Annotated in this window: 42 protein-coding genes and 1 pseudogene; 22 read left to right on the forward strand and 21 right to left on the reverse strand. The window is 71.3% G+C overall.

The annotated features are described in order from the left end of the window. The 4 genes from FGX59_RS26735 to FGX59_RS26750 all read right to left on the reverse strand — a co-directional run bounded on the left by FGX59_RS26735 (position 1) and on the right by FGX59_RS26750 (position 4,426). Positions 1–759, reverse strand: a complete 759-nt coding sequence (locus tag FGX59_RS26735; protein ID WP_138470184.1) for an electron transfer flavoprotein subunit beta/FixA family protein — start codon at positions 757–759, stop codon at positions 1–3. After that, positions 756–1,562 (reverse strand): CoA ester lyase, encoded by an 807-nt coding sequence (locus FGX59_RS26740; RefSeq protein WP_138470185.1) that lies wholly within the window; start codon positions 1,560–1,562, stop codon positions 756–758. Before FGX59_RS26740 ends, FGX59_RS26735 begins: the two co-directional genes overlap by 4 nt. An 852-nt stretch (positions 1,563–2,414) precedes the next feature. Continuing rightward, positions 2,415–3,260 (reverse strand): MaoC family dehydratase N-terminal domain-containing protein, encoded by an 846-nt coding sequence (locus FGX59_RS26745; RefSeq protein WP_138470186.1) that lies wholly within the window; start codon positions 3,258–3,260, stop codon positions 2,415–2,417. A 2-nt stretch (positions 3,261–3,262) separates the two neighbouring features. Then, positions 3,263–4,426: an acyl-CoA dehydrogenase family protein gene (locus FGX59_RS26750; RefSeq protein ID WP_138470187.1), complete on the reverse strand. Its 1,164-nt coding sequence runs from the start codon at positions 4,424–4,426 to the stop codon at positions 3,263–3,265. Positions 4,427–4,577: 151 nt separating this feature from the next. On the opposite strand from FGX59_RS26750, the gene FGX59_RS26755 reads away from it, so the two are divergent. After that, positions 4,578–5,489, forward strand: a complete 912-nt coding sequence (locus tag FGX59_RS26755; protein WP_138470188.1) for a LysR family transcriptional regulator — start codon at positions 4,578–4,580, stop codon at positions 5,487–5,489. Between the two features lie 19 nt (positions 5,490–5,508). Here FGX59_RS26755 and FGX59_RS26760 read toward each other — a convergent pair whose 3' ends face one another. Both FGX59_RS26760 and FGX59_RS26765 read right to left on the reverse strand, forming a co-directional pair. Further along, positions 5,509–6,300, reverse strand: a complete 792-nt coding sequence (locus FGX59_RS26760) for an alpha/beta fold hydrolase (protein ID WP_138470189.1) — start codon at positions 6,298–6,300, stop codon at positions 5,509–5,511. Between the two features lie 109 nt (positions 6,301–6,409). Continuing rightward, complete coding sequence (locus FGX59_RS26765; protein ID WP_138470190.1) at positions 6,410–7,222, reverse strand: IclR family transcriptional regulator C-terminal domain-containing protein; 813 nt, start codon at positions 7,220–7,222, stop codon at positions 6,410–6,412. Between the two features lie 272 nt (positions 7,223–7,494). Between FGX59_RS26765 and FGX59_RS26770 the strand changes: the two genes are divergently transcribed. The 4 genes from FGX59_RS26770 to FGX59_RS26785 are packed head-to-tail and all read left to right on the forward strand — an operon-like array spanning position 7,495 to position 10,339. Then, entirely contained in the window at positions 7,495–8,175 is a 681-nt protein-coding gene (locus FGX59_RS26770; protein WP_138470191.1) for a 3-oxoacid CoA-transferase subunit A, read from the forward strand. Between the two features lie 10 nt (positions 8,176–8,185). After that, complete coding sequence (locus FGX59_RS26775) at positions 8,186–8,866, forward strand: 3-oxoacid CoA-transferase subunit B (RefSeq protein ID WP_138470192.1); 681 nt, start codon at positions 8,186–8,188, stop codon at positions 8,864–8,866. A gap of 36 nt (positions 8,867–8,902) precedes the next feature. Then, positions 8,903–9,400 (forward strand): nuclear transport factor 2 family protein, encoded by a 498-nt coding sequence (locus FGX59_RS26780; RefSeq protein ID WP_138470193.1) that lies wholly within the window; start codon positions 8,903–8,905, stop codon positions 9,398–9,400. 27 nt (positions 9,401–9,427) lie between these two features. Continuing rightward, positions 9,428–10,339 carry an MBL fold metallo-hydrolase gene (locus FGX59_RS26785; RefSeq protein ID WP_138470194.1) on the forward strand — a complete coding sequence of 304 codons (912 nt, stop codon included), beginning with the start codon at positions 9,428–9,430 and terminating at the stop codon, positions 10,337–10,339. Positions 10,340–10,408: 69 nt separating this feature from the next. On the opposite strand, the gene FGX59_RS26790 is transcribed toward FGX59_RS26785, so the two are convergent. From FGX59_RS26790 to dctP, 10 genes are all read right to left on the reverse strand, one after another. Further along, on the reverse strand, positions 10,409–11,044 hold the full coding sequence (locus FGX59_RS26790; RefSeq protein WP_138470195.1) for a glutathione S-transferase family protein: 636 nt from the start codon (positions 11,042–11,044) through the stop codon (positions 10,409–10,411). Positions 11,045–11,074: 30 nt separating this feature from the next. Continuing rightward, complete coding sequence (locus FGX59_RS26795; RefSeq protein WP_138470196.1) at positions 11,075–12,229, reverse strand: acyl-CoA dehydrogenase family protein; 1,155 nt, start codon at positions 12,227–12,229, stop codon at positions 11,075–11,077. 21 nt (positions 12,230–12,250) lie between these two features. Continuing rightward, complete coding sequence (locus FGX59_RS26800) at positions 12,251–13,054, reverse strand: enoyl-CoA hydratase/isomerase family protein (RefSeq protein WP_138470197.1); 804 nt, start codon at positions 13,052–13,054, stop codon at positions 12,251–12,253. A gap of 21 nt (positions 13,055–13,075) precedes the next feature. Next, on the reverse strand, positions 13,076–13,822 hold the full coding sequence (locus tag FGX59_RS26805) for an SDR family NAD(P)-dependent oxidoreductase (RefSeq protein ID WP_138470198.1): 747 nt from the start codon (positions 13,820–13,822) through the stop codon (positions 13,076–13,078). Positions 13,823–13,832: 10 nt separating this feature from the next. Then, the gene (locus FGX59_RS26810; protein WP_138470199.1) at positions 13,833–15,005 is read right to left on the reverse strand and encodes a thiolase family protein; all 1,173 of its coding nucleotides are present in this window, start codon (positions 15,003–15,005) and stop codon (positions 13,833–13,835) included. Beyond that, the gene (locus FGX59_RS26815; RefSeq protein WP_138470200.1) at positions 15,002–15,463 is read right to left on the reverse strand and encodes a PaaI family thioesterase; all 462 of its coding nucleotides are present in this window, start codon (positions 15,461–15,463) and stop codon (positions 15,002–15,004) included. Before FGX59_RS26815 ends, FGX59_RS26810 begins: the two co-directional genes overlap by 4 nt. Continuing rightward, complete coding sequence (locus FGX59_RS26820) at positions 15,460–16,665, reverse strand: acetyl-CoA C-acetyltransferase (RefSeq protein WP_138470201.1); 1,206 nt, start codon at positions 16,663–16,665, stop codon at positions 15,460–15,462. The genes FGX59_RS26815 and FGX59_RS26820 overlap by 4 nt, the downstream gene beginning before the upstream one ends. A 239-nt stretch (positions 16,666–16,904) precedes the next feature. Beyond that, complete coding sequence (locus tag FGX59_RS26825; protein ID WP_138470202.1) at positions 16,905–18,209, reverse strand: TRAP transporter large permease; 1,305 nt, start codon at positions 18,207–18,209, stop codon at positions 16,905–16,907. Between the two features lie 6 nt (positions 18,210–18,215). Continuing rightward, on the reverse strand, positions 18,216–18,716 hold the full coding sequence (locus tag FGX59_RS26830) for a TRAP transporter small permease (protein ID WP_138470203.1): 501 nt from the start codon (positions 18,714–18,716) through the stop codon (positions 18,216–18,218). Then, on the reverse strand, positions 18,713–19,690 hold the full coding sequence (gene dctP, locus FGX59_RS26835) for a TRAP transporter substrate-binding protein DctP (RefSeq protein ID WP_171060845.1): 978 nt from the start codon (positions 19,688–19,690) through the stop codon (positions 18,713–18,715). The genes FGX59_RS26830 and dctP overlap by 4 nt, the downstream gene beginning before the upstream one ends. Positions 19,691–19,903: 213 nt before the next feature. On the opposite strand from dctP, the gene FGX59_RS26840 reads away from it, so the two are divergent. The 8 genes from FGX59_RS26840 to FGX59_RS26875 all read left to right on the forward strand — a co-directional run bounded on the left by FGX59_RS26840 (position 19,904) and on the right by FGX59_RS26875 (position 29,215). Beyond that, the gene (locus FGX59_RS26840; RefSeq protein WP_171060846.1) at positions 19,904–21,175 is read left to right on the forward strand and encodes an acetyl-CoA hydrolase/transferase family protein; all 1,272 of its coding nucleotides are present in this window, start codon (positions 19,904–19,906) and stop codon (positions 21,173–21,175) included. A 958-nt stretch (positions 21,176–22,133) separates the two neighbouring features. Further along, complete coding sequence (locus tag FGX59_RS26845; protein WP_138470205.1) at positions 22,134–23,591, forward strand: MDR family MFS transporter; 1,458 nt, start codon at positions 22,134–22,136, stop codon at positions 23,589–23,591. A 52-nt stretch (positions 23,592–23,643) separates the two neighbouring features. Then, on the forward strand, positions 23,644–24,351 hold the full coding sequence (locus FGX59_RS26850; RefSeq protein WP_138470206.1) for a nitroreductase: 708 nt from the start codon (positions 23,644–23,646) through the stop codon (positions 24,349–24,351). Then, a complete protein-coding gene (locus tag FGX59_RS26855) occupies positions 24,348–25,481 on the forward strand; it encodes an AMP-binding protein (protein WP_138470207.1) in 1,134 nt (377 codons plus the stop codon). Before FGX59_RS26850 ends, FGX59_RS26855 begins: the two co-directional genes overlap by 4 nt. Then, on the forward strand, positions 25,478–26,563 hold the full coding sequence (locus tag FGX59_RS26860) for a thiolase family protein (RefSeq protein ID WP_138470208.1): 1,086 nt from the start codon (positions 25,478–25,480) through the stop codon (positions 26,561–26,563). Before FGX59_RS26855 ends, FGX59_RS26860 begins: the two co-directional genes overlap by 4 nt. A 124-nt stretch (positions 26,564–26,687) precedes the next feature. Then, on the forward strand, positions 26,688–27,749 hold the full coding sequence (locus FGX59_RS26865; RefSeq protein ID WP_138470209.1) for a methionine ABC transporter ATP-binding protein: 1,062 nt from the start codon (positions 26,688–26,690) through the stop codon (positions 27,747–27,749). Then, positions 27,739–28,413 carry a methionine ABC transporter permease gene (locus tag FGX59_RS26870; RefSeq protein WP_138470210.1) on the forward strand — a complete coding sequence of 225 codons (675 nt, stop codon included), beginning with the start codon at positions 27,739–27,741 and terminating at the stop codon, positions 28,411–28,413. The genes FGX59_RS26865 and FGX59_RS26870 overlap by 11 nt, the downstream gene beginning before the upstream one ends. Positions 28,414–28,438: 25 nt before the next feature. Next, on the forward strand, positions 28,439–29,215 hold the full coding sequence (locus tag FGX59_RS26875) for a MetQ/NlpA family ABC transporter substrate-binding protein (RefSeq protein WP_138470211.1): 777 nt from the start codon (positions 28,439–28,441) through the stop codon (positions 29,213–29,215). Between the two features lie 422 nt (positions 29,216–29,637). Here the strand turns inward: FGX59_RS26875 and FGX59_RS26880 are convergent, their stop codons facing one another. Beyond that, on the reverse strand, positions 29,638–29,883 hold the full coding sequence (locus FGX59_RS26880) for a hypothetical protein (RefSeq protein ID WP_138470212.1): 246 nt from the start codon (positions 29,881–29,883) through the stop codon (positions 29,638–29,640). A 602-nt stretch (positions 29,884–30,485) separates the two neighbouring features. Here FGX59_RS26880 and FGX59_RS26885 point away from each other — a divergent pair. Both FGX59_RS26885 and FGX59_RS26890 read left to right on the forward strand, forming a co-directional pair. After that, on the forward strand, positions 30,486–31,400 hold the full coding sequence (locus FGX59_RS26885) for an IS6 family transposase (RefSeq protein WP_171060847.1): 915 nt from the start codon (positions 30,486–30,488) through the stop codon (positions 31,398–31,400). Between the two features lie 94 nt (positions 31,401–31,494). Continuing rightward, the gene (locus tag FGX59_RS26890) at positions 31,495–31,869 is read left to right on the forward strand and encodes a hypothetical protein (RefSeq protein WP_240722736.1); all 375 of its coding nucleotides are present in this window, start codon (positions 31,495–31,497) and stop codon (positions 31,867–31,869) included. A gap of 99 nt (positions 31,870–31,968) precedes the next feature. On the opposite strand, the gene FGX59_RS26895 is transcribed toward FGX59_RS26890, so the two are convergent. Continuing rightward, the gene (locus FGX59_RS26895; protein ID WP_240722737.1) at positions 31,969–34,572 is read right to left on the reverse strand and encodes a CheR family methyltransferase; all 2,604 of its coding nucleotides are present in this window, start codon (positions 34,570–34,572) and stop codon (positions 31,969–31,971) included. Between the two features lie 77 nt (positions 34,573–34,649). On the opposite strand from FGX59_RS26895, the gene FGX59_RS26900 reads away from it, so the two are divergent. Both FGX59_RS26900 and FGX59_RS26905 read left to right on the forward strand, forming a co-directional pair. Further along, positions 34,650–35,042: a response regulator gene (locus FGX59_RS26900; RefSeq protein ID WP_138470214.1), complete on the forward strand. Its 393-nt coding sequence runs from the start codon at positions 34,650–34,652 to the stop codon at positions 35,040–35,042. Between the two features lie 59 nt (positions 35,043–35,101). Next, positions 35,102–37,429 carry an ATP-binding protein gene (locus FGX59_RS26905; RefSeq protein WP_138470215.1) on the forward strand — a complete coding sequence of 776 codons (2,328 nt, stop codon included), beginning with the start codon at positions 35,102–35,104 and terminating at the stop codon, positions 37,427–37,429. Here the strand turns inward: FGX59_RS26905 and FGX59_RS26910 are convergent. From FGX59_RS26910 to FGX59_RS26920, 3 genes are all read right to left on the reverse strand, one after another. Further along, on the reverse strand, positions 37,383–39,305 hold the full coding sequence (locus FGX59_RS26910; protein WP_138470216.1) for a bifunctional diguanylate cyclase/phosphodiesterase: 1,923 nt from the start codon (positions 39,303–39,305) through the stop codon (positions 37,383–37,385). The two genes, FGX59_RS26905 and FGX59_RS26910, sit on opposite strands and share 47 nt — an antisense overlap. Positions 39,306–39,800: 495 nt before the next feature. After that, positions 39,801–40,883: a four-carbon acid sugar kinase family protein gene (locus FGX59_RS26915; protein WP_138470217.1), complete on the reverse strand. Its 1,083-nt coding sequence runs from the start codon at positions 40,881–40,883 to the stop codon at positions 39,801–39,803. Between the two features lie 5 nt (positions 40,884–40,888). Continuing rightward, positions 40,889–42,013: an iron-containing alcohol dehydrogenase family protein gene (locus FGX59_RS26920; protein ID WP_138470218.1), complete on the reverse strand. Its 1,125-nt coding sequence runs from the start codon at positions 42,011–42,013 to the stop codon at positions 40,889–40,891. A gap of 249 nt (positions 42,014–42,262) precedes the next feature. Between FGX59_RS26920 and FGX59_RS26925 the strand changes: the two genes are divergently transcribed. The 5 genes and pseudogenes from FGX59_RS26925 to FGX59_RS26945 all read left to right on the forward strand — a co-directional run. After that, positions 42,263–43,156: a dihydrodipicolinate synthase family protein gene (locus FGX59_RS26925; protein WP_138470219.1), complete on the forward strand. Its 894-nt coding sequence runs from the start codon at positions 42,263–42,265 to the stop codon at positions 43,154–43,156. A gap of 4 nt (positions 43,157–43,160) precedes the next feature. Beyond that, complete coding sequence (pdxA, locus tag FGX59_RS26930; protein WP_138470220.1) at positions 43,161–44,153, forward strand: 4-hydroxythreonine-4-phosphate dehydrogenase PdxA; 993 nt, start codon at positions 43,161–43,163, stop codon at positions 44,151–44,153. 49 nt (positions 44,154–44,202) lie between these two features. Continuing rightward, positions 44,203–45,078, forward strand: a complete 876-nt coding sequence (locus tag FGX59_RS26935; protein WP_138470221.1) for a DMT family transporter — start codon at positions 44,203–44,205, stop codon at positions 45,076–45,078. A 146-nt stretch (positions 45,079–45,224) separates the two neighbouring features. Beyond that, positions 45,225–46,724: an ABC transporter substrate-binding protein gene (locus FGX59_RS26940; RefSeq protein WP_138470222.1), complete on the forward strand. Its 1,500-nt coding sequence runs from the start codon at positions 45,225–45,227 to the stop codon at positions 46,722–46,724. A 48-nt stretch (positions 46,725–46,772) separates the two neighbouring features. Further along, a pseudogene (locus FGX59_RS26945) lies at positions 46,773–47,063 on the forward strand (ABC transporter permease); the annotation flags it as partial.

Here is a 47,063-nt window from a genome sequence, read left to right on the forward strand (position 1 = left end):
TCAGACCAGACCCTTGTCCCTGAGTTTCGCCACCAGCTCGTCGACCGAGCCCACCATCTCGCCCGCGGCCCGCGCGGGCGGCTCGGCGGTCTTCACCACCGTCAGCCGCGGCGTCACGTCGACGCCCAGATCGGCGGCCGTCTTCATGTCGAGCGGCTTCTTCTTCGCCTTCATGATATTGGGAAGGCTGGCGTAGCGCGGCTCGTTGAGGCGCAGGTCCACGGTGACGATCGCCGGGAGCGCGACCTTGATGGTCTGCAGCCCGCCATCCACCTCGCGGGTGACGATGGCGCTGTCGCCTTCGACCGCCAGCTCCGAGGCGAAGGTCGCCTGCGACCAGCCCAGCAGCGCCGAGAGCATCTGCCCGGTGGCGTTCATGTCGTTGTCGATTGCCTGCTTGCCGGCCAGGACCAGCTGCGGCTGCTCCTCCTCGACGAGTTTCGCGAGGATCTTGGCGACGGCGAGCGGCTCGATGTCCTGGTGGACGTCCTCGGCCGCCTCGACCAGGATCGCCCGGTCGGCGCCCATGGCGAGCGCGGTGCGCAGCGTCTCCTGCGCCTGTTTCACGCCGACGGAGACAGCGACGATCTCGGTGGCGACGCCCTTCTCCTTGAGCCGGATGGCTTCCTCGACGGCGATTTCGTCGAACGGGTTCATCGACATCTTCACGTTGGCGAGGTCGACACCGCTGCCATCCGCCTTCACGCGGACCTTCACGTTGTAGTCGATCACCCGCTTAACGGGCACGAGGATCTTCATTCGGTTTTCCTTTCGGGATCCGGAGCGGCGCCTTCGGCCGCGGCGATCAGGGCGCGGGCGCGTAGTCGGACCGGCTCGTCCACCATGGCGCCGTCGACCCGGGCGGCGCCATCGCCGGAAGCCAGCACGCGGCGCGCCCAGTCGAGTTCGGAAGGGGCAGGGGCGAAGCCTGCCAGCACCGGGCCGATCTGGCGCGGGTGGATGCAGAGCTTGCCCGTCATGCCGAGCGCGCGGGCCCGGGCGGTGTCTGCGGCCAGCGCGGCGGGATCGTCGAGCGCGGTGGTCACCCCGTCGAGCGGCGCGGCGATTCCGGCCAGGCGGCTTGCCAGCACCAGCTCGCTGCGCGCGGCGAGGAGCGGCTCGGGCTGATGCGCGCAGCCCAGATCGGCGGCATAGTCGACGGAGCCGAAGGCCAGGCGCTGCACCGCCGGATGGGCGGCGATCTCGCGGGCAGCGGCAATGCCACGCGCAGTCTCGACGAGCGCGATGACCGCCAGACCTGCGGCAGCGAGGCTGCCGAGCACGGCCAGATCCTCGGCTTTCGGCAGCATCACCGCCGCTGCGCCGGAGGCCGCCGCCAGATCCGCCGCATGCCAGGGTGTCCCGGCGGCATTGATCCGCAGGATCACCGGCAGCGCGGTGAAATCGAAGCGCAGCTGGGCGCGCGCGCGGTCCTTGTCGCCCGGCGCCACGGCATCCTCGAGATCGAGGATCACCGCATCGGCGCCCGACTCTGCGGCGCGGGCGAAACGGTCGGGGCGGGTCGCAGGCACGAAGAGCGGGGCGCGGACAAGGGTCACCATCGCGCTCTCTCCTTGATTGCCAACTGCCGGTCGGGCCCCGCGGTCAGTGCCCTCCGCTTTGGAGTTGCGTTCGCGGCCATCAACTGCCGGATTATTCCGGCGGTCCCGGTCGCCGGCATCTCCGGGCGGGCCGCGCGGTTGCGGCGCTGCCTGCCCGGCATTCGGTCCCTGGTGGCAGGGGCCCGGACCATCTCGGAAGCGGAAATAACCGCATCGGCGCGCGACCTGGCTGCGCGGGCGGAACGGCCCGGGCTGGTCGCAAGGGAGAAGAGCGAGGTGCGGGCGACAGTCACCATCGAGCGACTTCCTCCAGTTGAGCGGGCCTGCCGGGTCGCGTGCTTCCGGGCTGCGGTGCATCGGTAGTCGCCGCTGGACGTGTCCTTCCGGGACTTCGGGTCGGGGAGCTGATCGGCAGGGCCTTGCAATCGCGGCGTCGCTGGCCTGGGGTCCGCTCCCCGGGGCCAGGCGCCCGGGCAGTCTCGGGATCGGGACCCATTGCGCCAGCGCCGCACAATCCGGCGGTTCGGGTGACGGGCCCGCAGATCGCCGTCCAGCAAAGAACTGTCATGCCGCGGAAATTTCTCTGGCCCATGTGCTGCGCGTTCCGGACCCGGTTGCCCGCAAGGCCGTCACGGGCATTTTGCTCCCGCGGTGACGGATCGGGGGCCGCGGGGCCAGTCCCTGCGGCGGATGGGGTCGCGAGGCTCCCGGAGTGGGAAGCGCTGCCGACGGGCGCCGCCGGACGCGTCCCGGGGACCGTGGCGCACACAGCGCACCGTGCCGCGACGGTGCCGGCCGCCGCTCTGCATCCCGGCCGGGCAACGGGCGCGGCGCAGGGCAGGTGGACAGGGGTCACCATTCTGCCGTCGCCTCCATGGCCGCGGGTCCGCCGGGCCGCGCGGTCCAGAGCCTCATCGCCGGCCCGTCCTCGTCCGCATTCAGCATCACCGGCGCCGTGTCGAAGAGCGGCGTGCCGCTGCGGAAGGAGAAGCGCGCCAGCGGCGCTCCGCGCAGATCGGCGGCGTAGAGCGCCAGCAGCGTCGCCTGCAGCGGCCCGTGCACGATCAGGCCGGGATAGCCCTCCTCGCCGGTCACGTAGGGCTGGTCGTAATGGATGCGGTGGCCGTTGAAGGTCAGCGCCGAGTAGCGGAAGAGCAGCACCGGACCGGCGTCGATCCGGCGGTGCCGCGCGCCTTCGGGGGCGGCGGGAGGCGCGGCGCGGGAGGCGGAGACGGCCTCGCGGTAGACGATGTCCTGGCGCTCGGTCACGGCGAGCTGCCCGCCGCTTTCGATCCGGTGCTCCACCGTGACGAAGCAGAGCGGTCCGCTGCGCCCGGATTTCAGCGCCACATCGGTGATGGCCGAGCGGCGGGTGACGGTCTCGCCGATGCGGATCGGCGCGTGGAAGGCAAAGGCGCCGCCTGCCCACATGCGCCGCGGCAGCGGCACCGGCGGCAGGAAGCCGCCGCGGGCGGGATGGCCGTCGGGGCCGAGCTCGGCCGTCGGCCGGGCGGGCTGGCAGAGGCAGAGATGGATCAGCTGCGGCGCCGCCGCGCCGGGCGCGAGCGCCGCCTCGCGGTCGAAGGTGGCGGCGAAGCGCTGGACCAGCTCGGGGGCGAGCGTCTCGGACTGGGTTTCGCTGCGGCCGATCCAGCCTGCGAGATGCGCGAGATCGAGCGGGGTGGCAGGGGCGTCCATGCTCAGAAGCTCCGCGGCAGGCCGAGCACGTGCTCGGCGACATAGGAGAGGATCAGGTTGGTCGAAATCGGCGCCACCTGGTAGAGCCGGGTCTCGCGGAACTTGCGTTCCACGTCGTATTCGGCGGCGAAGCCGAAGCCGCCATGGAACTGCAGGCAGGCATTGGCGGCCTCCCAGCTGGCCTTGGCGGCAAGGTACTTGGCCATGTTCGCCTCGGCACCGCAGGGCGCGCCCGCGTCATAGAGCCGGCAGGCCTTCTCGCGCATCAGGTTGGCGGCCTCGATCTCGATATAGGCCTCGGCGATCGGGAACTGCACGCCCTGGTTCTGCCCGATCGGGCGGCCGAAGACCTCGCGCTCGGAGACATAGGCCGTGACGCGGTCAGTGAACCAGTAGCCGTCGCCGATGCACTCCGCGGCGATCAGCGTGCGCTCGGCATTGAGCCCGGTCAGGATGTACTTGAAGCCCTGGCCCTCCTCGCCGATCAGGTTCTCGGCCGGGATCTCGAGATTCTCGAAGAAGAGCTCGTTGGTCTCGTGATTGACCATGTTGCGGATCGGCTGGACGGTCATGCCGCCCGCCATCGCCGCCTTGATGTCGACGAGGAAGATCGAGAGCCCCTCGGATTTCTTCTTCACCTCGGCCAGCGGCGTGGTGCGCGCCAGCAGGATCATCAGGTCGGAATGCTGCACCCGGCTGATCCAGACCTTCTGGCCGTTGACGACATAGCGGTCGCCCTTGCGCACGGCCGTGGTGCGGATGCGGGTCGTGTCGGTGCCGGTCGTGGGCTCGGTCACGCCCATCGACTGCAGGCGGAGCTCGCCCGAGGCGAGCTTCGGCAGGATGCGCTGCTTCTGCTCTTCCGAGCCGTGCCGGACCAGCGTGTTCATGTTGTACATCTGGCCGTGGCAGGCGCCGGAATTGCCGCCCGCGCGGTTGATCTCCTCCATGATGATCGAGGCCTCGCCGAGCCCCAGCCCGGAGCCGCCATAGGCCTCGGGGATCAGCGCCGCCATCCAGCCGGCGCGGGTCAGCGCGTCGACGAAGGCCTCCGGATAGGCGCGGGCCTCGTCGATCTCGCGGTGGTAGCTGTCTGGGAACTCCGCGCAGAGCGCGCGCACGGCGTCGCGGATGTCCTGGAAGTCGTCGGTGCGGTTCTGGTACATGGCTGTTCCTCCCTGGGGGGCTGTCCGGACCTGTGTGACGCCGCGGGCGCACATAAATCCAATATATATTTTGCCTCGTCTCTATATTGAAAATATATAGCTACAGGCGCTGGCGATCCGGCGCCGCAGAGGCGACGCACCGGAGGCTGCAATGGATATCCGCCAGCTCAGGCAATTCCTGGCCATTGCCGAGGAGGGCGCCTTCTCGCGCGCGGCGGCACGGTTGAACGTGGCCCAGCCGGCGCTCTCGACCGGGCTGAGGAAGCTGGAGGAGGAGCTGGGCGTCGCGCTTTTCCTGCGGGGGCCGCGCGGGGTGGTGCCGACCGAGGCGGGAGAGCTGCTCCTGCGCCGCGCGCGCGGGCTGATCGGCGATCTGGAAACCGCGCGCGAGGAGGTCCGCTCGCTCGGCCGCACGCCCCAGGGGACGGTCTGGCTCGGCCTGCCGGGGACGGTCTGCGGCATCCTTCCCGCGCCGCTGATCGCGCGCTGCCGCGACCGCTATCCCGGGATCCGGATCATCGTCGCCGAGGCGATGAGCGGCTTCGTGCATGAATGGCTGCTCGAGGGGCGGATCGAGCTGGCGGTGCTCTATGCCGAGCTGCGCGAGACCGGGATCCTGTCGCGCCCGCTGCTCGACGAGGAGCTGGTGCTGCTCCTGCCGCCGCGGGAGGACGCGCCCGGGGGACTGCCCGCGGGTCCGCTGATCCTGCCGAGCCCGGCGCACGGGCTGCGCCGCATGCTCGACGCCGCCTTGCGCGCCGGCGGGGCGAAGCGCGCCCCCGCCTACGAGGTCGACAGCTACCAGGCGATCAAGCAGCTCGTCGCCGGCGGCTATGGCTGGTCGGTGCTGCCCCGCCATGCGGTCGCGGCCGAGGCGGCGGCGGGCGAGCTGGCGCTCCGCCCCTGGCCGGGCGCGCCGCTGCAGCGCCGGGCCTGGCTGTCCCACATGTCCGCAAGGCCGCTCAGCCGTCCCGCGCAGATCGTCTCGGATCTGCTCTTCGAGACGGTGGAGGGCCTGATTGCCGAAGGCCGCTGGGCCGGGGCGGCGCGGGCGCAGGACTGAGGGCGCGGGGCAGGGCATCTCAGGCCAGCTCCGCCGCCAGCCCCGCCAGCAGCGCCGCGACCGCCGCGGGCGCGTGATCGGCGGCATGGTGCCCGGCATCGAGCAGCGTCATCCGCGCTCCGGCCACCCGCCGGGCCGCGGCCTCGACATAGGCGGGCGGGCGGAAGACATCGGCGGAGCCTGCCGCGAAATGCACCGGACAGCGCAGCCCGGGCAGCAGCGGCAGCAGGTCGGTTGCCGCCAGCATGCGGAAGAAATGCGCGAAGGAGACCGGGTCATTGCCGCGCCAGCGCCCGCGCAGCGTGGCGAAATGGCCGGGATTGCGCGCGCGGTAGGCCTCCGGATAGGTCCGGTCGAGCAGCGCGGGCTCCATCGCCGCCATGCCCTCGGCCGCCATCCGGTCGGCCAGCGCCAGCACGCCCGCGCGCGCCGCCTCGGCCACGTCCATCGCCGGGCCCAGCGGCGCCAGCCCGGCCGTCCGGTCCGGATAGTCGAGCGCGAAGCGCACCGCCACGCCGCCGCCCACCGCGCAGCCCGACAGGATCACCGGTGCCGTCAGCCCCAGATGGTCGAGCAGCGCCAGGACATCCGCGGCGATCTCGCCGAAGCCGGGCGTCGCGGCGATCTTCTCGGAGCCGCCCATGCCGCGCATCTCGGGCAGCACTACGCCCAGCTCGGGCGGCAGATGCGCCAGCACCTGCTCCCAGCTTTCGATCGAGCCGCCCATTTCGTGGATCAGCACCAGATAGGGCCCGCGCCCGTGCCGGATGCCGTAGCGGAGGGCGCGCCCTCCGGTCTCGAACCACCGCATCTGTCCTCCCTCGCATCATTTGTCCGCATTACGAACCAATGTCCGAATTATGGCGAGGGCGCGGGGAAACGCAATCCCCGAATCCGGGGGCGCGCCAGATCGGGGGCGGCTACCAGCCCATGGTGCGCGACAGCGCCAGCCCGGCCTTCTTCAGCTCGGGCAGGAAGTCGTTCACCAGGTTCTCGGCACTGTGGCGGGCGGAGATGGTCGAGGCGTTCAGCGCGGCCATGGTGCGGCCGCTGGGGCTGACGATCGGCACGGCGATCGAGCGGATGCCGATCTCCAGCTCCTCGTCGATCACCGCATAGCCCTGGGCGCGCACCCGGACGATCTCGTCCCAGAAGGCCTGGCGGTCGGTGATGGTCTTCGGGGTCATGGACTGCAGCCGGTAGGATTGCAGCCAGTTATGCAGGTCCTGGTCGGGCAGGGCGGCCAGCAGGACCCGTCCGATCGAGCTGCAGGCCGCGGGCAGGCGGGTGCCGTTGACGATGCGCGAGGAGTAGATGCGGCGCACCTCGACGCGCTCGATATAGATGATGTCCTCGCCGTCGAGGATGCCGACCGAGGCGGATTCGTCCAGCGTCTCGGTCAGGCTCTTGAGGATCGCCGCCGAGCCCTCGCCGACCCCCAGCGGCATCAGGAAGCCGCGCGAGAGGTTGACGAGCTTCGGCGTCAGCCAGAAGACCTTGCCGTCGGTGTCGACGTAGTGCAGCGCCGCCAGGGTCAGCAGCAGCCGCCTTGCCGTGCCGCGGCTGAGCCCGGTCAGCTTGGCCGCATCCGTCAGGGTCAGCCGCCCGCGCTGGCGCACCGCCTCTTCGGTGGTGAAGCATTCCAGGACCGACATGGCGCGGCCGACCGCGCTGACGAAGTCGGGGTTGCGGGCATCGGCCTCCGGGGCTCCGGCGGCGGGCTCTTCGGTCATTCTTCCACCTTTCTGCGCGGCGGGCGCGGTCCGTCCTGCGGTCCGGCCGCCCGTCGCGGCGCCTGCGTGCACCTATCCTGATACCGGGTTTCCCATTTCCGGACAATCGTCCGTTTTCCGGCATTGAACGCGCCGCCCTCCGCTTGGGCTTGACAGGGCCCCCGCAGCTGCGCAAATTACGGACATATGTTCGCAATGCGGACGACGTGTCGATTTCGGGCGGGCGCGGGCGCCGGTCCGTCGACCCGGCTGCTAAGGAGGAGAGTTGGGGAATGATAGACAAATTCGTCCCCTCGATCGCGGAGGCCCTGGAGGGCATTCCGGACGGGGCGACCCTGCTGCTGGGAGGCTTCGGCGCGGTCGGGCAGGCCAATCTGCTGATCGAGGGGCTGCTGGAAACCGGGCTGGGCAACCTGACGGTGGTCGCCAACAATGCCGGCTACGGCACGGTCGGGCTGGCGCGGCTCCTGCGCGAGGGACGGGTGCGCAAGCTGATCTGCAGCTATCCGCGCATCGCCGGGTCGACCATCTTCGAAGAGCTCTACGCCGCGGGCAGGATCGAGCTGGAGCTGGTGCCGCAGGGCACGCTGGCCGAGCGGATGCGCGCGGCGGGGGCGGGGATCCCGGCCTTCTACACCCCGACCGGCGCGGGCACCGAGCTGGCCCGCGGCAAGGAGATCTGCGATTTCGACGGCCGTCCGCATGTACTGGAGCATGCGCTGCACGGCGATGCCGCGCTGATCGAGGCCTGGGAAGCGGACCGCTGGGGCAACCTGACCTACCGGATGGCGGGCCGGAACTTCAACCCGGTCTGCGCCGCCGCGGCGTCGCGGACCATCGCCCAGACCCAGCATGTGCGCGAGCTGGGCAGCCTCGACCCCGAGGCCGTGGCCACGCCCGGCATCTTCGTCGACCGCATCGTGCACATTCCCTATGGCGATCCCCAGGACTGAGAGGCGCAGCATGACACGGACAGACTGGACGCCCCGGAGCCGCAGCGCGATTGCCGCGCGGGTGGCCGAGGACATTCCCGAAGGCTGGTACGTCAATCTCGGCATCGGCGTGCCGACGCTGGTCGCCGACCGCGTGCCCGAGGGCCGCGAGGTGATCTTCCACGCCGAGAACGGCATCCTCGGCATCGGCCCGGCCCCCGACCCGGCAGCGGTGGAGCGCTGGCTGGTCAATGCCGGCAAGCAGCATGTCACGCTCCTGCCCGGGGGCTGCTACTTCCACCATGCCGACAGTTTCGGAATGATCCGCGGCCGCCATCTCGATCTCTGCGTGCTCGGCGCCTACGAGGTCTCGGCGGCGGGCGACCTGGCGAACTGGGCGCGCTCGGTCGGCGACACCGCCCCGGCGGTCGGCGGCGCGATGGATCTGGCGATCGGCGCGCAGCGCGTCTGGATCGCGATGGAGCATGTCACCCGCAAGGGCGCGCCCCGGCTGGTGGAGCGCTGCAGCTACCCGCTGACCTCGCCGGGCTGCGTCAAGCGGATCTATACCGACCTGGCGGTGATCGACGTGACGCCCCGGGGCTTCGAGGTGCGCGACATGGTCCCGGGGCTGACGCTTGCGGCGCTCCAGGACATGACCGATGCTCCGCTCGCGCTGGCCGTCGCGCCGGACGCCCTGCGGATGGGCTGAGACGACCGAATTGCCACGCCAGAGGGAGGAAACCTGGTGCCCGAGGACATGACCACCGTCGAGGAGCGCCTGCAGGCGCTCGAGGACCGCGCCGAGATCGCGCAGCTGCGCGCGCATTACTGCCATGTGCTCGACCATCGCGACTGGCCCGCCCTGGCGGAGCTGTTCACCGCGGATGGCGAGTTCCAGGGGCTCGCCCACGCAAAGGGGCGGGCCGAAATCCTGCATTTCTTCTCGAAAACCGTCGATCCGATGGCCGAGGGGTTCTGGCATTTCTGCACCAACCCGACCGTCCATCTGGACGGCGACCGCGCCACGGGGCGGATCTCGATACAGTACCTGTCGCAGGTCAGTGGCACCAGCTACGTTTCGGCCGGGCATTACGACGACACGCTGATGCGCGAGGACGGCGTGTGGAAGTTCCGCAAGCGGCAGATCACCTTCTACTACATGGCGCCCCTGGCCGAAGGCTTCACCGGCCGCCCCACCTATATCGACATCGACGGCCGGCCGCTGGTGCCCCAGCCCTGCTGAGCCGCCGCCAGGAAAGGACGACAGACGATGATCCAGACAAGACGGATCGGCGAGGCGCGGGTGACCCGCGTGGTGGAATACTCCGCGCCGACCCATGACCCGGCCTTCCTCTTCCCCGATCTCTCCCGGGAAGAGCTTGACGGCTTCGCGGCCGAGCTGGCGCCGCATCACTACATCCCGCCGATGAACCGGCTGGTCGTCACCATCCAGATCTGGGTGGTGGAGATCGGGGACAAGGTGATCCTGATCGATACCGGCGTCGGCAACGGCAAGCCGCGCAGCGCGCCCAGGATGCGCAACCTCAACAACCGCGTGCCGGAATGGATCGAGGCGGCGACCGGCGGGCTCGACCGGGTGACGCATGTGGTGCAGACCCATCTGCATGCCGACCATACCGGCTGGAACACGGTGCTCGAGGACGGCCGATGGGTGCCGGCCTTCCCCAATGCACGCTACCTGATGCCGAAGGCGGATTACGACTACTGGGCAGAGGCGATCGCCGCCAATCCCGACATAGCCATGGACAACAGCTGGGAGGACAGCGTCGCCCCGGTGGTCGCAGCGGGCGCCGTCGATTTCGTGGAAAGCGATGCCGGGGTGATCCTCGGCTGCCTGAAGGTGGAGCCGGTGCCGGGCCACACGCCGGGCATGCTGTCCTACCGGCTGCAATCGGCGGGCGAGGAGGGGCTGTTCTGCGCCGATGTCTTCCACTCGCCGCTGCAGATCCTGAAGCCCGATCTCAACACCGCCTACTGCGTCCTGCCCGAGATTGCCCGCGCCACCCGCCGCCGGGTGCTGGAGGAGGCGGCGGAGACGGGCACGCTGCTGATGCCGATGCATTTCGGCGTGCCCTATTGCGGCTATATCCGCCGCCGCGGCGAGGGCTTCGCCTTCGAGGGCGCGGACTGGCCCGAACTGGCACTGCCCGACCCGGCCTGACGGGCCGATGGACGGACGCGAAAGCCCCGGCCTCAAGGCCGGGGCTTTCTGCATTGCGGCTGGCGCGGATCACTCCGGGCGGGGATCGTCGCGGAATTCCGTGGCGATGACCGAGGGGCGCGCCGCGAATGCCGCATGCCAGGCGGCGAGCTGCGGGCGCCCGTTGCGCCAGCCGAGCGCGTCGAAGCGGAAATCGAGATAGCACAGCGCCACTCCGACAGAGAGCTGCCCGGCATCGAAGTCCCGCGCCGCCATCTCGGCGGCATGGCCCTCGAGATAGCCGAGCGCGGCGGCCAGCTTGCGCTCGCAGGCGGCGGTGACGCGGGGGTCCTGCGCCTCGGGCGCGCGCATGAACCGCTCGATCAGCATCGCCACCCCGGTTTCCAGCATGCCGGTCCCTAGCGCCTCGTCGGCGAGCACGCGCAGCCGCGCCTCGGGATCAGCCGGGAAGAGCGCCGGGCCGGTCGTCCCGGCCTGGTCGGCCCATTCCAGGATCACCCGGCTGTCCCAGAGCGGCGGCTGGCCGTCGCGTTCCAGCGTCGGGATCTTCGCCAGCGGGTTGACCGCGAAGAAGTCCCCGGGCGGCACCATCGGATCGGCCAGGGTCCGCACGCAGGTCACGGCATCGGCCAGCCCCTTCTCGTGCAGCGCGACCATCACCTTGCGCACATAGGGCGAGCGCGGCGACCAGTGCAGTATCGTCATTTCGTTCCTCCTCCTGTCGCAGCCCGGGCCTCAGCGCCAGGCCGCCGTTCCGGTGATGTCGCGGCCATGGATCAGCGCCAGGATCCCCTGGGTGCCGTCGGGCACCTGGAAGACCCGGGCATCGGCCCAGAGCTGCGCCAGGCCCAGCTCCTCGGTGATGCCCATCCCGCCGCAGAGCTGCATCGCGGTATGTATGACCTTGATTGCATTGCCGGTTGCAAGCCGTTTCGCCATCGCCGAAAGCCCGTTCGAGCGCGCCCCGGTGTCGAGCGTCGCCAGCGCCATCAGGCAGGTCAGCCGCGCGCTGGTCAGCATCGCCTCCATGTCCGACAGGTCCTGCTGGATGAGCTGGCGCGCGGCGAGCGGCGCGCCGAACTGCCGCCTTTCGGTGACATGGGCCAGCGCGGTGTCGTAGGCGCGCCGCGCGATCGCCAGCGCCATCAGCCCGATCAGCGGCCGGTTGGCGTTCCAGACGATGGTCATGTACTTGCCCGCATCGCCCGGCGTGCCGATCAGGTGGCTCAGCGGCACCTCGGTGCGATCGAAGGTGACCTCGCAGAGATGCCCCTGCTTCAGCCCCGCCAGCGGCGTCTCGGCCAGCCCGACGCGAGATTGCGACAGGTCGACCAGAACGCGCTGCGGCACCGGCCGGCCGCGGTCGTCCCTGCCCGCCGAGCACGAGACGATCATGCAGTCGCAGACCGAGGCATTGGTGATCCACATCTTGGTGCCGGTCAGGTAGGCGCGGTCGCCCTCGATCTCCAGCCGCGTGGAGATGGCGTTGCTGTCGGAACCGGCACCGGGCTCGGAATTGGCGGTGCAGACGATCTTCCGGCCGCTGCGGAAATCGTCGAGATAGGCGGCGCGCACCGCTGGATCGGCGCCTGCGTTGAAGCGCACGGTCGAGCCGTCATGGGACAGCAGCGACAGCGCCACCACGGCGGGCAGCTGCTCCATCACCAGCCCGTAATCGAGCATCGAGAGCCCCGAGCCGCCGAATTCCTCGGGCAGCCGCGCGGCGGTGATGCCGAAATCCGCGAGATAGCCGTAGATCTCCTGCATGGCGGCTTTAGATAGCGGCGTGCCGGCGGGCTCGCGGGCCAGGACCGGCTCCAGGTTCTCCTCGGAGAGGCGGCGGGCGGCATCGGCCAGCATGGTCTGGTCGCTTGTCAGGTCGAATTGCATGGGACTGCTCCGGGTTGGGGGCTAGGCGCCGCTGTAGCGCGGCTTGCGTTTCTCGCCGAAGGCGGTGCGGCCCTCGATCCGGTCGGCGCTGTCGCGCAGGAGGCCCCAGGCGGTGTTCGAGCGCGCGATGAACTCGGCCGGGGCCAGATGGGCGGTCTCCTGCGCCAGCTTCTTGACCATCTGCACCGCCAGCGGGCCGTTCGCCGCGATGCGCCCGGCCAGATCCAGCGCGGTCTCCATCAGCTGCTCCGGCGCGACGACATCGCTGATCAGCCCGATGGCAAGCGCCTCGGCCGCGCCGATCCGCTCGCCGGTCAGCGCCATCTTCATCGCATGCGCCGCGGGCACCGCGCGCAGGAGCGCCTGCACCCCGCCCACCGCCGGGACGCTGGCCACCGTCACCTCGGGCAGCCCGAAAGAGGCCGTCGCGGAGGCGATGCGCAGGTCGCATTGCAGCGCCAGCTCCAGCCCGCCGCCGAGGCAGTAGCCGTTCACGGCGGCGATCAGCGGCTTCCAGATCTCGAGGTCGCTGAGATCGAGCAGCCGGGTATAGCCGCCATCCGCCGCCTCCGCCTCGCGCCCGATCAGCGCGTTGCGGGCGAAGCTGCGGGCGGGCGGGAAGGTCTTCTTCAGGTTCGCGCCGGTGGAAAAGGCGCGCTCGCCCGCGCCGGTCAGCACGATCACCCGGCAGGTCTCGTCGTCCTGGCAGGCGCGCAGCACCCGGCGGAGCTGCATCAGCCCCTCGGGCGCCAGCGCGTTCATCGCGCCCGGATCGTCGAGCTCGACGATGGCGGTGGCGCCCTGCTGTCTATGGGTCACGCTCATCTGGGTCCTCCCTCTTCCGGCTCACGCGCTCGGGCTCGACAGCGACCGGCCGCCGCAGACATAGAGGAGCTGGCCGGTGACATAGCTGTTGGCTTCCTCGGCGAAGAAGCCGACGGCGCGGGCGATCTCCTCGGCCCGGCCCATCCGGCCCGTCGGCACGGTCGTCTCCAGCCGCGCGCGCTGCTCGGCGGTATAGCCCTGCATCAGCGGCGTCTCGACGATGCCCGGGGCGACGGCATTGACGGTGATGCCCTTCCGCGCCAGCTCGATCGCCAGCGTCCGGGTCAGGCTGACCACGCCGCCCTTCGAGGCCGAGTAGTTCGCCTGGCCGAACCCGCCCAGCCAGGCGCGCGACGAGATGTTGACGATCCGGCCGAACCCGGCCGCGATCATCCCCGGCACCACTGCCTTGGCGCAGAGGAACTGCGATTTCAGGTTCACGTCGAGGACCAGGTCCCAGTCCTCCTCCTCCATGTTCACCAGCCGCTTGTCGCGCGAGATGCCGGCATTGTTGACCAGCGTGTCGGGCGCGCCCCAGCGCGCGGCGATCTCCGCGGCGGCGGTGGCGATGGCGGTCTTGTCGGTGACGTCGACCTGCTGGCCCGCCAGCCGCTCCGGCCCCGCGCCGAGCGCGTCGGGCAGGGCGGAAAGCGCCTCGGGGTCGCGGTCCCAGACGGCGACGCGGCAGCCCTGTTCCAAGAGGCGGCGGGCGATGGCCTGGCCGATCCCCATGGCGCCGCCGGTGACGATTGCGGTTCTCTCTTTCATCGCGCGCGCCTCACACCGACAGGATTGTGACGACGGCGACGGCGCTGTCGCCCGCCAGCTGGCCGCCATTGTTCTCGGCCAGCGCCACGCGGGCGCCCTCGCGCTGGCGCGCCCCGGCCGTGCCGCGCAGGTGCTGGACCAGCTCGATGATCTGGCCCGCCCCGGTGGCGCCGATCGGATGGCCGCGGCTCAGCAGCCCGCCCGAGGGATTGACCGGCACGCGCCCGCCCACCGCCGTCTCGCCCGAGCGGATCAGCCGGATCGCCCCGCCCGGCGCGCAGAGGCCGAGATTCTCGTAATGGATCAGCTCGGCCGGGGCCGAGGCGTCATGCAGCTCGACCACGTCCAGATCTTCCGGCCCGATCCCCGCCATCTCGTAGGCCTTGCGCGAGGCGGTCACCGCGACGAGCTCGCGCTCGCCATGGGCCCTGGCCGAAACCACGGCCGAGGCGCGCACGCGGATATCGGGCGTCGCCAGCGTCTTCGCCTTCTCCGCCGAGGCCAGCACGATCGCCGCCGCCCCGTCGCCGATCGAGGAGCACATGAAAAGCGTCAGCGGGTCCGAGATCATCCGGCTCGACATCACCTCTTCGACGCTGGTCTCGCTGCGGAACTGCGCGGCCGGGTTCAGGCTGCCGGCATGGCGGCTCTTGACCACGACGCGGGCGAAATCCTCCGGCCCGCCGCCGGTCGCCTCCATCCACTTGCGCGCCTTGGCGGCGTAGAGGTCCATGAAAAGCGAGCCCGAGCCCTTCTCGTAGCCGGGCGGCAGCGGCTCCTCGAGATCGACCGCGCGGGCGAAGGCGCCGAAGGAGACGGCCTTGTCCTCGTGTGTCAGCTTCTCGGCGCCCATCACGATCACGCACTCGGCCTGGCCGCTGGCGACCATCAGCCAGCCCAGGTGGAAGCCCGAGCTGGAGGAGGCGCAGGCGTTCTCGACATTGAACATCGGCACGCCGTCGAGCCCGGTATTGCGCAGCGAGGACTGCGCGCGGATCATCTCCTGCCCGGTGACGACGCCGGCGGCGGCATTGCCGAAGACCACCTGGTCGACATCCTGCGGGCCGATCCCGGCATCCGCCATGGCGGCCGCCACGGCCTCTTCCGACAGGGATTTCAGGGTGCGGTCCATGAACTTGCCGAAGCGGGTCATGCCGATCCCGGAAATGACGACGTCTCTCATTGGTGTTCCTCCGAAGTCTGGCCCGGACTGGCCGGGAATAGTCGCTTGAAGCAGCCCGCGGCCTGGGCGACGGGCGTTCCGTCCTGGTCCAGCACCTCGCCCTGCGAGAAGACGATCCTGCGGCCGCCGCCGGTGATGCGGCCCCGGGCGCGCACCAAGGGTCCGCGCGGCGCGGCGAGATAGTCGATATTGAGGCTGAGCGTGACGGCGCGGACCAGGTCCTGGCCGTCGCCGAGCACCCGCACCGGCAGGCCGCAGGCAGCGTCGAGCAGCGAGGCGATCATGCCGCCATGCATGCGCCCCTCGGCATTGAGGTGCCGCCGCTCCTGCAACAGCTCGAAGCGGGCGCCGTCGCGGCCGAGATAGGTGAAGCAGATCCCCAGCCCGGCCAGGAAGGGGCTCTCGCCCAGGATGGCGCCGAGATCCCAGGGCGCGCGGTAGGAGGCGGGGATGCTCATGCCCGCTCGAACACGGCCGAAACGCCCATGCCCCCGCCGATGCACATGGTCTCCAGCCCGTAGCGGGCGCTGCGGCGCTCCATCTCGTGAAGCAGGGTCGCGAGGATCCGCACGCCGGTCGCGCCGATCGGATGGCCCAGCGAGATGCCCGAGCCGTTGACATTGACGCGGTCCTGCTCGTCGATTTCCAGCGCCTTCAGCACGGCCAGCGCCTGGGCGGCGAAGGCCTCGTTCAGCTCGATCAGCTCCATGTCGCCCAGCCTGAGCCCGGTGCGCGCCATCAGCTTCTGCGTCGCCGGGACCGGGCCGATGCCCATGCGCCCGGGATGCACGCCCGCCACCGCCCAGCCCGCCAGCCGTGCCATCGGCGCCAGCCCGTGGCGGTCGAGATAGGCGGCCGAGACCACCAGGCAGCCGGCCGCGGCATCGTTCTGCTGGCTGGAATTGCCCGCCGTGGTCACGCCGCCCTCGCGCAGCACCCTCAGGGCCGCCAGCGTTTCGGGCGTGCTTTCCGGGCGGATTCCCTCGTCGCGGGCAAGGACCGTCGCCGGACCCTTGCGCGCAGGCACCTCGACCGGGACGACCTCGGCAGCGAAGCGGCCGGCCTCCCAGGCGGCATGGGCGCGGGCGTGGCTCTGCGCGGCGAAGGCGTCGGCGGCCTCGCGGGTGATCTGGTACTCGCGCGCCAGCGTGTCCGCGGTCTCGGGCATGCCGGAGATGTGGCCGAAGCGCTCTTCGGGCTGCGAGCGGACCCGGCCGCGGTCCAGCCGGTCGTGGAACGTCACGTCGCCCGCGCGGCTGCCCCAGCGCATGTCGGTCGAGTAGTACTCGATATTGCTCATGCTCTCGACGCCGACGACCATCACCGCCTCGGCCTGGCCGGTCTGGACCGACATGGCGGCATTGATGACGGCCTGCAGCCCCGAGCCGCAGCGCCGGTCGAGCGTGTAGCCCGGCACCTCGAGCGGCAGCCCCGCGGCCAGCGCGCCGTAGCGGCCGAGGCAGGGCGCCTCGCTGGAAGCATAGGATTGCGAGACGATCACGTCGTCGAGCGTCGCGCCGTCGATGCCGGTCCGCTCCAGCAGCGCGCGGACGACATGGACCATCAGCTGGTCGGCGGCGAGCGGCCGCAGCGCGCCGCCGAACTTGCCGATCGGCGTGCGCATCGGCGAAACGATATAGGCGTCCTGGAGTGCGGTCATTGCGGCGGGGGCCTCCCTGGCTTTCCGGCGGCGCTGATGAGGGCGCAGGGGCCGGAATGGTCTTTGTGTTCGCATAGCGGACATATGTCCGTAAATATGAAGGCGGAAACCGCGCTGTCAACCCCGCTGCGCGGCCGGGGCGGAAATTCCTGCGGCATGGCCTTCGGGGGGTGCGGGACAAGTGCCGAGACCCCCGCGCCGGGGGGCGCGGGGGGATCCGGAGGGAAGGTGCCGGGCGGCTAGAGGATGCCGGGCAGCCAGGTCGCGAGACCCGGCACCAGCGACAGCAGCACGATCGCCAGCAGGAAGATCGCCAGCACCGGATAGGAGGCGCGGAACACCTCGGCGACGCTCAGGTTCGGCGCCGCCGCCGAGAGCGCGAAAAGCGTGTAGCCGAAGGGCGGCGTCACCCCGCCGACGGTCAGGTTGACGAGGAAGATCGTCCAGAACCAGATCGGGTCAAAGCCGAGCGCATGGACCAGCGGCTCGTAGAGCGGCACGGCCATCAGCAGGAAGGCGATCTGGTCGATGAACATGCACAGGATCAGCGGCAGCGCCATCAGGATCCAGAACATCGCCATCGGCGGCAGCCCCAGCTCGCCCGCCCAGGTGACCATCGCCCGCGAAGCCCCGGTGAAGGCCACGAGCTGGCTGAAGAGCGTCGAGGAGGCGACGATCACCATGATCATCACGCTCAGCCGCGTGGCCGAGGCGATGGCGCCGCCGAGCATCGCGAAGCTGGCCCGGCGGTAGAGCATCGCCACCAGGATCGAGCCCAGCACGCCGGTCGCCGCCGATTCCCCCGGCGTGGCGATGCCCAGCATGATCATCCCCATCACCATGAAGATGATGAACATGAAGGGGATCATCCGCAGCACGGCGCCAAGCGCGCTGCCCTGCGGGGCGTCGTCCCCGGCGCTGTCCTCGGGGGCCAGCGAGGGGTCGCGCATCACCGAGAGCGCCACGTAGCCGGCCGTCATCAGCGAGATGATGATCCCCGGCACGATCCCCGCGACGAGGAGCCCCGCAATCGAGACATCCGCCAGCGAGCCGACGATGATCGCGAGGAGCGACGGCGGGATGATCGGCGCCAGCGAGGCGCCCGCCAGGATCACGGTCGCGGACATGCGGCGCGAATAGCCGCGGGCCTCCATGTTCGGCATGGCCGAGCGGCCGAGCATCGCCGAGACCGCGACCGCCGCGCCCGAGAGCGCGCCGAAGATCGTGGCGATGACGATCACCACCGCATAGAGCCGCCCGCGCACCCGCCCGACCAGCCGATCGACCGAGTCGAAGAGCACGTCGACGCTGCCCGAGCGGAACAGGATCTCGCCCATCAGGATGAAGAGCGGGATCGTGGCATAGCCGCCATTGGTGACGCTGTCGGCCACGCTGTTGACGAAGAGCCCGAAGCCGCGCTCGCCGATCAGCAGCGCCGTGGCGGTGAGATTGACGATCAGGAAGGCGACGAAGACGTTGATGCCCGTCATCATCAGGAAGAGCAGCGCGCCGAAGAAGGCGGCGAGGTCGAGAATCCAGTCCATGGCGTGTCAGGGCCTTTCGCGCGGCAGGAGGGCGAGGGCCAGGAAGACGAGCCCGGCAATCGAGAAGCCCGCCGCGATGCTGCCGGTGATCCAGACCCGCGGAATCCGCCAGGTGCCCTGGGTCAGCACGTCGCGGGCGGCCTGGGCGAGGGCCACGTCGAGGGCGAAATAGGTCACGGCGAAGCAGGCCAGGGCGCTGATGCCCGCAAGGAGCCGCAGATAGGGATGGCCCGGGCGCAGGTGCCCCGCCAGGAGCGCGATCGAGACATGGCCCTCCTCGCGGGTGACTTCCGGCAGGCCCAGCATGATCAGGAAGGCCAGCAGGTAGCGCACGCTGTCGGACACCCAGGAGGTCGGGCTGTCGAAGAAGTAGCGCATCGTGATCTCGTAGATGGTGATGCAGACGATCACCACGAGCGCGGCGCAGGCGACCCAGAAGGCGGCCTTCACCAGGAGGCCGGCAAGGGCGCCGGCCTGCTGGCGGAACGACGTCGGCCGGGATGTCACTGCAGCAGGCCCGCTTTCTCGGCCTGTTCGTGCATTTTCTCGGCCAGCGCGCCGCCGGTGCTCCGCGCCGTCGCCCAGGCGCCGTCGGAGAAGAGCGTCTCCAGCCGCTCGGCATCTTCCGCCGGCATTTCGGTCAGCTCCATGCCCTGCTCGATCAGGAAGGCCTCTTCCTTGGCGGCGAGCCCGTCGAACTGCTCGACCGAGGAGTTCTCGATCTCGATGGCGGCTTTCGAGATGATCTCCTGCTCTTCGGGCGAGAGGCTCTCCCAGCTGTCGAGATTCATGAAGACGAAGAGCCCGACCGTGCCGAATTTCGGCCGCGAGAGGTAGTTGGAGACCTCGTACCATTTCTTCTCGGCGATCCCGGTCAGCGTCGTGCCCGCGCCGTCGATCACCCCGGTCTGCAGCGAGGAGTAGATATCTGTCATCGGCAGGATCACCGGCGCGCCGCCGACCCCCTCGATCACCGGGTTGTAGGTCTGGGTGCCGCGGATCTTGCGGCCCTCGAGCGAGGGCGCATCGCCGATCGGGTCCTTGAGGATGAAGTTGAACGCCACCGAGCCCGCCGGCGCCACCGCGATCACCTTCAGCCCGAGGTCGTTGTAGTATTCGTCGAGCGTGTCGATCACCCCCGAGGCGCGGCGCAGTGCGGGATCAGCCTTCATTCCCTCGATGGCAAGCCCGATCGAGGCCGCGCCGATATGGTAGGCGGGATGGGTGAAGAGCAGGTCGAACACGCCCGCCTGCACCGGCTCGAGCTGCTCGAAGGCCGGGACCACTTCGGGGCCCGCGACATCGATGGTGATCCCGCCGCCCGAGAGCTCCTCGATCTTCTCGACCAGCGGCGTGACCACATTGGCGGTATAGGACTGGTTCGAGGGCCAGCTGGAGAGCATGCGCAGCTCGGTGGCCGAGCCGGGCAGGGCGATGAGCGTGGCAAGCGCAGTGGATGCGAGCAGAGCCGTGAATTTCATGATGTCCTCCCTGATAGACGCTGCGGCGAATCCGGTTGCCCATTTCCGCCGAAAAGTCCGCATTGCGAACTTATGTCCAAATACACGACGAGCGCCGCCCTCTGTCAAGTCATTCCCGCGGCCGGTCGCGACAATCCCGCGGTGTTGACAGATTGCGTCTTCGTCCATTAATGGACATATGTTCGCAATACGGACACATGGGGAGGAGCGGAAATGGCAGGGCAGATACCGCCGAGAATGGCGCCGGAGACGCTGGATCTGGCGCGCTGGATCCGTCCCGGGGACAGCCTCGCCTGGGGCCAGGCCGCGGCCGAGCCCGAGGCGCTGACCGCGGCGCTTTCGGCCCAGGCGGCGGCGCTCGGGCCGCTGACGGCGACGATCGGCTACAGCCTGACCGAGACCCCCGATCCGGCGCTGGCCGGCGCCCTGCGCTTCCGTTCCTATTGCGGCAGCGGCACCAACCGGCGGCTGGAGCGGGCAGGCTGCCTCGAGATCCTGCCGGTGCCCTATTCGGCGCTGGCGCGGGTGCTCGACCCGGTGGACGTGCTCTTCCTGCACCTGCCGCCCGCGGGGCCGGAGGGGCGGCACAATCTGGGGCTCCTGCACGAATACATCGCGCCGCTGATCGCCCGGGCGCGCTGCATCATCGCCGAGGTCAACGACCGCATGCCCGATGTGCCGGGCGAGGCGACGATCGGGCCGGAGCAGATCGACGTGATCGTCGAGACCTCGCGGCCGCTGCGCGAGCTGCGCCTGCCCGCGCCCGGCGCGGCGGAACGGCAGATCGCCGCCCATGTGGCGGGGCTGGTGGAGGACGGCTCGGTCCTGCAGATGGGGCTCGGCCAGCTCCCGGAGGCGATCCTCGCCGCGCTGTCGGGCCATCGCGACCTCGGCATCCATTCCGGGGTGATCGGCGACAGCGTCGCGGATCTGGCCGAGGCGGGCGTGATCACGAATGCCCGCAAGGCGACCGACAGAGGGCTGAGCGTCACCGGCTGGCTGCTGGGGACGCGGCGGCTCTACGATTTCGCCCATCGCAACCCGTCGCTGCGGCTCTGCGCCTCCTCTTACACTCATGATCCGGCGGTGCTGGCGGGCCATGACCGCTTCGTCGCGGTGAATTCGGCGGTGGAGGTCGACCTGACCGGGCAGATCAACGCCGAGACCGCGGGCGGGCGCTACATCGGCTCTGTCGGCGGCGCGGCAGAGTTCCTGCGCGGGGCGCATCGCTCGCGCGGCGGGCTGCCGGTGATCGCGCTGCCCGCGACGGTGGCGAAGACCGGCGCGTCGCGGATCGTCGCCGCACTCTCGGGGCCGGTCAGCACGCCGCGCAGCGAGGCGGGGATCATCGTCACCGAGCACGGCATCGCCGATCTGCGCGGCCGGACGCTGCGCGAGCGGCGGCGGCTGATGCTGGAGATCGCCGCGCCGGCGCACCGCGCCGCGCTGGCGGAGGCAGACGGGATGGCCGCGCGCCCGCTCTGAGCGCCGCGGCCCGAAGGACGGCGCCGCGCCCCGCCTCTCCGGCGCGGCGCCGTCCGGCGGGACAAGGGTGCCCGGAGGCGGCGGCGCGGCGAGACCTTCCCTCCGCGCGCAGTCGCGCGCGTGGACACCCGGCCGGGCTCTCCCCGCGCTGCGGCGATCCGATCCGGCCGGTGGTTCCTGCGCCCATTTGACGGTGACCCGGACAACGGCTGAGTCCTGCGCCCGCTGCAGTGCTGCGCGGAGAACCGCCGCTGGCGACGGGTCGCAGGGCAAAGGGCGGGACCTTGCGGGTCGCCGGACGGACCGTTCCAGGGCCTCCTCTCTCCTCAGCCCCTATATCTCTTGGCTTCCGGCCGTATCCCGAAGCGGGGAGACAGCTCTCGGTGATCCCGTCAGCAGCACTCCGCGAGGCGCAGCCGATGTCAGCAACTCCGCTGCCTGCGCGGCCAGTGCCTGGCCGCCGCTTGCGGGCGCTCGCCTCCTCGACCCGGCGGCCGGTTTCATCCTGCCGCCCGCCCTGCCTGCCGGGCGCGTCCCCCATGCCATCCGGCCCCGGAGGCGCGGGAGAGGCGGAGAACCCAGCGCGGCCGGCAGCCTCCGGCCCGGGCGCCCCGGGGCAGCGGCAGCGGCTCCTCGCAGCGAAGATCGGGCAGGCAGGGCTGGCGCTCGACGCGATGCCGGAGCAGGGCCTTCACGGGCGCAGCGGCCAGAGGCGCCGAACGCGGCGCCGCGCCGGGAGAACGGCGCCAATGTCGAGACCTCGCCAGGCGGCGGATGCGGCAGGAGCGCGGCGGGGCCTGCAGGACACGGCTGCGGGGGCAGGGGGCGGATGCCGTCGCGGCCCGCTTGCGCAATGGCGCGGTCCGGCCTATCCCGGACGGGTCCCGGGGGCGGGGCTCCGGTTTCGGGAGCCCCGCCCCCGGTGCTTCCGCCCTCCAGCCCCGCCCGGACACCAGCAATGCAAACGGCCAATCCGTCCCTAGACCCGTCCCGGTCCCCGCCCGCCGGAGAGACCGAAGCCCGCGACCGCCAGGTGATCCTGCTGCTGGTGGTCTCGGCCTTTACGGTGATCCTCAACGAGACCATCATGGGCGTCGCGCTGCCGCGGCTGATGATCGACCTCGACGTGACCGCCGGGGCGGCGCAATGGCTGACCACGGCCTTCCTGCTGACCATGGCGGTGGTGATCCCGGTCACCGGCTTCCTCTTGCAGCGGCTGCGCACGCGGCAGGTCTTCGCGCTGGCGATGGGGCTCTTCTGCCTCGGCACCTTCGGCTGCGCGCTGGCGCCGGGGCTCGGGGCGCTGATCGCCGGGCGGATCGTCCAGGCCTGCGGCACGGCGATCATGATGCCGCTCTTGATGACCACGGTGATGACGCTGGTGCCGCCAGAGGGGCGCGGCCGCACCATGGGCAACATCTCGATCGTCATCTCGGTCGCCCCGGCGATCGGGCCGACGATCTCGGGGATCATCCTCAACCTGCTCGACTGGCGCTGGATGTTCTGGCTGGTGCTGCCGATCGGCCTGGCGGCGCTTGCGCTCGGCTGGGCGCGGCTGAGCGATGTCGGCGAAACCCGCCGCGCGCCGCTCGACCTGCCCTCGGTGCCGCTCTCGGCGCTCGGCTTCGGCGGGCTGGTCTACGGACTTTCCAGCCTGGGCGAGGGCCATGGCGGCGGGCCGGTCCCGCTCTGGCTGCCGCTGGCGGCCGGCGCGGCGGCGCTTGCGCTCTTCATCCGCCGCCAGCTGAGGCTCGGGCGGCAGGGGCGGGCGCTGCTCGACCTGCGCACCTTCCGCGTCCGCGTCTTCAGCGTCTCGGTGCTGATGATGGCCTTCTGCATGGTGTCGCTTTTCGGGATGATCATCCTCCTGCCGATCTACATGCAGGGCGTGCTGGGGATGGAGCCGCTGGCGGCGGGGCTGCTGCTGCTGCCCGGCGGCCTGCTGATGGGGCTGATGGCGCCCTCGGTCGGGCGCGCCTTCGACCGGTTCGGCTCGCGGCGGCTGGTGATCCCGGGCGCGGTCTTCGTCAGCGCCGGGCTCTGGGCGATGGCGGCGCTCGGCACGGACAGCTCGGTCTGGGCGGTGCTGGGCAGCCATGTGCTCCTGAGCATCGGGCTGGCGCTGCTTTTCACGCCGCTCTTCACCGCCTCGCTCGCGGCGCTGCCGAAGGAGCTCTATTCCTACGGCTCGGCGGTGATCGGCACGGTGCAGCAGGTGGCGGGCGCGGCCGGGATCGCGCTTTTCGTCTCGGTGATGTCGCTGGCGGGCGCGGCGGCGGCGGCCGGCGGGGCGGATCCGGCGGCGGCGCTGGCGGCCGGGGTGCGGGCGGGCTTCGCCACAGGCGGGGCGATCTCGCTGGCGATGATCGCGGCGAGCTTCCTGGTGCGCCGCCCGCGCGAGACGGTCCAGCTCTAGGAGCGGCAAGCAGACCGTTCCCCTGGCGCGCCGGGAGGGCTAGAGAGGCGGCATGAGCCAGTCCTCTCCCTCCCTCGCCGATCTGGCCGCGCTGCTGGAGCGCCGCCGGTCCTGCCGCGCCTTTCTCGAGCGGCCCGTGCCCCGGGCCGATCTGGAGCGCATCCTGACCGCCGCGCGCCAGGCGCCGAGCGGGGCCAACCTGCAGCCGGGACGGTTCCATGTGCTGGCGGGCGCGCCGCTTGCCGGGTTCTGCGACGCGATGGCGGCGGCGGCCGAGGGACCGGCAGAGCCGCCGGAATACGGCTATTTCCCCCAGCCGCTGCCGCCCGAGCTGAAGGCGCGGCAGCGCGCGGCGGGCTATGCGCTCTATGCCGCGCTGGGGATCGACCGGCGCGACCTCGCGGGGCGGCGGGCGCAGTTTGCCGCCAATTACCGCTTCTTCGGCGCCCCGGTGGCCATCGTGGTGACGATCCGGCGCGACATGGGGGCGGGCTGCTACATGGATCTGGGCATGGCGCTGATGGCGCTGATGCTGGCGGCGGAGGCCGCGGGCTATGGCACATGCGGCATCGGCGCGCTGGCGCAGTACGGCCGGGCCGCGCATCGCGCGCTCGCCCTGCCGGAGGAAGAGCTGGTGGTCTGCGGCATCGCCCTCGGCCATCCCGATCCGGAGGCGCCGGTCAACCGCGTCCGGACCGAGCGCGCGCCGCTCGGCGGCTATGCCAGCTTCCGCGGCTGGCCCGGCGAGGTGCCGGAATGAGCCTGCATGCCTGTGCCGGGATGCCGCTGGAGCAGGCCCGTGGCGCGACGGCCGACGCGCTCAGGCGGCTTCTGGATCTGGCGGCGCGCGGGGCGGCCTTCCGCGCGGGCCATGGCGCGCCCTGGATCGGGGAGCTGCCCGGAACCGGCCATCTCGACTGCGTCACCTCGGGCAGCAGCGGCGCGCCGAAGGCGATCCGGCGCAGCCTCGCCTCCTGGCAGGCGAGCTTCGAGGTCAACCGGCGGCTCTTCGGCCTGGCGCCGCCCGACCGGATCGCGACGCTGGGGGCGCTCGGCCATTCGCTGGCGCTCTACGGGGTGATGGAGGCGCTGCATCTGGGGCTCGGCACCGAGACGCTCCACGGGCTGCGCCCGGACCGGCAGATGGCGCGGCTCGCCGTCTCGGGGGCGAGCGTGCTCTACGCGACGCCGACCCAGCTGCGGCTGCTCTCGGGGGCGCCCGCGCCGGGGCTGCGGCTGGTGCTCTGCGGCGGCGGCGCGCTCGATCCGGCGACCCGGCGCCAGGCGGCGGCGCTGTTCCCGCAGGCCGAGTTCCGCGAATTCTACGGCGCCTCCGAGACCAGCTTCATCGCGCTCGGCGGGCCGGACACGCCCGAGGGCGCGGTCGGGCGCGCCTATCCCGGCGTCGAGATCGAGATCCGCCGCCCCGTCGAGGGCATCGGCGAGGTCTGGGTGAAAAGCCCCTATCTCTTCGAGCGCTATGCCGAGGGCGAGAGCGCCGAGACCCGCCGCGAGGGCGGCTTCCTGACCGTGGGCGAGCTGGGGCGGATCGATGCCGGCGGGTTTCTCTGGCTTGCCGGGCGGCGCGGGCGGATGGTGACGATCGCCGACCGCAACGCCTATCCCGAGGCGGTGGAGCGGCTCCTGGCGGCGCATCTCGACGGCCGCGGCGCGGCGGTGACGGCCGCGCCTGATCCCTTGCGCGGCCATGCGCTGACCGCCTGGATCGAGGGGGCGCCCGATCCCCGGCTGGAGGCGGAGCTGCGCCACCGGATCGGCGCGGCGCTGGGGCCGCACATGGTGCCGCGCCGCTTCGCCTGGATCGCGCGGCTGCCGCTTCTGGCCTCGGGCAAGCCCGATCTGCTGGCGCTGGCGGGGCGGGCGGAATGAGCGTCCTTCTGGCCGCGCGGCGCAGCGCCGTGGTGCCCCGCGGCGGCGCCTTTGCCGGGCTGGAGCCGCATGCGCTGGCCGCCCCGGTGATCGCCGCGGTGCTGGAGGCAGCGGGGATCGCCCCGCGCGAGACCGGCCAGCTGATCCTGTCGAACGCGCTCGGGGCCGGGGGCAATCCGGCGCGGATGGCGGCGCTGGCGGCAGGGATGGGCCATGTCGCGGGGCTCAGCCTCGACGCGCAATGCGCCGGCGGGCTGGAGGCGGTGGCGCTCGGCGCGGCGCTGGTCGATGCCGGGCAGGCGCGGGTGGTGGTGGCAGGCGGGGCGGAGAGCTATTCCCGCCGCCCGCTGCGCGCCCGCCAGACCCCGGAGGGGGTACCGCAATTCTACGCGCGGCCGCCCTTCAGCCCCGATCCCGCCGCCGATCCGGACATGACGGCGGCGGCGGCCGCGCTTGCCGACGCGCATGGCATCAGCCGCGCGGCGCAGGACGCCTATGCGGTCGCCTCGCATGCAAGCGCGCTGGCCGCGCGCGACCGTCTGCGCGCCGAGATCGTGCCGGTTCTGGGCGTGGCCGACGATCCCTTCGCCCGGGCGCTGAGCCCGCGGCTGGCGGCGCGCAGCCCGGCGCTTGCCGGCAGCGTCAGCCTGGCCGCCACCGCCTGCGAGGCCGATGCCGCCGCCTTCTGCGTGATCGTCGCCGACGATCTGGCGCCGCCGGGCGCGGGGCTGCGCCTGCTTGGCCATGCCGCTACCGGGGGCGACAGCCGCCAGCCCGGCATCGCCCCGGTCGCGGCGATCCGCCAGCTCTTGGGGGAGGGGCCCGCGCCGGAGGTGATCGAGCTGATGGAGGCCTATGCGGTGCAGGCGATCCTGTGCCAGCGGCTGGCCGGGCTGCCGCCGGAGCGGATCAATCCCGGCGGCGGCGCGCTGGCCCGCGGCCATCCGATCGGCGCTTCGGGCGCGGTGCTCCTGTGCCGCGCGATGGCCGAGCTGGAGCGGCGGCCGGGCCGCGCGCTCTGCGCGATTGCCGCCGCCGGGGGCATCGGCTCGGCGTTGCTTCTGGGTCCGCGGCAGGGCTGAGCCGGGCTTTCCGCCGCCCGGGAGGCATGTTTTGCGGGTTCCGGCGCGCGGGCGGGGTTGTCTCCGGCGCGCGCTTCCGCTCTACCGGCGGCCAAATCGAAACCTCTGGCATCCGGAATCTCAGATGCAACGCGAAACCACGACAGGCGCCGCCATCACCTTCGACGGCGTGGGCAAGAGCTACCCCAAGAAGGGCGGCGGCAGCGTCATGGCGCTCGAGGGGGTCGACCTCGAGGTGCCGCCGGGCGCCATCACCGGCATCATCGGCCGCTCGGGCGCGGGCAAGTCGACGCTCTTGCGCATGGTCAACGGGCTGGAGCGCCCGACCGCGGGCACGGTCCGCGTGGGCACGCGCGACATCGGCGCCGCGCGCGGCGCGGAGCTGCGCGAGATGCGCCGCGAGGTCGGAATGATCTTCCAGCATTTCAACCTGCTCTCCTCGCGCACCGTCTACGAGAATGTCGCGCTGCCCCTGGAGATCGCCGGCCGGCCGGCCGCCGAGATCCGCCGCCGCGCCAGCGACCTGGTCGCCCGCGTCGGGCTGGAGGCGCTGGCAGAGCGCTATCCGGCCGAGCTCTCGGGCGGGCAGAAGCAGCGCGTCGGCATCGCCCGGGCGCTGGCCACCGGGCCGAAGGTGCTGCTCTCGGACGAGGCGACCTCGGCGCTCGATCCCGAGACCACGCAGACCGTGCTGAAGCTCCTGGCCGACATCAACCGCGATCTCGGCCTGACCATCCTGCTGATCACCCATGAAATGGCGGTGGTGCGCGACATCGCCAGCCATGTGGCGGTGATCGAGGGCGGCCGCATCGTCGAGCAGGGCGCGACCTACGACATCTTCACCACCCCGGCCCATGCGACCACGCGCTCCTTCCTGTCGGGCGTCACCGGCGTGACCCTGCCGCGCTTCATCGCCGACCGGATGAACGCCGAGCCGCCGGCCGGGCCCGCGCGCGAGGTGATCCGCATCACCTTCCTCGGCGACCGGGCGACCGATCCGCTGCTGGCGCAGATGAGCGGGGCGCTGGGGCTCGAGGTCAACATCCTCGCCGGCGCCATCGAGGAGATCGGCGCGCGGCCCTTCGGCAACCTGCTGATCTCGGTCCCGGCCGATCGCGGCGCCGAGGCGCGGGCCTACCTGGAATCGCATCAGCAGCGCACGGAGGTGCTGGGCTATGTCGGCTAACCTGATCAACATGCTGATGGAGGCGACCTGGCAGACCCTCTACATGGTCGCGGTCTCCACCGTGATCGGCGCGGTCTTCGGCCTGCCGATCGGCACCTTCCTGGCCTGCTCGCAGAAGGGCGAGCTGCTCTCCGCCCCGGCGGTGAACAAGGTGCTGGGCATCATCGTCAACGCCACCCGCTCGGTGCCGTTCATCATCCTCGTCGTGGCGATCATCCCCTTCACGCGGATGGTCGCGGGCACCTCGATCGGCACCACGGCGGCGATCGTGCCGCTGAGCATCGCCGCCATCCCCTTCATCGCGCGGCTGATCGAGAACGCCATCCGCGAGGTCGATAGCGGCCTGATCGAGGCGGCCCGCGCCATGGGGGCGACGCCGCTGCAGATCATCCGCAAGGTGCTGATCCCCGAGGCGCTGCCCGGGATCACGCTGGGCCTGACCCTCGCGGTGGTCAGCCTGATCGGCTATTCGGCCATGGTGGGCGCGGTCGGCGGCGAGGGGCTGGGCGATCTCGGCATCCGCTACGGCTACCAGCGCTTCATGCCCGACGTGATGGCGATGGTCGTGGTCATCCTCATCGTCCTCGTCCAGCTGGTGCAGACCGCCGGCGAATGGATCGCCCGGCGCGTGGACAAGCGGGCGCCCCGCAACCGCGGCGCCTGACAAGAACAACTATAGGAGTTCCGCTATGAAGAAGCTGATGACGCTCGCCTCCGTCCTTGCCCTGAGCGCCGGGATGGCCGCCGCCGAGGATATCCGCGTGGGCGTGTCCCCGGGCGAGCATGCCGAGATCATGGAAGAGGTGGCGAAGGTCGCCGCGCCCATGGGGCTGAATATCGACGTGATCGAGTTCTCCGACTACGTGGTGCCGAACCAGGCGCTGGCCGATGGCGACATCGAAGCCAACTCCTTCCAGCACGAGCCCTATCTGGACAACCAGATGAAGGACCGCGGCTTCGCGCTGGTGCCGGTGGCGACGACGATCACCACGCCGATGGGGCTCTATTCCGACAAGATCTCCGGCCCGGACGAGCTGGAAGAGCGCGACACGGTCGGCATCCCGAACGATCCCACCAATGGCGGCCGCGCGCTGCTGGTGCTGCAGGATCTGGGGCTGATCACGCTGGCCGAGGGCACCGGGCTGGTCCCGACCGTGCTCGACATCACCGAGAACCCGAAGAACCTGCGCTTCCAGGAGCTCGACGCGGCGCAGCTGCCGCGCTCGCTGGCGGATCTCGACGCGGCGATGATCAACACCAACTACGCCATCGCCTCGGGGCTGAACCCGAAGACCGACTCCATCGCGATGGAGAAGGCGGACAACCCCTATGTGAACATCATCGTGGTCCGCCAGGGCGACGAGGAGGCCTCCTGGGTCGCGCCGCTGATCGAGGCCTACCATTCCGACGAGGTGAAGGCCTTCATCGAGGAGAAGTACCACGGCACGGTGCTGACCTCCTGGTAATTCCGGCTCTCGCAGCCAGACGGACGGGCGCCCCCCGGGGCGCCCCTTTGCGTTTCGCCGCCCCGCGGGAACGGCGCGCGACGGCGCGGGATCCGCTTGGCGGCGGTCCCGAGCGCCGCTTCCGGGTTTGCCGCCGGATGGCCCAGCCCTGCCTGCCTCCGGCACGGGACCATGGCCGCGGGCCATGTCCGGTCTGCGCGATCGCCCGCCGCCGGCCATCGCTGCGCCTCCGGACTGCAGGACGGTTCCTCGCGCATGGCGGCCCGCGGTCCGCCCGGCACGCCGGCGGGCAGCCGGAGCGGCTGTCCGCAAGGGGCGCGGCGACGGCCCCGGCGATGCTGAAGAGTGTGCGCAAGCCGGACCGGGCTGCGGCGCGGCCTGGCCTTCCGGGCTGCGGGGTGCGGCGCCTGGTCGATCGACCGCTAGAGCGCGCCGGTCCCGGGCCAAAGGCAGGCGGCGGTCTGGACCGACAGGAAGCCCAGCGTGCCGTCGTTCCGGATCCGGGCCTGCATCGGCGCGAGCTGCTCCGGCCCCGCGCCGCCGCCGGAGACGTGCAGGCCCCAGCTTGCCGCGAGCCGCCCCGGATCGGCCGAATGCAGGAGCTGGAGGCGGATCAGCTGCATCTGCTCGCACTGCACCGCCGCCGGGCCCTCGCTGCCGACGGCCAAGATCTGCGGATGGCGAAATCGCCGATCCGGTCATCGGAATCCATGAGCTGACGGCGGGCCCATTTGGGGGCGCTGCCATGGTGGAGCACGATCATTGTCCCGCCCGGAGGCGCCGCCTCGCGCAGGCTCCAGGCGCCTGGGCAAGGCTCTGCCGGGCGAGATCCGGGGCGGGCTGCGCCCAAGCTGCGATCGGATCATCCGTTCCTTCCTCCAGCGGCCGTCCCGCCGCGCGGGCCAAGGGGTGCAGGCCAGCCGGGCAGACAGAAGCCCGCGAGAAAGTCGTTCTTAGGATCCATATTCCGTTGATATCGTTCTTTGCCGACCCGTCGTTTATTCCCGCCATCACCTGGGCGCCACGGCTCTAGGCCGGAGAGAAGACGCGGATCCTGGTCCGGGATGCAGGGACGTGCCGGTCGATATCGGCGCGCATGAGACGCTCTGACGGCCGTCGGGGCGCAGTTCGCCCGGCCCGGTCCGCGGCGGCTGCGCATCGGATGCCGCAAGGGCGGCTGCGGCGCCTGCAGGGTGTCGTCGGCCTGCCGCAGGCGCCGAAGCTGGTGTCGCTCCCGCCGCTCTCGCCGGCGAGGACCTGCCATCCGGGCATGATCCCGATGCGTGCCGTCGCCGCCCGATCGGGCATGAGCCGCGAGATGTTCCGCGCTGCGGGCGCCTGGCTCGGGCACCGCCGCGGCGGGCTGGCGCTGGCCACCATTGCCTCCTGCGCGGCGGTCCCGGGCTCTGCGATCGCCACCGCCGCGACCCTGGCCAAGGTGGTGCTGCCCGGGATGGGGCGCGCGGGTTATTCCGGCACCGTCTCCTCGGGCGCGATCGCGGCGGGCGGGATGGCCGGCATCCCGATCCCGCCCCCGATCATGCCCGCGGTATGCGGCATCATCACCGGGCAGGACTTCGGCAAGGCCTCATCGCCGGGCCGGTCCCGGGGCTGCCGGTCGGGCTCTGCATGCGGGCGGTCTCGGTTCTGGCGCTCCTGCGCCGCGATGCCATGCCGCTCGGACCGCGCCGGGGCCGCGCGGTTCTGCGCCTCTTCCGGAGATGTCACGTTAACCAGCGCTGATAGCCGGTCGGACGATTTGAACATGCCGTCTCTGATGCAGGCATCGCCCGGCATCAGCCACAAGCGCCACCGCTTCCCGCCCGAGATCACCGTCCACGCCGTGTGGCTCTACGTCCGGTTCAACCTCAGCCTGCGCGAGGTGGAGGAGATGCTATTGGAGCGTGGGACCGACCTGTCCTATGAAACCATCCGGCGCTGGACCGTCAAATTCGGCCCGCAGATCGCGCAAAACCTCCGGCGCAGGCAGTGTCGCCCCGGGGACGTCTGGCGTCTGGACGACGTCCCGGTGAAAATCGCGGGCAAATCCTTCTGGCTTTGGCGCGCTGTCGATCGGCATGGCGTCGTGCTCGACAAGGTTCTCCAGGCGAGACGGGACAAGGCGGCGGCAAAACGGCGTCCGGTCGCGCTGTTGAAACGGACCGGAGCCGTCCCATGCTGTTGAAAAACGCGCAACTCTGCCCGCGGACCTTCAACTCGAGGGAAGACGTTCCGCGATCGGGCGCAAGTGCTTCGATATCCGACTTCTCCAGCCAAGCTTGGGAACAAGGTTCCAGCTTCGGGCCCCCTCTCGACCGCACCTGGCGTTTTTCAACAGTATCATCCCATGGCGGATCGCCACCGACAAGCTCCGCTCCTATGACGCGGCCAAGCGCGAGGTTGCACCCGGCCTCGACCACTGGCCGCACAAGGGGGTCGACTACCAGGCCGAGAACAGCCATCTGCCATTCCGGAAGCGGGAGGGCGCGATGCATGGGTCCCGATCTCCCGGCGCCCTGCAACGTTTCGTCTCCGTCCACTCCGCCATCCGCAGCAGTTTCTCCGTTCCGGCACGCCGCCGGACTGCGCGGGCCATCCGCTACCACCGGATGGAAGCCTTCGATGCCTGCAAATGGCCAGCCGGCATCGCCTGAACCGAGCTGCGAGACGCTCGTGTCAACGCGCACGAGGTAATGTGACAACTCCTTCCTGCCCTCGCTGATGCAGGCGGGGCCCGGGGGGCGGCGGGGCGGTCAGGCGTCCGACCAGCGGAAGATCAGCGCGGCGCCGCTGGCATCGGGGTCCGTGGCCTCCTCCGACGCCGGAATCGGGCAGATCCGCACCGACAGCCGCCCGTCCCCATGCGTGCCGGCATGCTCCTGCGGGCGGCCCGAGGCGATGACCTCCGCCGTCGCCGCCGGCAGGTCGACGAAGCCGAGCCGCGGCCCGATCACGCCAAGCGAGCGCAGGATGTCGTGGGATTCCAGCTCGAAGCGGCGCGCGACGATCTCGCTGAAGCGGCGCAGCCGCGCATTGCGGTCGACGAAGATCACCCCGACATGCAGCGCGTCGAGCACCAGCTCGATATGGCCGTTGAGCTCCGAGAGGGTCTCGATCTGGCGCTCGTGCTCGGCGCTGACGGAGACCAGCTCTTCGTTGACGGCATGGAGCTCCTCGTTCGAGCTCTGCAGTTCCTCGTTCGAGGCCTGGAGCTCCTCGTTCGACGCCTGCAGCTCCTCGTTTGAGGCCTGCAGCTCCTCGCCGCTCGCCTCGAGCCGCTCGGTGACATGCTGCAGCGTCTCCTCGGTCAGGCGCAGGTCGCGCTCCAGATCGACGATGCGGCGGGCCAGCAGACGGGTATCCTCGCTGCCCGCGGTCTCCGCGGCGGGCGGGGCGGGCATGTCCCCGGCCTCCGGACCCGGCAGGGGGGCGTCGCGTGCCAGGCGCTCGTCGGTCGACAGCGCCACCAGCATGAGGCGGCTTCCCTGTACCTCCTGCAGGGGCTCGATGCGCACGTCGCACTGGATCTTGCGGTCGTCGGAGAAAGTGACCTCCACCTTGCGCTCGTAGGTCTCGAGCTGCTCCTGCCGGAGCTTCTCGCTGGCGACATTGATGACGAAATGCAGGTCGGGATGGACGATCCCCTCGACGGTCCATTCCGCCAGGTTGTTCATCGTGTCGATGAAGGCCGCCGCAGCGCCGAACCAGGCCAGCACGCCGCCATTCTCGGTCACGAGGATCGAGGCTGGGGCATAGCGTTTCAGCAGCGCGTCATAGCCGCGGATCAGCGACTCGCGGTTGCGGAACTCGGTCATCTCGCGCGGCAGCTGGAAGCGCTGGGTTCCGGCCTGGCTGCGCAGCGCCACGTCGGAGCGCATGCTCTGTCCCAGCCGCGGCGAGAGCACCGCCCGGTCGAGGCTGCGCTTGGTCGTGGCCTTCTGGTAGAGCCGCCAGCGGCTGTCGACATTGCGGAATTCGCCCGAGAAGCGGCCGAGGCTCTCGGAGCTGCCGAGCAGCAGGTAGCCGTCGTTGCGCAATCCGAAGAGGAACATCGACATCATCCGCGCCTGTGCCGTTTCCGTCAGGTATATCAGCAGATTGCGGCAGGAGATCAGGTCGAGATGCATGAAGGGCGGATCGCTGAGCACGTCATGGACCGAGAAGATGATCTTCTGCCGCAGCGCCGGGGTGACCACGTAGCGGTCCTGCACCCGCTCGAAATAGCGCGCGCGCAGCTCGTGCGGGACATGCTCCAGGGTCTCGGCGCTGTAGATGCCCGCCGAGGCCAGGTCGATGGAGCGGCGGTGCACATCCGTCGCGAGGATGCGGAAGCTGCGCTGCCGCCCGGCGATGGCCAGCGCCTCGCTCAGCTCGATGGCGATCGTGTAGGCCTCCTCGCCGCTCGAGCAGGCCGGCACCCAGATGCGCAGCGGCGCCTTCTCCTCGGGATGGGCGGCCAGGATGTCGAGCACCTTGACCCGCAGCGCGCGCATCGTCTCCTCGTCGCGGTAGAACTGGGTCACGCCGATCAGCAGGTCGTGGTAGAGCTCTTCGAGCGCGGCCGGGTTGTGCTCCAGCGCCAGGCGGTACTCCTCGGCCGAGGCGAAGCCCTGGAGCTGCTGGCGCCGTTCGATGCGGCGCTGGACATTCTGCGGCTTGTAGTCGGTGAAATCGATGCCGTGGGCTTCCTCGAGCAGCTTGAGGATGCTCTTCGGCCCTTCGCCGGGCTGCCGGACCGCGCCCGAGCCGGTGCGGGAGCCGCTGCGGAAGTACTCGTCGAGCGCGCGGGGGATGTCGCGCACCGCCAGCACCCGGTCGGCCACCTCGTGGGTCAGCGCCGAGCGCGGCATCGAGGGAAACGAGGCCTCGGCCAGGGACTGCACCAGGATCAGCCCGCCGGCCGCATGCATGGACTCGGCGCCGCGCGTGCCGTCGCTGCCCGAGCCCGACAGGATCACCGCGGCGGTCCGCGCCGGATCGCGCCCGGCAAGCGAGCCCAGCAGCGCGTCGATCGGCAGGTTCGGGGTGCCGTCCGGGCTGCCATAGGCCTGGGTCCGGAAGGCCTCGCCCTCGAGCGTCGCCAGCGTGCTGGGCCGGTTGAGGAAGATCGTGTCCGCCGCCAGCGCCACGCCGTCGTCGATATGGCGGATCTTCAGCGGCGAGCGCCGCGACAGCAGCTCGTGCATCATCGACTTGTAGTCGGGCGACAGGTGCTGGACCACCACGAAGCACCAGCCGGTCTCGCGCGGCAGCGCCTCGAAGAAGGATTCGAGCGGCTCGAGACCGCCGGCCGAGGCGCCGATCACCACCAGCGGCACCATGCCCTCCGATCCGGCGTGAAGAGTGTCGGCTGCCATCTTCCGCTCCCTGCCGCGTCCTGCTACCCCAAACACGTATCACATATTCGAAAGGCTTCAACGCGGAGGATCGACGGGTGGCGCGGATACTGATTGCGGATGACGACGTTCCCTATCTGGACGTGTTCTGCGAGGGGATGCAGGCGATGGGGCACGAGGCCGTTGCCGTGACGTCGGCCGAGCAGCTTCTCGGCCAGATCGCGCAATCGGGATTCGACATCGTCTTCCTCGATGTCGTCATGCCCGGCGGCGGGGCGATCACGCTGACCCATGAGGTGGAGAAGGCCGATCCGGAGCTGCCCGTCGTCATCATCACCGGCCGGCCGGAGCTGATCGAATCGCCGATCCTGCAGCAGGGGCTGCGCAATGCCTGCGCCCGGGTGCGCAAGACCGCGACGCTCGAGCAGCTCGACGCCCTGGTGCACCGCTACGCCCGTCCCGCGGGCGAAGCGGCCGGGGAGGCGGGCTAGATGCCGCCCGCCGGGCCGGGCGCCCGCAGGCCGCCGGTCCTGGCGCGGGGCCCGGCCTGATGCCCGCCACCCGCCAGCGGCTCCGGACCTGGGCCGGGATTCTCGCCGGCATCGTGCTGGCGACCGGTATGTCGGTCCTGCTGGCGGGCTGGGGCGGCGGGCTCGACTGGCTGGTGCGGTTCCGTCCCGGCGCGGCGGCGATGGTCCCGGCCACCGCGGCGAGCCTCGCGGCGCTGGCGGCGGCGCAGCTCCTGCAGCTGCGCCAGCGGCCCGGCCCTCCCCTGGTCCTGGCCCGTCTGCTGGCCCGTCTCCTGGCCCTGGCCGTGGCGGCCTTCGCGGCGGCGAAATGCGGCCTGACCGTCGCGGCCTATCTCGCCGCGCCGCCGGGTAGCGGCGACCGCATGGCGCTGGCCACCTCGGCGGGGCTGGTGCTGGCCGCGGCCGGGACGCTGGCCTCCGGCGGGCGCGGGGCGCTGGCGGATGCCGTGACCTCCGCCCTCGGCGCGGCGGGCGTCCTGCTGACCCTGACGGCGATCGGCACCTGGCTGCTCGACCGCCCGGCCTACGAGGCGGCCCTGGCCTTTGCCGGGATGGCGCCGCACAGCGCCGCCGCGCTGCTGCTGCTTTGCATCTCGGCGATGCTCGCCCGGCCGGATTTCCGCTTGGCGCGCACCGCCTTCGGCGAGGGGCCGGGCAGCCGCTCCGCCCGGCGCCTGCTGCCGCTGCTGCTGCTCGGGCCGCTGCTGGTCGCGGAGCTCGCGCTCGAGATCGGCCGCCGCGGCTGGCTCGATCCCAGCATCTGGAGCGCCGCGCTCGCCGCGCTGCTGGCGCTTTCCGCGGTCGTGACGGTCCTGCGCCTGGCCGCCTACCGCAACCGCGAGGACGCGCGGCGCCAGGAAGAGGAATGGCGGCTGCGCATCGCGCTGGACGGGATCGACGCGGCGGTCTTCGTCTTCGGCGCGGACCGGCGGCTGCGGCTGGCCAATCTCGGCGCGGAACGGCTGTGCGGCGGGGCGGGACCGCCCGGGGAATGGCTCTTCGGCGCCCGCTTCCATGCGCTCGGCAGCCGCCGCATCCTCGCCGCAGAGGAAAGCCCGGCGCGGCGGCTCCTGGCCCGGGACGGCCCGGCGGAGCTGCATGCCGGCTGGCTCGACCCGGAGGGCGCCGAGCATGCGCTGCGCTTCGTGCTGCGGCGGCAGGCGGCGGGCGGCTTCCTCGTGCTCTCGGTGCTCGACGAGACCCAGGGCTGGCTCCTGCGGGAGAATCTGGCCCGCACCGAACGGCTCGACGCGGTCGGCCAGATGGCCGGGGGCATCTCCCACGAGATGGCCAATATCTTCGGCGTCATCCGTCTCGGGGCGGACACGGCGCTGCTTTCCGGGCGCGAGGAGGTGCTGCGCCGCCATCTCGGCGCCATCCAGGCCGCCTGCGTCCGCGGGGCCGACCTGACCGAGCGGCTGGTCGAGCTCACGCGGACCCGTCCCGCCGCTGCCGCGCGCCTGGATCTGCGCCGCGAGCTGGCGAGCCTGGAGCCGGTGCTGCGCGCCGCGCTCCCGGCGGGGATCGGCCTCGCGATCCGCTGCGACGGCGCCGCGCCGCTTTTCCTGCGCGCCTCTGCCGGGGATCTGCAGGCAGCGCTGCTCAATCTGGTGCTCAATGCCCGCAACGCCATCCTCGACAGCGGCGCGCCGGGCGGCACGGTCGCCCTGTCGGTCCAGGGCGGCGCGGCGATCCGCATCACGGTGCGCGATGACGGGCCGGGCATGCCGGCCGCGGTGGCCGCGCGGGCGCTCGACCCGTTCTTCACGACGCGGCTGGAGCGCGGCGGCAGCGGGCTGGGCCTGGCCATGGTGGAGAATTTCGTCCGCCGCGCGGGCGGCAGTGTCACGATCGACACGGTGCCGGGCGAGGGCACGTCCGTCATGCTCGACCTGCCCGCCGCCGGGCCCGACGGTCCGGACGCGCCAGAAGAGGCCGGTTCCGCCGCGCCGCCCGAGCTTCACGGGCTGCAGCTCCTGGTGATCGAGGATGACGCCGCTCTGCGCAGCGTCGTGGCGGAGCTGCTGGCGCTGCTCGGCGCGGGGGTCGAGCAGGCGGCGGGGGCGGAGGATGCGCTGGCGCGGCTGCGCGGGGCCGGCCCGGTCGACGCGATGCTTTGCGACATCCACCTGCCCGGTGCGCTCGACGGCAGGCAGCTCGCCACGGCGGCGCGCGCGATCCGCCCGGGCCTGCCGGTGATCTACATGACGGGCTATGCCGCGCAGCTGGCCAGCGCGCCGCCCGAGGTGCCGGGCCTGGTGCTGCGCAAGCCCGCGGGAAGCCGCGAGCTGGCCAATGCGATCAAGCTCGCCCTGAGCCGGCCCGAAGGGCGGGATCCGCCTGCATGAGAGCGGCAAGGTCGGTCTGCGCCGCCGCGCCGGGCAGCGCTTCGGGCGGCATCGGCCGTCCGAGAAGGAATCCCTGCCCGCGGCCGCAGCCCATCTCCTGCAGAACGGCAAGCTGGGCGGGCGTCTCGATGCCCTCGGCCACGACCTCGAAGCCGCAGCGGCCGGCGATCGCCAGGATCGCCTCGGTCACTGCGCGGTCGCGCAGGCTGCCGTCGATCCGCTGCACGAATTGCCGGTCGATCTTCAGGATGTCGATCGGCCAGTCGCGCAGGTGCTGCAGGCCGCCATGGCCGGTGCCGAAATCGTCCATCGCCAGCCGCGCGCCGCGCGCCCGGAGCTCTTGGAGATGGCGGTGGATCTGGCCGTTGCAGTCGCCGAGAATGACATTCTCGGTGATCTCGATGGTGATCCGCGACCAGTCGAGCCCGCGCAGGCCGAGCTCGGACTGCAGGTCGAAGACGAATTCGGGATTGAGCAGGTCGAAGGCGGTCAGGTTGACCGCCAGCCGCGCCGTCCGCGCCGCGTCCCCGGTCCTGGCGAGCCAGCGGCCGAAATGGCCGAGCCCCTCGCGGATGATGCTGCCGGTCAGGAGCTCCGCGGTCTGCGGGTCGCGGAAGATCGCGCTGAATTCAGAGGGCAGCTTGACCGAGCCGTCCGGCCCGTGCCAGCGCACCAGAAGCTCGAAGCCGGTGCAGGCGCCGCTCTGCAGGTCGACCACCGGCTGGAAATGCGGCGTGATCCGGCTCTCCTGGCAGGCGCTGCGGAACTGCCGCGCCAGCTCGCGGCTGTTGAAGAAGGCGTGCCGCTCCGGCTGGTAGAGCTGGGTGGCGGCGCGGCCCGCGGCCTTGGCGGCATAGAGCGCGGCATCGGCCTTCTCGAAGAGCGCGGGATAGCTGTCGGCCTGGCCGGGAAAGAGGCTGACCCCCATGCTGATGCGCCCCAGCTCCGGCCGGCCCAGCAGCGCGCCGGCCCGCAGCACGCTGCTGCGGCAGCGCGAGAGCAGATCCGACATGTAGGCCCGGCCGGGATCGGGCAGGGCGGCCAGGATCGCGAATTCGTCGCCGCCGATCCGGCCGATCAGCGCGTCCTCGGGACAGGCGGCCAGCAGGGCGCGCGCGACGGAGGTCAGGTACCTGTCGCCGAAGGCATGGCCGAACACGTCATTGACCCGCTTGAAATGGTCGATATCGACCAGGATCAGGCACTGCGCCGTGGCGCGGTTGTCGAGCCTTGCCCGCGCGCCCTGCTGGAAGGCGCGGGTATTCGCCACCCCGGTCAGGGCATCGGTGCGCACCTGCCGGCGCAGCCGGGCGACGGTGGTCTCGGCGGCCTCCAACTCGGCTTGCAGCCCGCGGCTCTGCGTCCGGTCGGCCAGGCGGCCGAAGACGAGGGCGGCGGCCTGGCGGATCTGGATGTCCCGCTCGGGCAGGGCGGCCGGCCCGTCGAGGGCCAGGACCGCGGTCCATCCGCCGGCGCCGAAGATGCGGAACTCTGCCAGCCTGCCATTGACGGCTGCGGATCTGCGGAAGGCGGCCATTTCGCCGGAGGGCAGGGCCGGACCCGCGCCGCCGGCCATCTGCGCAAAGCGCGCGGCGAGGGCGGAGGCTTCGGGCGTGCACTCGCCCGAGGGCAGCAGCCGGCCGTCATCGGCGCCGAGCCAGCAGCAGGCGGCCCCGGTCGCCGCGGCCAGCTGCTCGGCGAAGCTGCAGAGCTCCGGCTCAAGGAGCCGGCCGGCGCCGCCCGGCCGTGCCGGCGGACGCTGGGGCCCGGACCCGCAGCCGCCCTGCAGCGCGGGCCGCGGCGCATTGGCGGCCGCCCTTTCCAGGCAATCGCGGGGCCGGGTCTCTGCTGGGTTCCGCTCTGCCTGACTGGTCATCACCTGCCTCATTGCCGCTCCGGCCCGTCCGCCGGCCCGCAGTCACCATTCGTTGATTCACGGTTAATCTTTGGTAAATGCCGGGTGTCCGAGCGGTTTCTCCTAGGCCCGGGCGCGGCGGAGCACCGCCGGTCGTGCCCTGCAAAGCGGCATCCGGAGCGTCTGCAGCGTCGTGGCAGACGTGCCGGGCCGCCTGGCCCTGCCCTCAGGCCAGCAGGGAAACCGTTCCAGCCCGAGCGCCTGCCGACTGGCGCCGCCCGAGGGGCGCGCCCTGTTCCGTGTCCCAGTCCCGCGCTTGGCGGATAGTGGCCATGGCGGGGTCCCGAGGGCGCGAAGCGGCAGCTGGGCTCCACCCCGCTCGGGATGTGTGGCGGGCTGCGTCTTCGACCATCCCGGCCCGCATGCGACAAGGCTCCGGCTCACGCGCCGCTGCTTCGGGCAGGGCTGTCCGCTGGCGGTCTTCGGCGCCGCGGATGCAGGCCGATGCCGGCAGGGTCAGCGATGGACCGGGGCCGTTGGCGGCTTTGCGCCGGGCGCGCGCGCCGGGCGGCTGCTGGCTGCCAGGGCGGCGTCGATCACCGTTTGCAGCGCATCGGGGCCGCCGAACCCGCCGGATTTCGTTGCGATGCGCAGCATCTCTCCGGGGCCGGAAAGCTGCGCGACGGGGATGCCGGGGGCCAGTTCGCCCTCGAGCAGCAGGAGCTCTGCGCCGAGCGCGCCAAGCAGGGCATCCGCGGTCTCGCCGCCGCAGGCCAGCACCGCGGCGGGGGGCTGCGCCCGGACCAGCTGGGCAAGGCCCGCCGCGAAACGGTCCGAGACCACCGCCGGGGGTTCCGCTGCAGGCCCGGCGGTCATCTGCAGGATGCGCAGCGGGGCGTCGGGAACCTGCGGCAGGGCGCCGTTGGGGGCGGCGTGGACTGGATGGGCGCGGATCGCGGCGAGCTGCGCCAGGGTGACCGGATCGCGCGAGCCGATCGCCAGAAGGAGCGGCAGGCGGAGCGGGGCGGCCGGGCGCGGCGGGGTGCCGGGGCACAGCCGCCGGGCCAGCGCCTCGGCGAGCCCGGCCGCGCCGACCAGGACCGACGCCCGCGGATCGGCGGGCAGGGCGGCGTTCAGATCCGCCTCGCTGGCGATGTCGGGAATGGCGGCGGGGCGCCCGATCCGGGGCGCGATGGGGATCGGCTCGGCCACCGCCGTGCCCGCGAGCGCGCCGCCCTCCACCCTCCGGCCGAGCCGCGGCAGGGCCGGGCAGGCGAAGACCGGCCGCGGATCGGCGCCGAGGAGCCCGTCGAGCTCGGCGGCGATATTGCCCTTCAGCCGGCTGTCGATCTTCTTGAAGAGGATTGCGCCCCCCAGAGGCATCGCGGCACGCAGCCCTGCATGGACCTCGCGCGCCTCGGTGGCGGGCCGTTCGCGCGTGCCGGTGGAGACCGCGATCACGTCGGCGCCCGTGGCCAGCGCGGCGGGCAGGGCGGCAGCGCCGCGGGCGACGGCGGTGCGCATCCCGCGCGCGGCAAAGGCGGCGCCGCTGTCGAGCGCCCCGGTCAGGTCGTCGGCGACGAGGAAGAGCGCGGGCATCGCGGTCAGTAGGCGGCGGCGTAGAGGCCGCGGATGTCGGCGGCGCTCAGATCGACCGGGTTCCAGTCGAGCAGCCGCCGGATCGCATGCGCCTCTTCGGCCATTGGCTGCAGGTCGGCCTCGGCGACGCCATGGGCCGCGAGCGACATGTCGATGCCGAGCCCGCGGCAGAAGTCCAGCGCGCCCGCTCGCACCGCCTCTGGACTGTCCGCGGCAAAGCCGAGCGCGGCGCCGACGGCGGCGGTCTTCTCCGGCGTCGCCGGGCTGTTCGCGGCCAGCGCATGCGGGAAGATCAGCGCATTGGCCAGCCCGTGGGGCATCTTGTAGCGCGTCCCCAGCGGATAGGAGACGGCATGGCCCGCCGTGGTGTTGACCGGCCCGAGGCAGACCCCGCCATAGAGCGCGGCCAGCGCCATCCCGGCGCGCGCCTCGGCATCGGCGCCGTCGGCAACGGCCCGGGCAAGATACTTTCCCACCAGCGCGACCCCCTGCAGCGCATAGGCGTCGATCACCGGATGGGCGCGCTTCGAGGTCAGCGCCTCGACGCAATGGGCCATCGCGTCGACCCCGGTCGCGGCGGTGACATGGGCCGGCACGCTATGGGTCAGCAGCGGATCGACAATGGCGATATCGGCCAGCATGTGGCGGCTTTCCGTGGCGATCTTGGCGAGGCTTTCGGGATCGGTGACGAGCGCGCGGGTGCCGACCTCGGAGCCGGTCCCGGCGGTGGTCGGCACCTGGGCCAGCGCCGCCCGGCGCGGCGGCGCGCGGTTCGGGCCCGAGATCTCGGCCAGGCTGACATTGCGCCCGGCCATCACCGCGACCAGCTTGGCCAGGTCCATCGCCGAGCCGCCGCCGAAGCCGATCACCAGATCCGCATCCGCCTCGGTCGCCGCAGCGACGGCGGCGGCGAGATTGGGCACCGAGGGCTCCGGCTCGACCGTGCCGAAGCAGGCCGGGGCGCCGAGGCCCAGCCGCTCCAGCCGCGCGGCATTGACCGGGTCGGCGACCACGAAGGGGCGGCGGCAGCCCTGGGCCTCCGCCCAGTCCGCCAGTCCCGCCAGTGTGCCGTCGCCGAAGCGCAGGACCGGCGGGCGCTGCATCTCGATGGGGTCGGTCAGGGTGAGCATGGCGGTCCTCCCGGGCTGTCTCGTCCTCGCCAGAGGGTAGGCGCGGCGGCAGAAATTTGTCAATTCATCATTCCTGAATCATCGGCCTGGCGGCGGATTTCTAGATGGAATCCGGGGAAATGTCATTGGAAATAGCTGAAAGATAACGATAAAAATACTCACCCGACGTCCTTCTGCCTCCCGGAGAAAGGCGGTTGACAGGTTTGCAACTATTCGGGATGCTCAGTCCGAACGGTGCAGGAGGAGCGCATGACCGGGAAACAGGCCTTCGTCGCGGTGGTGACATGCTTCCACGAGGACGAGCGCGTGAACTACGCCGCGACCCGCGCCCAGGTGCGGCGCCAGGTCGAGGCGGGCAACAACATCATGTGCGCCGGGACCAATGGCGATTTCACCGCGCTGACCTACGAGGAGAAGGTCCGCCTGACCGCAGAGGTGGTCGAGGAGGCGGATGGCCGGGCGCAGGTCTTCGTCAATGCCGGCATGCCCGGCACCTTCGAAACGGTGATGCTGGCACGCGACCTCGCCGCGACCGGCGTCGACGGGATCGCGGTCATCACCCCCTTCTTCATCGACTGCACCCAGGACGGGCTCTACCGGCATTTCGCTTCCGTGGCGGATGCGGTCGACCGGCCGGTCTATCTCTACGACATCCCGGCGCGGACCCAGAACCATGTCGAGCCGGAGACCGCGCGCCGTCTGGCCGGGCACGGAAACATCAAGGGGATCAAGGACTCGGGCGGGGCGCAGGAGACGTTGGAGGCCTATCTGCAGGTCGCGCGCGAGGCCGGGGATTTCGGCGTCTGGTCGGGGCCGGACCATCTGGTCCACTGGGCGCTGGAAAACGGCGCGGCGGGCTGCATTTCCGGGCTGGGAAACGTGATGCCGCAGGTGCTGGCGCAGATCGTCGGCTGCTTCAACGCGGGCGACCAGGCAGGCGCGGCGGCGGCGCAGGAGATCTACGGCGCGTTCCGGCGCGACCTCTACGGGCTCGGCTATCCGCCGGCGCTGGTCAAGCGCGCGCTCTGGGTGATGGACCCTTCGGTCGGCGCCTCGCGCCAGCCGGCGCTGCTGCCCGATCCCGCGCAGGACCGTGCCATCGAGGCGGTGCTGCGCAAGTACGACCTGATGGCGGAGGCCTGAACCGATGAGCCGATCCCCGATCGTGATCACCATGGGCGACCCGTCGGGCGTCGGTGCCGAAGTGACCGTCAAGGCGCTGGCCGCGCTGCCCGAGGCCGAACGCGCGGGCATCGCCGTGATCGGCGACCGCGCGACGCTGGCCCGCGCGGCGGAGGCCGCGGGCGTGGCGCTGGCGCTGCGGGACCATGACAGCCCGGGCGGGGCGGGCGCGATCCGCGTGATCCATGTGCCGGTCGAGGGGCTGCCGGGCGAGTTCGGCGTGCTCAGCCCGGCCTGCGGCGAGGCCTCCTTCCGCTATATCGAGCGGGCGGTGGAGATGACGGCCGCGGGCGATGCGGCGATGATCGTCACCGCGCCGATCAACAAGGCGGCGCTGAACGCGGCGGGGCACCATTACGACGGCCATACCGGCATGCTGGCGCATCTGACCGGGCAGAAGACCTCCTGGATGCTGCTGGCCTCGCCGACGCTGAACGTGCTGCATGTCTCGACCCATGTCGCGCTGCGCGAGGCGATCGAGCGGGCGACGACCGAGCGGGTGCTGGAGACGATCCGCATGGGACACCGCCATTTCCGCCGCATGGGCGTCGCGACCCCGCGGATCGCCGTGGCCGGGATCAACCCGCATTGCGGCGAGAACGGGCTTTTCGGCACCGAGGATGACGAGCGGATCGCGCCCGCGGTCGCCGCCGCCCGGGCCGAGGGGATCGACGTCGCCGGGCCGGTCCCGGCCGATACCGTCTACTACCGCGCGCATCAGGGCGCCTTCGACCTGGTGATCGCGCAGTATCACGACCAGGGGCACATCCCGATCAAGCTGATCGCCTTCGACACGGCGGTGAATGTCTCGCTCGGCCTGCCGATCGACCGCTGCTCGGTCGATCACGGCACGGCGTTCGACATTGCCGGAACCGGCCGCGCCAACCACGTCAACATGCTGGCGGCGCTGAGCTATGCCGGGAAACTTGTTGCAGCCCGGGCCGCGGAACCGGCATGACAGGAGAGACCGGCGCCGGAGGGGCGGCGGACTCGAGGGGGGAACATGAATGACGCAGCAGCAGGCACGGGCCGGGCTCCTGATCATGGTCGCGGTGACGATCGGCGGGGCGGCGGATTCGGTGATCGTGCGTCTTCTGGCCGGCGAGATCCCGGCGATGCAGATCGGCTTCACCCGGGCGCTCTTCGGCGTCGTCGCGCTGGCGCCGCTGATCGCGCGGCGGCCGGAGATCCTGCGGACGAGCGCGCGCTGGAGCCATGTGCTGCGCGCCGCGCTGAAGCTCGTATCGCTGGTGCTGCTCTTCGCGGCGCTGCAGCGGGCGCCCCTGGCGACGGTGACGGCCATCGGCTTCGCCTCGCCGCTTTTCGTGGCGCTCGGCGCCTGGCTGGTGCTCAGCGAGGTGCCGGACGGGTTCCGCAGCGCGGGTCTGATGCTGGGCTTTGCCGGGATCGTGGTGATCCTCGGCCCGGCCCTGGGCGAGGCGCAGGGGCCGGCGCTGATGCTGGCGCTGGGATCGGCGGTCACCACCGCGGCGATCCAGCTGATGCTCAAGGTCATGGGGCGTGCGGACGGCGCGCTGACGCTGGTGGCCTGGAACCTGATCGCCTCGGTGCCGCTGGCGCTGCTGCCCGCGGCGCTGGTCTGGGTCTGGCCGAGCCCGCTGCAATGGGGGCTCCTGGCCGCGCAGGGGGTGATCGGCACCGCCTGCCAGCTCGGCGTCACCCGGGCGCTGCAGCTGGCCGATGCCTCGCTGGTGGCGCCGGTGGACTTCCTACGGCTGCCCTTCGTGGCGCTGGCCGCCTGGCTGGTCTTCGCCGAGCTGCCGCCCCCGGCGACCTTCCTTGGCGGGGCGATGGTCTTCGCCGCGGTGATGGTGCTGTCGCTGGCGGCGCGGCGGCCGCGCCGCGCGGAGGGCCGCGGATAAGTGCAGGACAAAGCGGCCTGGACGGGCCGCCGGACGAGGGACACCGGAGCCGCCCGTAAGACGCCAAAGGCGCGACGGGCGGATCCGGACAAGCGCAGACCGGCCGGCGCGAACCGGAACGGCCGGCAACTTGGGAGGAGAAACAAATGGATAACCGCCTTGCCCTGCTTTGCGGGGCTGCCCTGTCCTGCCTGGCGCTGCCGGCGCTGGCAGCCGATACGGATGTCACCATCGTGCTCAATGAAGAGCTCGAGACGCTGGAACCCTGCATGTCCTCGCAGTCGAATATCGGCCGGGTGCTCCTGCAGAACATCTCGGAGACGATGACCGAGCTCGACCCGTCGAATGGCAGCCTGATGCCGCGGCTGGCCACCTCCTGGGAAGAGACCGACGACGCCACCTGGCGCTTCCACCTGCGCGAGGGCGTGACCTTCTCCGACGGCTCGGCCTTCGATGCCGAGGACGTGAAGCATTCGGTGGAGCGCACGCTTTCCGACCAGCTCACCTGCGAGATCGGCGCCAAGTATTTCGGCGGCATGGCGATCACCCCCACCGTGGTCGATGCGCATACGATCGACATCGCCTCGGACCCGGCGCAGCCGATCCTGCCCTTGCTGATGTCGACCCTGACCATCGTGCCCTCGGAAACCCCGATGGAATTCACCCGCGATCCGGTTGGCACCGGCCCCTACGAGCTGACCGAGTACAATGTCGGCCAGAACATTACCCTGACGCGGCGCGACGGCTACTGGGGCGACGCGCCCACGGTGACCAAGGCGAGCTATGTCTTCCGCACCGATGACGCGGTGCGCGCGGCGATGGTGCAGACCGGCGAGGCGGATATCGCGCCGCTGATCTCGCAGACCGACGCGACCAACGAGGCCACCGACTTCGCCTATCCCAACTCCGAGACCACCTATCTGCGCATCGACGCGCTGACCCCGCCGCTCGACGATCTGCGGGTGCGCCAGGCGCTGAACATGGCGGTCGACCGCGAGGCCTTCCTCGGCACGCTGATCCCCGAGGGCGCCGAGATCGCCACCCACATGACCGTGCCCTCGACGCTGGGCGCGGACGAGGATCTGGCGGTTCCGGCCTATGATCCCGAGGGCGCCAGGGCCCTGCTGGAAGAGGCCCGCGCCGACGGCGTGCCGGTCGATACCGAGATCCTGCTGCTGGGCCGGCTGGGCAACTTCCCCAATGTCACCGAGGTGATGGAGGCGCTGCAGTCGATGTTCGCCGATGCCGGCTTCAACGTGAAGCTGCAGATGGTCGAAGTGGCGGAATGGGTGAAATACTACTCGAAGCCCTTCGCGGCCGGCGACACCCCGGCGCTGGTGCAGGCGATGCATGACAACAACCGCGGCGATCCGGTCTTCTCGATGTACTTCAAGTATGCCTGCGACGGGCTGCAGTCGGGCATCTGCGACGAGGAGCTCGATGCCGATATCGCCAAGGCCACCGGCACGCCGGGCGACGGCCGCGCCGCGGAATGGCGCAAGGTCTTCGCGCGGGCGCATGACATCTCGGCGGACGTGTTCCTGTTCCACATGGTGGGCTTCTCCCGGGTGAGCGAGCGGCTCGACTTCACCCCGACCATCGCCACGAATTCCGAGCTGCAGCTGTCGCAGATCGAGTTCAACTGACCCGGCGGGGGCGGCGCTGCGCCGCCCCTCTTCCGCGGGACCGAGGCCATGACGACCCCAGACACATCGAAGGCCGCTCCTGCGGCCCGCAAGGACCCCGGCGAGCCCGGTCCGGTCCGCACCTTCCTCAAGCTCCTGTGGGCCGACAAGATGGCGACCTGCGCCGCCATCTTCCTCGTCGCCGTCATCGCCTGCGCCGTCTTCGGCCCGATGCTGCTCGAGGCGGTCTCGTCCAAGCAGAACCTGCGCGGCCGCAATGCCGTGCCCTTCCTCTTCGAGCAGGACTGGACGATGTGGCTCGGCGGCGACCAGCTGGGCCGGCCGCTGCTGGCGCGGATC

The sequence above is a fragment of the Poseidonocella sp. HB161398 genome (genome assembly GCF_005870025.1).
Classification (GTDB): Bacteria; Pseudomonadota; Alphaproteobacteria; order Rhodobacterales; family Rhodobacteraceae; genus Mangrovicoccus.

Coding starts and splice junctions, on each gene's coding strand:
- FGX59_RS26735 (WP_138470184.1), bottom strand. CDS start 759: ATGAAGATCCTCGTGCCCGTTAAGCGGGTGATCGACTACAACGTGAAG.
- FGX59_RS26740 (WP_138470185.1), bottom strand. CDS start 1,562: ATGGTGACCCTTGTCCGCGCCCCGCTCTTCGTGCCTGCGACCCGCCCC.
- FGX59_RS26745 (WP_138470186.1), bottom strand. CDS start 3,260: ATGGACGCCCCTGCCACCCCGCTCGATCTCGCGCATCTCGCAGGCTGG.
- FGX59_RS26750 (WP_138470187.1), bottom strand. CDS start 4,426: ATGTACCAGAACCGCACCGACGACTTCCAGGACATCCGCGACGCCGTG.
- FGX59_RS26755 (WP_138470188.1), top strand. CDS start 4,578: ATGGATATCCGCCAGCTCAGGCAATTCCTGGCCATTGCCGAGGAGGGC.
- FGX59_RS26760 (WP_138470189.1), bottom strand. CDS start 6,300: ATGCGGTGGTTCGAGACCGGAGGGCGCGCCCTCCGCTACGGCATCCGG.
- FGX59_RS26765 (WP_138470190.1), bottom strand. CDS start 7,222: ATGACCGAAGAGCCCGCCGCCGGAGCCCCGGAGGCCGATGCCCGCAAC.
- FGX59_RS26770 (WP_138470191.1), top strand. CDS start 7,495: ATGATAGACAAATTCGTCCCCTCGATCGCGGAGGCCCTGGAGGGCATT.
- FGX59_RS26775 (WP_138470192.1), top strand. CDS start 8,186: ATGACACGGACAGACTGGACGCCCCGGAGCCGCAGCGCGATTGCCGCG.
- FGX59_RS26785 (WP_138470194.1), top strand. CDS start 9,428: ATGATCCAGACAAGACGGATCGGCGAGGCGCGGGTGACCCGCGTGGTG.
- FGX59_RS26790 (WP_138470195.1), bottom strand. CDS start 11,044: ATGACGATACTGCACTGGTCGCCGCGCTCGCCCTATGTGCGCAAGGTG.
- FGX59_RS26795 (WP_138470196.1), bottom strand. CDS start 12,229: ATGCAATTCGACCTGACAAGCGACCAGACCATGCTGGCCGATGCCGCC.
- FGX59_RS26800 (WP_138470197.1), bottom strand. CDS start 13,054: ATGAGCGTGACCCATAGACAGCAGGGCGCCACCGCCATCGTCGAGCTC.
- FGX59_RS26805 (WP_138470198.1), bottom strand. CDS start 13,822: ATGAAAGAGAGAACCGCAATCGTCACCGGCGGCGCCATGGGGATCGGC.
- FGX59_RS26810 (WP_138470199.1), bottom strand. CDS start 15,005: ATGAGAGACGTCGTCATTTCCGGGATCGGCATGACCCGCTTCGGCAAG.
- FGX59_RS26815 (WP_138470200.1), bottom strand. CDS start 15,463: ATGAGCATCCCCGCCTCCTACCGCGCGCCCTGGGATCTCGGCGCCATC.
- FGX59_RS26820 (WP_138470201.1), bottom strand. CDS start 16,665: ATGACCGCACTCCAGGACGCCTATATCGTTTCGCCGATGCGCACGCCG.
- FGX59_RS26825 (WP_138470202.1), bottom strand. CDS start 18,209: ATGGACTGGATTCTCGACCTCGCCGCCTTCTTCGGCGCGCTGCTCTTC.
- dctP (WP_171060845.1), bottom strand. CDS start 19,690: ATGAAATTCACGGCTCTGCTCGCATCCACTGCGCTTGCCACGCTCATC.
- FGX59_RS26840 (WP_171060846.1), top strand. CDS start 19,904: ATGGCAGGGCAGATACCGCCGAGAATGGCGCCGGAGACGCTGGATCTG.
- FGX59_RS26845 (WP_138470205.1), top strand. CDS start 22,134: ATGCAAACGGCCAATCCGTCCCTAGACCCGTCCCGGTCCCCGCCCGCC.
- FGX59_RS26850 (WP_138470206.1), top strand. CDS start 23,644: ATGAGCCAGTCCTCTCCCTCCCTCGCCGATCTGGCCGCGCTGCTGGAG.
- FGX59_RS26855 (WP_138470207.1), top strand. CDS start 24,348: ATGAGCCTGCATGCCTGTGCCGGGATGCCGCTGGAGCAGGCCCGTGGC.
- FGX59_RS26860 (WP_138470208.1), top strand. CDS start 25,478: ATGAGCGTCCTTCTGGCCGCGCGGCGCAGCGCCGTGGTGCCCCGCGGC.
- FGX59_RS26865 (WP_138470209.1), top strand. CDS start 26,688: ATGCAACGCGAAACCACGACAGGCGCCGCCATCACCTTCGACGGCGTG.
- FGX59_RS26870 (WP_138470210.1), top strand. CDS start 27,739: ATGTCGGCTAACCTGATCAACATGCTGATGGAGGCGACCTGGCAGACC.
- FGX59_RS26875 (WP_138470211.1), top strand. CDS start 28,439: ATGAAGAAGCTGATGACGCTCGCCTCCGTCCTTGCCCTGAGCGCCGGG.
- FGX59_RS26885 (WP_171060847.1), top strand. CDS start 30,486: ATGATCCCGATGCGTGCCGTCGCCGCCCGATCGGGCATGAGCCGCGAG.
- FGX59_RS26895 (WP_240722737.1), bottom strand. CDS start 34,572: ATGGCAGCCGACACTCTTCACGCCGGATCGGAGGGCATGGTGCCGCTG.
- FGX59_RS26905 (WP_138470215.1), top strand. CDS start 35,102: ATGCCCGCCACCCGCCAGCGGCTCCGGACCTGGGCCGGGATTCTCGCC.
- FGX59_RS26910 (WP_138470216.1), bottom strand. CDS start 39,305: ATGACCAGTCAGGCAGAGCGGAACCCAGCAGAGACCCGGCCCCGCGAT.
- FGX59_RS26915 (WP_138470217.1), bottom strand. CDS start 40,883: ATGCCCGCGCTCTTCCTCGTCGCCGACGACCTGACCGGGGCGCTCGAC.
- FGX59_RS26920 (WP_138470218.1), bottom strand. CDS start 42,013: ATGCTCACCCTGACCGACCCCATCGAGATGCAGCGCCCGCCGGTCCTG.
- FGX59_RS26925 (WP_138470219.1), top strand. CDS start 42,263: ATGACCGGGAAACAGGCCTTCGTCGCGGTGGTGACATGCTTCCACGAG.
- pdxA (WP_138470220.1), top strand. CDS start 43,161: ATGAGCCGATCCCCGATCGTGATCACCATGGGCGACCCGTCGGGCGTC.
- FGX59_RS26935 (WP_138470221.1), top strand. CDS start 44,203: ATGACGCAGCAGCAGGCACGGGCCGGGCTCCTGATCATGGTCGCGGTG.
- FGX59_RS26940 (WP_138470222.1), top strand. CDS start 45,225: ATGGATAACCGCCTTGCCCTGCTTTGCGGGGCTGCCCTGTCCTGCCTG.